Source organism: Alistipes sp. An54 (assembly GCF_002159375.1).
Lineage (GTDB): Bacteria > Bacteroidota > Bacteroidia > Bacteroidales > Rikenellaceae > Alistipes > Alistipes megaguti.
This window is the reverse complement of the sequence record NZ_NFIA01000003.1, coordinates 173014-230410: the sequence shown is the minus strand read 5'-3', so window position 1 is coordinate 230410 and position 57397 is coordinate 173014. Positions and strand designations below refer to the sequence as shown.

Below are 57397 nucleotides of genomic sequence, written 5' to 3'. Positions count from 1 at the left end.
CGACCTGATCGCCGGCAAGTACCTGCTGGTCCAGCGCGGCAAGAAGAACTACTACCTCGTCATCGCCGAATAGCATGGAATACCGCATCGTACTGCAACGCATGGAGTTCCGGGCCCTGCACGGGTGCTACGAACTCGAACGCAAGGTCGGCAACCGCTTTACGGTCGACGTGGAGATCACGACCGAACTGGGCGACGTAGCCGCGGAGGACAGCGTTGAAAAGGCCGTGAACTATCTGACGGTCTACGAGGTGATCCGCCGCCAGATGGCTGTCACACAACGCACCATCGAACGGGTCGCCATGAACATCATCGACGCCCTTCACGCCGAATTTCCGCAGATCCGGCACGTGAAATGCACCGTATCGAAACTGGCGCCCCCGCTGGGCGGCAAACTCGAACGGGTGAGCGTCATACTGGAGAAATAACCCGAGACGCCCTGCGGCGGGAGTGGGTGGACCTCCCACCGCAGGGCATTTTGCAAAAAAGTCCGCTTATGCAACATCATTCGCACAACCGCGCCACGCTGGGCGGGAAACTGAGCGCCGTTCTGGTAGCCGCGGGCAGCTCCGTGGGGCTGGGTAACATCTGGCGTTTTCCCTACGTTGCCGGAGACAACGGCGGCGGGGCCTTTCTGGTCATCTACATCCTCTGTGTCATTCTGATGGGGCTGCCGCTCATGATCGCGGAGTTCTCCGTGGGCCGCGCCTCGCACCTCAATGCCGTAGGAGCCTATCGCGCCCTCGACCGGCGGTGGAGTTTTCTGGGTTACAACGGCGTGCTGGCCGCCTTCCTCATCCTGGGCTTCTACTTCGTGGTCTCGGGCTGGACGGCCGAATACATGGTCCACTCCGTTACGGGCAGTCTGGCGCAATATACGACGGCAGCCGAATATGAATCGGTCTTCACAAACTTCATCAGCAATCCGTGGCGCCCGATCCTCTACACGGTGCTCTTTGCGCTGGCTACCCACTTCGTCATCGCACTGGGAGTTCAGAAGGGCATCGAACGCTCAGCCAAGGTGCTGATGCCGCTGCTCTTCGTGGTGCTGATCGCCCTGTCGATCCACTCGCTGCTGATGCCCGGAGGCGGCGAAGGGCTGCGCTTCTTCTTCCAGCCCGACTTCTCGAAGGTCACCCCTTCGACGGTACTTGTAGCCCTGGGGCAGGCCTTCTTCTCGCTCTCGATCGGCATCGGGACAATGGTAACCTACGCCTCCTACTTCAAGCCGGAGACCAACCTGCGCCACACGGCCCTGAACGTCACGATTCTCGACACGCTGGTGGCCGTATTGGCCGGCGTGGTGATCTTCCCGGCGGTCTTCAGTGTCGGCATCGAACCCTCGTCGGGCCCCTCGCTGGTCTTCATCACCCTGCCGAGCATCTTCAACGGCATGCCGCTGAGCATGGTTTGGTCGACGGTCTTCTTCCTGCTGCTCGTCGTAGCGGCCCTCACGTCGACCATCTCGCTGCATGAGGTGATCACAGCCTACCTCCACGAGGAGTGGCACATGAGCCGCCGTGCCGCCGCCTGGACCACCACGGCTGCCACCACCCTGCTGGGAGCCGTCGCCTCCCTGTCGGTCGGCGTCTGGAGCGGTTGGAAACCCTTCGGACTGACACTGTTCGACCTGCTGGACTACGTGACGGCCAACATTCTGCTGCCCGTAGGCGGCCTCTTCACCTGCATCTTCGTCGGATGGAAACTCGACCAACAGGTACTCAAGGATCAGATTACCAACAACGGGACGCTGAAGTTCCGCATCTACACGCTCTTCATCGTATTGTTGCGCTACTTCTGTCCGCTGGTCATGCTGATGCTCTTTCTGGACAATCTGGGGGTCTTCTGATCCCGCTGGTGTGTGTGGGGAGGGTAATCCGGATTCCGACGGATACGGAAGCAACGGCATGCCGCGGGCAGAGGCCTGACCCGGATGGCAAAAAAGGGACACTGCATAATGCAGTGTCCCTTTTTAATGATTTTCGGGAGAACTTCTCGCCGTTCGCAGTTTCATCTTCGCGGCCGTATATCTCAGAACCTTTCGGTTTTTATTCAGGCCTGTTCCTTCCGGCCCCTCGACGGTTTCCTGCTCCAAGACGCCTTCGCCTCGCTGCAGCCCCCCCCGACTGACTCTCCGGTCCTTTCTCGCTGCGGCTCCCCGGCCAAGACATTCTACAGTTCTTTGCCTCTCCGTGGTCCTTCGGCCCTCTGTAGTCTCTCGGCTCGCTGCGGCTTCCCCCCCCGAGACAGCCCCCGGGTCAGTTGATGTTGCGGCGATCGGGCTCCTTCTCGGGCGAAGCAGCCTCCATGTCGATCTGTAGCTTGACCATTTGAATGGCCGCCGCAGCCGCCTCATCCCCCTTGTTGCCGAGGCGCCCTCCGCAACGGTCCAAAGCCTGCTGCATGTCGTTGACGGTCAGCACTCCGAAGGAGATCGGCATATTCCACTGGATCTGCAGCTGCGTGATGCCCTGCGTGACCCCCTGGCAGATAAAGTCGAAGTGGCGCGTATCGCCCTGAATGACGCATCCGAGGGCAATCACCGCATCGACATCCGTATACTCGGCGAAAAACTGCGCCCCGAGCGAGAGTTCAAAGGTCCCGGGGACATATTTCACCTGAATGTTCATGTCCGGGCAGCCCGCAGCCCGCAGCGTGCGCACGGCTCCCTCCAGCAGCGCCTCGGTCACCTCACGGTTCCACTCGGCCACGACAATACCGAATCGCATGTCCGCAGCCGACGGCAGCGGAGCGTCGAATTTCGAAAGATTGTGATTCCGGGTTGCCATGTCGGTCGATTATTTCACGCTGCCCAGCAGTTTCTCGGCCTCACGGGCCTCCATCGAGGCGGGATACGAGGTCAGGATCTGCTCGTAGAAGGCGGCGGCCTTTTCGTTATTGCCCTGTGCCTGCTCGGCCAGACCGGCCTTGCGCAGATACATCGGTGCGGTCATGTTGTTGTCGGCAGCCTTCACGGCCTTCTCGTAGAACTTCACGGCCTGGGCGTAGTTCTGCTGCTCGACAGCCACGTCCCCCTGCAGACCGTAGTTCTGGGCGTTGATCAGCGCTCCGGGGATTCCCTTCACGGGCGAGAACTTGGCCAGATACCTGGCGGCATTCTCCAGATCACCCGTACGCAGGTAGCAGATGCCGGCGTAGTGCTTGGCCAGGTTGCCCGAGGGGGTCGAACCGTACTTGTCGATCACGTCGAGGAAGCCGGCGCCGTTGGCGTCACCGTGCAGGGCCAGTTCAAAATCGGGAGTCTCGGCATCGAAACGGTTCTGAGCCTCGGCGATCATCTCGGCAGCCTTCTCGGCCCGCGGCAGGACAATCAGCGAGCGATAACCGAAAATCAGGGCCGCGAGAATCAGCAGACCCAGGAAAATGTAGGACATCAAACGACCGTTCTCCTCGAAAAAGAGCTCCGTTTTGTTCATTGCCGTGCCGAGAGTTTCCGGTTCGGCGACGTTCTGTTTTGCCATAGTGCTATTGTTGTTTTTAGTTTATAATCCGTACGATAGTTTGCAAAGATACAAAACTATTCACAATGTGCAATGTCGTGTCCGGAAATTTTGTATTTTTGTCCTATGCATCTGAAGAAAATCGCGCTGCTGAATTTCAAAAACATCCGCCAGGAGGAGCTCCTGCTCTGCCCCGGAATCAATGCGCTGGTGGGCGACAACGGCGCCGGAAAGACCAATGTCATCGATGCGGTCTACTACCTGTCGATGTGCAAGTCGTCGCTGCCGATGACCGACGGCCAAAGCATCCGCCACGGCGCGGATTTCTTCCTCATCGAGGGGACCTACGCGACCGATGCGGGCAAACGCGAGGTGATCGTCTGCTCCTTCTCGCGCAAGGGCGGCAAGGTCCTCAAACGAAACGGAAAGGAGTATGACCGGCTGTCGGACCACGTGGGGCTGATTCCCGTGGTCATCGTCTCGCCGGCCGACAGTGCGCTGATCTCCGAAGCCGCAGACGAACGCCGCCGCTACCTCAACGCCTTCCTTTCACAGCTGGACCGCCCCTACCTGCAGGCCGTCATGCGTTACAACGCCGTCCTGGCCGAGCGCAACCGTCTGCTCAAGATGCAGCCCGACGAGACGATGCTCGAGATCTACGACCGCCAGCTCTGCGACCACGGCCGCGTGATCCATGCCCGCCGCCGGGAACTGATCGAGCGGCTGCAGCCCATCGTGGCCCGCTACTACCGGACACTCTCCGAGGACCGAGAGCAGGTCGAACTGCTCTACAAGTCGGAGTTGAACGAGCGGCCTTTCGAGGAGATCCTGCGGGCGGCCCGGCAGAAGGACCTGGTCAACGAATTCACGACGGCCGGCATTCACCGCGACGATCTGGTGCTGAAGATCAGCGGCTATCCGCTGCGCAAATACGGCTCGCAGGGGCAGCAGAAGTCCTTTCTCATCGCCCTGAAGCTGGCCCAGTATGCCATCGTGGCCGAAGAGAAGCACGAGCGCCCGATCCTGCTGCTGGACGACCTCTTCGACAAGCTCGATGCCGGGCGGGTCGAACAGCTGATCCGGCTGGTTTCGTCGGAGACCTTCGGGCAGATTCTCATTTCGGACTGCAACCCCACGCGGCTGAAGGCGATCCTCGACCGTTCGGGAGGCGATTACGCGCTCTTCTCGGTAGCCGACGGTGCCATCACACAGGAGCGGAAGACGGCCCGCCAACTCGAAGAGGAGGCCCAAACGGGAGAGGCCGGAATCGCAAACGAGAGCGGCAATCAGCCGGCACGGGAAGAGACCGCAGCCGGAATGCAGTCAACCGAAACAGACGAACCATGAGACGCACGAAAACCATGCTGATGGGCGAATTGCTGGACGAGTTCTTCAAGCGCCCGTACGTGGCCGCCAAGGTGGCCGAAGGGAAACTGCCCGATACGTGGCGGGAGATTGTCGGGGACCGTGTTGCCGACCAGACGACCGAGTTGCGTCTCGAAAAGCACATTCTCTACGCCCGAATCCGGTCGAGTGTCGTCCGTTCCGAACTCTTCTACCAGCGCGAGGCCCTCAAGGAGGAGATCAACCGTCGTTCGGGCGTGCGGCTGGTCAACGCCGTCATCATCCGCTAACGCCCCCGAACGTACCGGGCGGCACCCCGGACAGAGGCGGCAGACACTTCGCTCGAGGCGGCGGGCGCTTCTCCGGAAGAGATCGGTCCGGACATGCAGCAGCCCCATCCGAACCGCCGCTAAAAGGCTCGCAACAGAGCTCCCCCCCCCAACCGGTCTGCACCCGCCACAATCCCATCCAACGTGCAACAGAGAGGCCCCACACGACGGAACGGCATCTCCCGATTGGTCCACACCGGTTCCCCTGCAATCCAATCCCATACCCCGCGGACCGATCCCGGCCACTCCCGGACAGTTCCGGTCCTGTCGCACACAAGGCAAAAGAGCACCCGGGGGGGGGTCAAAAGAAAGAGTACCCCACCCAAAGGCGGGGTACTCTTTCTTTTTCTTTTGATGGATCGGACCAGCCGATCCGGCGTCGTTACTTGATGATCACCGAACGGTTGGCCTGCTGAACGTTCTTGTAGACGTCGGGTTCGTTGCCCAGCCCCTCGTAAGTCAGCTGCTTGGGGTTCACACCGCACTTGATCAGATAGTCGTAGACATTCTTGGCACGGTTTTCAGCCACCCGCTTGTTGCCGGCAGGCGTACCCGTCTGCTGGTCGGCGTGTCCCTGAATCGTATAGACACGATCCTTCGGACCGTTCTTGATCAGATCGGCCGTCAGTTCCAGACGCGTCTTGTCCTTGGCCGTGAGTTTCGACATGCTGTAGTCATAGAAGATGATCGAGGTCGGACTCGACGACGTATTCACCTTCCTGGCCTCGGCAGCAGCCTTGGCTTCAGCCTCGGCGGCAGCCGTCTCGGCCTCCTTCGCGGCGGCCTGTGCCGCGGCAAGCTCCTCGTTCAGACGGGCATTCTCGGCCTTCGAGGCCTCCAGCGCCGCATTGCCGGCCGCTACGGCATCCTGGAAGGCACGGATATCCTCGGCCGTATATCCCGGCACGCCACGCTGCCAGTTGCGCTGGTTGAAACGATAGGTGATACCGGCCGTGGCCGTGAAGCCAAACAGGTAAGCCCCGCTCACCGACGCCGGGCAAATCTCCGATTTGGCCATCAAACCCTTGAGCTCAATGTTGAAATCGAAAGCCTGCGAAAGACGGAACTTGTTGAGCAGACCGGCCGTGAAGGCAAACTCCTGATTGGTACCCGAAAGACTCGTCCGCTGGCTCTTGTCCGTGAAGTTCGAAGCCAGGTAACCGAAGCCGGCGAACGGCACGGCATACCATACACGATCCTCACGATAACCGCCGATCCAGTTCGAGGCGTTCACCATCACATCCGCATGCACGAAGAGGTAGGGCCACTTCAGCTTGCCCAGATCGGCATCGAAATTATTGAACCAGCCACCCTGCAACTGACCGCGCACGCCCACAACCGGGTGCAGCCACTTGGTCAGCGACAGATTGCCCTCGAATCCGAAACGATCGCCCCACGAACCGAGGTTGCCACTGTTCGAGAAAGCCGTACCGCCGCCCAGGCCGGCCGATATTTCCCAATTATCCCAAAATCCGTTGGAGACAAATCCCGCAAAACTCGGCTTCTTGGGCGTATCTTCAGCCTGGGCCGAAGCCGCGAATGCCGCAATCATGAATGTCAGGAAAATTTTTTTCATATCCATACAAATTTGATTTGCTATCTTCGGTGTAAAAGTACATATTTTTTCACAATTCGGATGATCTTCTCCGCAAAAAAAGTACAAAAACGGGCTGCTATCCACGCAAAAAGGTCCGAAGCTGCCGCTTCAGACCTTTTTTGCATCAAAAAGTGCCCTTTCAGGCGATCAACCGCACTTCGAATAGCCGCACGACATGCAGGTCAGACAGCCGTTCTGATAGGCCATGTTCTCCTGACCGCAGCTCGGGCATTTGCCCTTGGACTTCGTGCCGTCGACGATATACTGCTTCAGGGCGCGGCAGACACCCGTCTTCCACGTATTGATCGAGACGCTGTCCAGATGCAGCGATTCGATGAGCGAGACCGTCTTTTCGATCGGCATGCCGTGGCGCAGCACGCCCGAGATCAGCTTGGCGTAATTCCAGAACTCCTCGTTGAACAGACGCGAAATGCCGCCGATCGTGTTCGTATATCCGTAACGGTCCGTATACTGGAAGTCGTAGCGTTTCGTGCCGTCCTCCTCGCGCACCTTGATGATATAGCCCTTCTTGATCTTGGGCGGGATGTACATGGCGTCCTCCTCGATCTTACCGGTAAAGATCTCGTACGGACGGCCGTTCTGCAGTCCGACGAAGGCAATCCAGTCCTCCGTACCGTTCTTGAAACGGACGATGTCCGCGGGAATCGACTTCGGCCGCTTCGGAGCCACGCCCGGATGCTCCTCGCAGGTCTGCTTCTTATTCTTCGAGTTCTTGTCGAGCAGCACGCCCGAGCGGCAGCCATCGCGGTAGACCGTGACGCCCTTGCAGCCGCACTCCCAAGCCGTGCGGTAGACGTCGGCCACCAGTGCCTCCGAGACGTTGTTCGGGAGGTTGACCGTCACCGAGATCGAGTGGTCGACCCACTTCTGGATGGCCCCCTGCATCTTGACCTTGGCCACCCAGTCGATGTCGTTGGCCGTAGCGCCGTGATAGGGCGAAGCCTTCACCCACTCGTCAAGCTCCTCGTCGGAGATCGTGGCCAGTTTCTTCGTATCGTATCCGTTCGCCTCGAGCCACTTGACAAAGTTGTGGTGGTAGACGTTGTACTCCTGGAACTTTTCGCCCGTTTCGTCCTCGTAGTCGACGTGCGTGTCGTGGTCCGAGGGGTTGATCTTGCGGCGGCGCTTGTAGACCGTCCGGAAGACCGGCTCAATGCCCGACGTAGTCTGCGACATAAGCGACGTGGTGCCCGTCGGGGCGATGGTCAGCATGGCGATGTTGCGGCGGCCGTGCTTGATCATCTCCTCGTAGAGTTCGGGATCGGCCTCGCGGATGCGGGCGATCATCGGGTTGTTGACCTCCTTGGCGGCGTCGTAGATCGGGAACGGGCCGCGTTCGGCGGCCATCTGCACCGAGGCCCGATAAGCGGCCAGCGCCAGGGTCTTCTGCACCTCGACGGCAAAGTCGATCGCCTCCTGTGAACCGTAACGCAGCCCCAGGGCGGCCAGCATGTCGCCCTCGGCCGTGATGCCGAGGCCCGTGCGGCGGCCCTTCTGAGCCATCGTGCGGATCTTCTTCCAGAGCTCCAGCTCCACGCGGCGCACATCCATATCCTCGGGATCATGCTCGATCTTGTCGATGATCAGCTCGACCTTCTCCAGCTCCAGATCGATGATGTCGTCCATCATGTGCATGGCCTTGCCCACATGGTCGCGGAACTTCTCGAAATTGAACTTCGCATCGGGCTTGAACGGATTGTCCACGTAGCTGAAGAGATTCATCGCCAACAGACGGCACGAGTCGTAGGGGCAGAGCGGAATCTCGCCGCAGGGGTTGGTCGAGACCGTCACGAAGCCCTCGTCGGCATAGCAGTCCGGGATGCTTTCGCGCAGGACCGTATCCCAGAACAGCACGCCCGGTTCGGCCGACTTCCACGCATTGTGGATAATCTTGTCCCAGAGCTTCTTGGCGTCGATATCCTGCTCGTATTTCGGATGATCCGAGTCGATCGGGAACTGCTGGTGATACTTCTTGCCGGCCAGCGCCGCCCGCATGAACTCGTCGTCGATCTTGATCGAGACGTTGGCGCCCGTGACCTTGCCCGTATCGACCTTGGCGTCGATGAAGCGCTCGGCATCGGGGTGCTTGATCGAGAGGGTCAGCATCAGGGCGCCGCGACGGCCGTCCTGGGCCACCTCGCGCGTCGAGTTCGAGTAGCGCTCCATGAAGGGGACGATGCCCGTCGACGTCAGGGCCGAATTGAGCACCGGGCTGCCCGTCGGGCGGATGTGCGAGAGGTCATGCCCCACGCCGCCGCGGCGTTTCATCAGCTGCACCTGCTCCTCGTCCATGCGGAAGATGCCGCCGTAGGAGTCGGCCGGATGCTTGTGGCCGATGACGAAGCAGTTCGACAGCGAAGCGACCTGGAAATTGTTGCCGATGCCGGTCATCGGGCCGCCCTGCGGGATGACGTAGCGGAAGTGGTCGAGCAGCTCGAAGACCTCCTCCCGGGAGAGGGGATTCGGATATTTGCGCTCGATGCGCTCGATCTCGGCGGCGATGCGCTGGTGCATCTCCCGTGGCGAGCGCTCATAGATGTTTCCAAAGGAGTCCTTCAGGGCGTACTTGCTCACCCACACCGTGGCGGCAAGATCGTCCCCCTCGAAGTACTTCTTCGACTCGGCAACCGCATCGTTGTAATCGACCTTCTGCGGAGCTTCGGTATTGGTTGTTTTTGACATAATGGCTTGATTCTTATCTATATTTGTGTTTTTTTTGGATTCTTGTCTCTTCGGTCGGCGCCCTTCCGGGTCTCCTCGCTTCCGGGCGGTCGGCGCAAAGCCGCGGTTCTACAAATTTCAGACTTTTCCCCCTAAAAAGCCAAATTCGAGGACCAAACTTATCGACAATTTATCTACAATAGGCGAAAAGGCGCGCCCCAGACTCCCGGGGCGCGCATTCGTTCGGATTCGGGAGGATCACTTCACGGCCACGGCATCGATCTCGACCAGCGCGCCCATCGGAAGAGCGGCCACCTGGTAGCAGACCCGTGCCGGCATGTCACCCGTGAAGAACTCCGCATAGACGGCATTCATCGCCGCGAAGTCTCCCATCGACTGCAGCAGGACGGTCGTCTTCACCACATCACGGAAGTCATAACCGGCTTCGCGGAGGATATGGCCGATGTTGGTCAGCGACTGGCGCGTCTGCGCCTCGACACCCTCGGACATCTTGCCCGTGGCGCCGTCGATGGGCAGCTGACCCGAAACATAAAGCGTCCCACCCGTCTCAACGGCCTGGGAATAAGGCCCCACGGCTTTGGGGGCCTGCGGTGAAGCGATGATCTTTTTCATACGTATTGGATCGTTGGGACACCAAAGGTACGATTTATTTCCGATATTTGCAGGATATCGGGGCTGCTTCGGCAAAAAATTTCCCGAACGGCATCGGCTTCCGCTATCCTTGACTTCGTCTTGGACAGGAGGCGCCTCGGCACAGCCAAATCCCGAAAATTCCATTTTCGATTTGTCTCTGCCCCCGGCTTTCGCTATCTTTGCGGCAAAACTCAAATCGGAAAATGATGAAAAATCTGTTACGCATGACGGTAGCCGCCGCTCTGGTGCTTCTGATGGCCGGTTGCTGCCACTGCCGCTCCTATCAGCGGAAAACCCGCCGTCCGCTGGTCGGCACCGAATGGCAGCTGATCCAGCTCGGCGGCGAAACGATCCGCCCCATCGAGGGACGCTTCACCATCACCCTCACGGAGCAGGGCAAACTCTCGGGCGCCGGAGACTGCAACCGCATCTTCGGTCCCTACCAGAGTGACAAGGATCGTTCGCTGAAGATCGGGCCCCTGGCCTCGACCCGCATGGCATGCCCCGACATGAAACACGAGCGGGCCTTTATCGAAGCCCTCGAATCGGCCACCCACTACGACATGGACGGTCCGATGCTGCTGATCCTCTCGAACGGCGAACTGCGGGCCGTCTTCCAGGCCGTCCCGGCACCGACCGACCCGAAGGCCAAACCGGCCAACTAGGCAGCTTTCCACGACGCGAAACGGCGGGACCGATCCTCCTCGGTTCCGCCGTTTTCTTTTGCGGCCGCCATATCCGTCCGATCCGTGCGATGCCCCGCTCACAGGAACGGCCCGTTCGACAGTCACTCTTCCTGCAGCCCGGCCGAAGCAGCCGTGTCGGCCACGCAACCGGGATTGAACTGCTCACGCAGAAGCCGTTCGTTGAGTTCGCGCCGAAGCCTGCGCAGCTGCGAGAGTTCGTCCTGCAGGAGACCGATCTCCGGGCAACGCCCCTCCAGCTCCTTCCACGCCGACGTAAAACGGGACAACAGCGGATCAGTCGACAGAATCCACCCCTTCGTCCCGTAATAATCGACCATATAGCGCAGAATAGCCATGTTGCGCTGCCGCTCGGCCTCACGCTTGCGTTCCAGAGCCGGTTCATAGTCGGGATTCCCGGCCCGCAGACGCGCATACATCTGGTTATAGTGCATCTTGTTGGCCGACTCGCGCTCGGAATCCTTCACCCCGCGGAGCGCCACATACTCCTGATGGATGGTATCGTACTGCGGATCGGTGCGCAGAATGGCCGTGTAGGCCTCCGAGGCGGCGCGCAACCGCTCGCCAAGCTGATCAATGGCCGGCACCGTATCACGCAGCCGCGCATAGTTCAGCCCGGGCAGGGAGAAGACCTTGGGGGTGATCCGCGCCTGTTCGGCATAGTCGAGGTAGACCTTCCAGGTCAGTTGGTTGAGTTGCAGATCGAGGCGGCGGATCACCTCATCGAGTTTGACGATCCGGGACCTCAAGCCGTCCCCCGTCAGGTCCCCGGTTTTGGATCGGGATTCGGTTGGTTGTGCCGGTTGTGCCGGTTGAGCCGGTTGAGCCACGGCACCGGCGGCCGTCATCAGCAGCAGGGCCAACAGAACCTGCTTCGAAAAAAGAGTCATTGCTTTCATTTTCATCGTTCCAATTTATGCATTTTGTGCAACGGTTGCATCTATTGGATGCGGAAACCCTTAAAAATACATAAATCCGCACGAAAAAACAAGTAACTTTACCCGTCAGAACCCGCCAACCATGCAACTCCCCGAGAAAAATCCGCTCCGTCCGGACGATGACGAACTGCTGGCCCGCTACCGGGCCGACGGCCGCACGGAGCATCTGGCCCAACTCTACCTCCGCCATACGGAGCTGGTCTACGGCGTGGCACTGCACCTGCTGCGCAACCGGGCCGATGCCGAGGATGTGGTGATGCAGCTCTTCGAGGAGCTGATCGTCAAGGCCCGCCGCCACGAGATCCGCAACTTCCGCAGCTGGCTCCACACGGTCTGCCGCAACCTCTGCCTCATGCGGCTGCGCCGGGAGGGGCGGATGCCACCGGCCGAAATGCCGCGCGAACTGCCCGACGACGGCCAGCTGATCGACCTGCTGGCCGACGAGGAGCGCCGGCAGCAGCTCCGCACGGCACTCGAACGGTGTCTGGAACGGCTGCCCGAGCCCCAACGGCGCTCGATCCGTCTCTTTTTCTTCGACCGCTGCTCCTACGCCGACATCGCCGCCCTCACGTCGTGGCACCTGAAGAGCGTGCGAAGCTACATCCAGAACGGCAAACGCAATCTGAAAATCTGTCTCGGGAACAAACGGCCATGAAACTCATCGACTATCTGTCGGGCGACCGCCGAGGGGGCGAGGCCCGCGATCTGGAACTCGAAGCGCAGCGCGATCCACTGCTTGCCGAGGCGCTGCAGGGATTCGAAGAGAACCCCGGCGACCCTGCCGAAGCGCTCGCCGAGTTACGGCGACGTATCCTCGCACGGGCGGCACTCGAGACACGGCGTCGACACCGGCGTCTCATACGTCGCGTCGCGGCAGCGGCCGTTCTGCTGATTGCCGCGCTGACAACCGGGCTGATAGCCCTGCACCGGGCGGAGCGGTTCGAAGCCCCGACCCTTGCGGAACAGGCCCCACGGCCGGAAGCACCGAACGGAGCCCGGGAAACGGCCGGGCCTCAAACGGAGCGCAGCGCCACCCCCGGTGCGGAGCATCCCGACTCTCCGACGCCGGAGACGAGGACGGGAACCCCCGCCAGCCGTCCAGAGGCGCCACGCACCCCGGCAGATACCCTTCCGGCCCGCTCGTCGGACGGAAGAGCCGTCCCGACCATAGGCTCTGCCTTTGATACGGTCACCGTCGTGGCCTACGGGGTGGGGCACAAGCCGGAGAGGACCGGCAGCCCCGGCACGGGAACAGAGGTCCGTGACACCTTCTCCCGAAAGAGACCGACCCCGACAGAATCCCTCCGACGCGAAGCCGCCCCGGCCACCACACAACGACAGGTCCGCTACCTGGTCAACGGCGTCGAACGGGTCTCGCTGGCCGGACTGGACACTCGTCGGATCACCGATATCGCGATCCACGACGAGGCCGACGGCACAACGTGCATCGAGATCACCACGCCACAGCAACTCCCCGAAGCGGCGCTGGCCACAGCCGAACCCTCGCGGAGATCCCCCCTGCCGGACGGCAATCTGACGGAGTTCCGCGAAGATGTCGAGCCGCGGCTGACGGCCCCCGTACCGCCGGAAGAGAAGGTGGAGGATCTCCCGTTCGTCAGTGCAGAGACGCTGCCCCGCTTCCAGGGGCAAGACCTCAACGGCTTCCGGAAGTGGGTGCAGGAGCGGATTGCTCCGTCGAAGATCGTCCCGGGGAGCGGAATTCCGGGGCGCGTGGTTGCCTCGTTCGTGATCGACACGACCGGAAGGCTCACGCAGATCCGGATTCTTCAGAGCCCCGACCGCTCGCTCTCCGACGAGGTCGTCCGCGTGCTGAAGCAGTCGCCCCGCTGGGAGCCGGGACGACAGTTCGACCGGAAGGTGCCGGTCAAATTTTGCATTCCGGTCGATTTCCGCCAGCGGCAGCAACCGACAAAGCAAGACCGCAACCGGGACTGACAACAAACCGGCTGCGACCGGCCACCAATCGCCGGCCACGGCCGGCACCCGATCGCAGCCGGAACAGACAACCGACCGCCTGCTGCGAACAACGCCCGATCACAACGGGTCCGGACAGCCAACCGGCCAATGCGACCTTCGGAGCGATCAGTCCCCCGAAATCCCTTCTCCGCTCGAAGCTGTTCTTGTTTGAAGCGTCCCGGTTCGAGGCCGCCCCTGTTCCTTGCCGACCGTTCCTTGCCGACCGCTCACGAAAAAGCCCTCTTCCCGTGCACGGGAAGAGGGCTCGTTCGTTGTCGGACGCGCGTCCCGATTACTTGAGGTTCGGGTTCAGCTCGCCCCACTTGTCGATGGCGGGCAGCACACCCATCTCGATCACCTCGTCGCGCAGCTTGACAAGGTGCTCGTAGCTCTCGCGGAGCTTCTTGTGCTCCTCGGGCGTACCCTTCACATCCTTGTAGTGAACACCCTCCTTCGTGATCTCGGTCTCCATGGCCATCATGATGTGGTTGAACTCGCCGTTGTGCACGTAGGTTCCGGCCGGGTACTCGAAGGGTTTGCCACCCATGGCGGCGGCGATCATGCAGATCGAAACATAGGCCGGGCTCTGGAACGACGAACGTCCGCGCAGGTCGATGATGTGCTTTCCACCCTGGATCACACGCTGCTGCAGGGCCTCCCAGTCAGCCTCGGGCATCTCCTTGCCGATGAGTTCCGACAGGGGCTTGCCGGTCACCATCGTCGTCGAAGCGAAGACGGCCATCTGCTCGCCGTGACCACCGTACGTACGGCAGTTGCGCACTTCGTCGGGCGAAATCTTGAAGTACTTGGCCAGCTCCGAACGCAGACGCGTCGAATCCAGCGCTGCCAGCGTCGTCAGCTGCGAAGGCTTCAGACCGCTGTAGATCAGCGTGATCAGACCCGTAATGTCGGCCGGGTTGAAGATCACGACCACGTGCTTTACATCGGGGCAGTAGGCCTTGAGGTTCTTGCCGAAGTCCTCGGCGATCTGGGCGTTGCCCTTAAGCAGGTCCTCACGCGTCATGCCGGCCTTGCGGGCGGCACCTCCCGACGATACCACATAGGCGGCACCCGTCAGGGCCTCCTTCACGTCGGTCGTCCAGGTGATGTTCACCCCCTCGAAAGCGCAGTGATAAAGCTCCTCGGCAACACCCTCCAGCGCCGGGCCAAAAGGATCATAGAGGCAAATGTTCGGCGTAAGATGCATCATCAATGCCGTCTGCGCCATGTTCGAGCCGATCATGCCGGCTGCACCCACGATGGTGAGTTTCTCGTTTGTCAGAAATTCCATAATTCGTTTGTTTATAAACGTTTATTAGAAAAATAGTTCTTAATATCTCTTAACTTCAGTCTCCAGTCTCTTTCTTCCTTCTTTTATCTTCGCCCGGCTCTGCTCAGTCTCTCTCCCAGACTCACTCGGGCCTCTTCCAGACTCATTCGGCCCGCTCGGTTCCGCTTCCAGACTCACTCGGCCCTCTCCCGACTTCACTCAGTCCCTCTCCTGGCCCTTCGCTCGCCCCCAGTTAGACACCTCGCTCGCCCCCAGTTAGACATCTCGCTCGCCCCCCAGTTAGGCCCCTCGCTCGCCCGCTATTCGATTTCGCGGCGGTTGCGCAGAGCGTGGGTGATGGTCAGTTCGTCGACATACTCCAGTTCGTCGCCGAATCCAATTCCCCGCGCTATGGAGGTGATCTTCAGCCCCGCGAACTGCCGCAGGCGGTTCATCAGGTAGAAGAGCGTCGTTTCACCCTCGACCGAGGTCGAGATGGCCAGGATCACCTCCTTGACACCTCCCGCCGCAATCCGGTCGCAGAGCAGGTCGATCTTCAGGTCCGAAGGCGAAATGCCCTGCATCGGCGAGATCAGACCGCCCAGCACGTGGTAAAGCCCGCGGTACTGGCGCGTATTCTCGATCGAGAGGACATCGGCCACCTGTTCGACGACGCAGATCGTCGTATGGTCACGCTCGGCATCGGCACAGATCGGACAGATCTCCTCGTCCGAGAGGTTGTTGCACCGTGCGCAGTAGCGGATCTCGTTGCGGAAGCGGTCGATGCTCTCCGTCATCAGGGCCACCTCCTCGCGGTCCATCCGCAAGAGGTGGATCGCCAGCCGCAGGGCCGTCCGCCTACCCACGCCCGGGAGTTTCGACAACTCCCCGACCACATTCTGCAGGAGCTGCGACATCTAAATCGTTTCGATGTTTTTCGACTCGAGCCACCCCTTCTTGCCGTCGGCGATGGTGATCTCACACCACCCCTCGAGGCGGTTGGTGATCTCGACCCGCGTCCCTTCGTGCAGCACGAAGAGGTCCGTGGCCGACTTGTCGGGCGAACTCTTCACGGCCGTCGAAAGCGACATCACCACGGCCTGCGTATCGTCGAGCATCTCGCGACGCTCGCCCGCGGCACACCACATCGTCGCGATGCAGAGCAGCACGGCAATCATCGTTCCGTAGAACCCCGCCTTGCGCAGCGACAACCGGCGGGCCAGCAGATAGAGCAGGAAGAGTCCCAGCGCCGCAGCCAGAGCCACCAGCGAGAAGATGCTCCAGGCCGTACAACTCATCGCATGGCGCAGCGTGCGCAGCCATCCCGTGAGGAAGAACTCCGGAATCTCCTCAATGCTGTCCTTCGTCCGGGACTCGGCCACCCGCAGGTTATAGCGGATGTCGTCGTTGCCCGGCGCCAGGCGCAACGCCCGGTTGTAGTAGAGGATCGCCTCGCCCAGGCGTCCCTCCTTGAAGCAGGAGTTGCCCAGGTTGTAGTAGAGTTTCATCGAGCTCAGGCCGCGGGAGAGGATCTCTTCGTAAATCGACGTCGCGGCGTGGTAATCACCGTTGAGATAGGCCGTGTTGGCCCGATCCCACAACGCGTCGGGAGTCGCCTTGCCGACCGGCACCGGCGTTCCGTCCGTCGGATACGCCACGCTGTCCGCCTCCGCCGCCGTATCGGCCGTCATCTCCGGATCGGTCCCCTGAGCAAGCACCTCGCCGGCACCCCAGGCCAGAAGCAGTATCAAAAACAGTCGTTTCATCATTCGATCAACGTTTTATTACCGATTCGATCTGCGAAATCAGATTCACGCCCTCCGAATAGACGTCGCTCATGCGCGTCGACTCGACCGGCGAGTACTGCGCCTCGTCGCAGCGGGTGATGATATCCGTGAAGCGCTGCGAATCTTCGGCCGAAATGCCGCGCTTGTGCAACTCCTCGCGGACGTTCTCCTTCGTCAGGTTGGCCATCGGGATGTTGAACTTGTCGCTCATGTAGCCCCACAGCGCCCGCAGCATCTCCTCGTAGAAGGCATGGCGGTTCTGCTCCTCCATGTAGCGTTTGGCCGTCCGGAAGCGCTGCACGGCCACCTTGTTGGCCCGTTTGCCGCGGACCAGCGCCACGTTCTGCGATTCGCGGATCTGACGTCGCAGCGCCATGTAGACCAGTGCGAAGAGGATCAGAATGCCAACCAGCACGATCCAATAGGCCGCGCTGAAGAGGAACGGCACGGCAACCGTCCGCAACTGGGCCGCTCCCAGCTTGATGAAGCGGATATCCTCGCCCAGCAGCCGGACGTCCTCCTTCGACATGCCGCGCCCCTGCATCACCACGGCATCGCCGCCGCCCGAGGCATCGGGCGTTACCTCGAGATTCATCGCCTTCGAGCGGAGCGTCACGTACTCCATGCGCTGCGGATCGAAATAGGAGAACTCCAGCGGCTCAACCTCGTAGCTGCCCTCGGCCCGCGCAATGAAGGGGTATTCGAACTGACGGTACCCCGTAATGCCGGTCGTCGAGGCGTTGATCGACTCGGTGGTCTTCACGTTGTAGAGTTCGAACGAGGCCGGAAGCTGCAACTTCGGAGCCTGCACGAAGGTCAGGTTGCCGCGTCCCGAGATCTTGGCCGTCAGGCTGGCCCCGGAGTTGGCCGCAAAGCGTTCCGCAGGCAGATTGGTCTCCATCGTGAAGGAGCCCACGGCTCCGTTGAAACTGGCCGGCGCTCCGTCGGGCAGCGGTTTGACCGTCACCGTCACACGCTGGCTCTTCACCTTGCGCGGCACGTTGAGCACCTCGCGCCCCATGCCGAAGAAGGGATCGGCATTGCGGCTCTGGATCACCACCTGCGCCACGACGGTCATCTCCACGGGATCGATCGTCAGCTGTCCGACCTGCTGCGGATAGAGCAGGTAGTCGATCAGCACGCGCGTCTCGTAGACCTTGCCGTTGTAGGTTTCGCGCCCCACCTGTTCGGCATTCGGGTCGGTCAGATCCTGCGACCAGAAGCCGTTGAACGACGGCGCCGATTCGGGCACCACATTTACATACGGCACCCGCGTATAGAGTTTGAAGGCCACGTGCAGCGGCTCGTTCTTGAAGACCGACGTGCGCGACACGACGGCCCGCAGCAGGATGTCGTCCTTGCCGATCTGGCTCTGGGCATCCTGGCGATCCCCCGAACCGGAGCTTTGCGGTTGCTGCTGTTGCGAACGGCCGCCATCCCCCTCGTCCACCACCTCGATGGGCAGCTGACGCGTGCGATAGGTTCGGCCGTCGACCTTGACCTCCGCCGGACCGATCGTCACCGTACCCGCCGACTGCGGCAGCAGCACATACGTATAGGTATGGCTGACGCTCTTGGTCATCGAGCCGTTGATGATCTGGATCGAGGAGCCCGTGGACTCGGCCGGTCCCGCCAGCACGTCAAAACCCTCGAACGAAGGGGCCACGAACGACCCCTTGTCGGGTTTGGCGTTGAGCGAGAACTCCACACGGAACGCCCCGCCGACGGCAACCGTCAGCGGTGAGTTGGCCTCGAAAGTGACCTCCTCGTCGGCACGCGCCGGAAAGACCGCCAGCACGAGGAGCGCCACCAGAGACAATTTCGCAAAGAATGCTCTCATTACAGTTTACAAAGCGATAGATCGGTTAATCATGCACGCCGCAACCCCGCACGACGTTTGCCGCCTGACGGTGTTCCGGGGCCCGAGGAGGGTTCTCGTCCCCTCTGCCGAAATTACAACGCAACTTCCAGCCCTTTAGTATCTCCCGAGGGCGGATTTTCAGTGCTTGAATTCGGCGAAGAAGTCGTTGCCCTTGTCGTCGACGATGATGAAGGCCGGGAAGTTCTCGACATAGATCTTGCGCACGGCCTCCATGCCCAGTTCGGGGAAGTCGACCACCTCGACCGACTTGATCGAGTTCTTGGCCAGAATGGCGGCCGGACCGCCGATCGAACCGAGGTAGAATCCGCCGTTGGCCTTGCAGGCATCCGTGACGGCCTGCGAGCGGTTGCCCTTGGCCACCATCACCAGCGAACCGCCGTGTTTCTGAAACAGATCCACGTAGGGGTCCATACGTCCGGCCGTCGTCGGGCCGAACGATCCCGAAGCCATGCCCTGCGGCGTCTTGGCCGGACCGGCGTAGTAGACCGGGTGTTTCTTGAAGTATTCGGGCATCGGCTTGCCCTCGTCGAGCATCTGCTTGATGCGGGCGTGGGCGATGTCGCGGGCCACGATGAGCGTACCGCGCAGGTTCAGACGCGTCTTGATCGGGTATTTGGTCAGGATCTCGCGCACCTTGTCCATACCCTCGTCCAGGTCGATGTCCACCGCGGGCGACATGGCCGGAGCCTCGGCCGGCAGGAAGCGGGCCGGATTCTTCTCCAGCTCCTCGAGGAAGATACCCTCGGGCGTGATCCTGGCCTTGATGTTGCGGTCGGCCGAGCAGCTGACGCCGATGGCCACCGGACACGAGGCGGCGTGGCGCGGAGCGCGGATCACGCGTACGTCATGCACCAGGTACTTGCCGCCGAACTGGGCACCCACACCGCTCTCGCGGCAGATCTTCAGCACCTTCTCCTCCCACTCCAGATCGCGGAAGCAGCGGCCGCCCTCGTTGCCCGAGGTAGGCAGCTCGTCGAGATAGCCGGCCGAAGCCTTCTTCACGGTCGAGAGGCACATTTCGGCCGACGTGCCGCCGATGCAGATGGCCAGGTGGTAGGGCGGGCAGGCCGACGTGCCGAGGTCGAAGATATGCTGCTGGATGAACTTCGTCAGTGACTCCTCGTTGAGCAGCGCCTTGGTCTGCTGGTAGAGGAAGGTTTTGTTGGCCGAGCCGCCGCCCTTGGTGATGAAGAGGAATTCATACTCCATGCCGGGTTTGCCGCCGTAGATGTCGATCTGCGCCGGGAGGTTCGTGCCGGAGTTCTTCTCGTCGATCATCGAGAAGGGCACCACCTGCGAGTAGCGCAGGTTGCGGTCGCGGTAGGTCTCGTAGACGCCGCGGGCGATGCACTCGGCGTCGTCGGCTCCGGTCCACACGTCCTCACCCTTGTGGGCGATGCAGATGGCCGTACCCGTATCCTGGCAGGTCGGGAGTTCGCCCTCGGCCGCCACGCACTGGTTCAGCAGCATCGTATAGGCCACGAACTTGTCGTTGTCCGTCGCTTCGGGATCCTCGAGGATGTTGCGCAGCTTCTGCAGGTGCGCCGGACGCAGGTAGAACGAAACGTCGCTGTAGGCGGCCTTCGACAAGAGTTCCAGACCCTTCGGATCAACCTTCAGGATCTTGCGGCCGTCGCACTCCACGACCTTTACGTAATCCTTCGTCAAAAGACGATACTGAGTTTTGTCCGCCTCGATCGGGAACGGCTCCTGATAGATGAATTCTGCCATGATCGTATGTGTTTGTTGTTGTTTGCGCCGTGTATCGGTGTTTTCGTTACGGCAAAAGTACAAAAAACAATCCGGATTGTACAAACTATTTCCGACCCTCTGTTATTTTTTTCACAAAAAGAGATTATTATTTAGATTTTTTAGTAAATCTGTATAAGAAATATATATCATTGAAATCAAGTGAGTTAGAAGAATTACCTCGTTTTCGGGTAATGAGTAGGCAACCGTCCTGATTGCCGTGGTCTGCATCGCTTTGCTTGTTTTGGTAACTCTTACGGATGCAAAGGTATAAAAAATATTCAGTCTGGAAGAAGTATTCCAAATATTATTTCAGCCTGAATGGGCATCCACTCTCTTATGCCGTTTTTGGCTTGAGGCAATTTACGAGCAGGGAAGCCACTGTAAAGGCAACTCCTACCACTACCACACCTGTCCATCCATAATGTTGCCAAGACAGACCAGAAACGAATGTACCGGCAGAACCGCCCAAGAAATAAATGGTCATATAAACGGTATTGACACGATTGATGGCAGATGCATCGAGGGCAACCACGCTTGTCTGATTAGACAAATGAATGCATTGCATTCCCGCATCAATCAAAAGAATGGCGACTACCATCCACAAGTAGCTGTCATTCAAAGAAAATGCCAGCAGCCATGCAGCCAAGATAACGCATCCTCCGACAATAGAGAAGAACCTTGCACCGTACTTTTGGATATAACCGCTAATGAATACAACCGTAGATGCACCTGCCAATCCACACAAACCGAGTGCCCCGATAATATCGTCACTCGCAAAGAAAGGCTCTTGTTTCATCCGGAAAGCAAGGCAACTCCACAAAGCGAAGAACGAACCATAAGCCAATGCCGCCCTTAACGAAGCGATACGCAAATACGGGTATTTGTAGAACAGGCGCAACAGGGATCTCATCAGCTCCATATAATTTCCTTGTGAACGGGCAGACAGAACGGGAAGCATCTCGTAAATCATAAGAAAGCATCCGAGCATAAACACGCAAGCTACCAAATAGACGGAACGCCATCCCCATACATCAGCGAGAAAGCCACTGAACACCCGTGAGCCGAGAATGCCTATGAGCAAACAGGATTGTATAATGCCCACATTGCGCACCTTGTGTGCAGGTGCCGAATGGTAAGACACCAACGGGATGAAAAACTGCGGCATAACCGAAGATGCACCGGCAAGCAAGGATGCGCCCCACACCCAATAGATGTTCGGGGCAAGGGCGATGGCAAGCAATGCACACATGGAAACGAAATAATTGGTCAATATCAGCTTCTTCCGTGAAACCAAGTCGCCAAGCGGAATTACAAACACAAGTCCAGCCACATAGCCTATCTGGGTCAATGTCGCTACCATACTGGCAGAAAAGTCGTTTACTGCAAAGTCTTTTGCCATGCTGCCCAACAAAGGCTGGTTGTAGTAGCAGTTGGCAACGGAAAGTCCGGTAGCGGCTGCCATCAAAGCCAGCAGAGGTGCCGGAATGCCTTGGTTCTCCCTCAATTCATACTTCATCGGTCGCCTCCTTTCAGTATGAAACAACTTTCAATCCTATCAAAGACGCTATAAGCGTGAACAGAAAGAAAAGCCGGATGGGAGTGGCAGGCTCCTTGAAAACGAATATCCCTATCAAGACTGTACCTACTGCTCCGATGCCTGTCCAAATGGCGTATGCTGTCCCAAGTGGCAAAGTCTGTACCGCCTTGGCAAGCAAGGACATGCTCAGTACGGTGGAGACAAGGAAACCGCTCCCCCACAGATAAAACTCGACTCCTGACGCCGCTTTTGTCTTTCCCAAACAGAATGTAAGACTTATCTCAAACAATCCTGCCAATAATAAAATTATCCAATTCATATCTATGATTTATTAAAATTCGGGCGCAAAGGTAAACAAGTAATTCCTTATAACTTTTTGCATTTGGCAAAAACGTATTTTGCATTTGACAAAAAACAGCCGTTCATTCCCGTTTCTGTGTACTATTTCATAATTTTGCACACTGATAACAATAAATTATGGATATTGAGCAAATCATCAACCTGAGATATGCCATGCCGGACGCGTCTTTGGACAGGTTGCGGCAATGCCTGACGGAAGTTTCGTACCCCAAAGGATTCCGAGTGTTGGAAAGCGGAAAAGTGGAGAAAGACATTTTTTTTATCAAACAAGGCATTGTTCGCGCCTACACTTCGGTAGAGGGGAAAGAAATTACTTTTTGGGTCGGCAAAGAAGGGGCGACTCTCGTTTCCATGAAAGGCTATGTAAATGACGAGCCGGGATATGAAACGATGGAGCTGATGGAGGATTCAGTCCTGTATGTATTGGAAAGAAAAAAACTGAAAAAATTGTTTTCAGAAGACTTGCACATCGCCAATTGGGGGCGGCGTTATGCGGAGATGGAATTGCTTGCCACCGAGGAACGGCTGATTTCCATGTTGTCCGCCATCGCTTCGGAACGGTATAAGGAGTTGTTAGAGAAAGAACCTGACTTGTTGCAACGGTTACCATTGGGAAGTATCGCAACCTATTTAGGTGTCACACAAGCGAGCTTGAGCAGGATTAGAGCACAAATAAAGTGACGTTTCAACAAACTGGGGGACAGCAAACGGTTTTAGTCTGCCCAAAACACAAACTTGCTACCATTGAAAACAGAGTTCAGGCTTTGGAGTAACTCATCTGCCTTTGGGTTACCCAAAGGACAACTTGCTATCCTCCCGTTGGCATTGTTTATAATCCCATGCCTTTGCCTCTCCTAAGCGGCTCAACAGTTCTCCTGATGGACGAGAACAGCCTACCAAACTGCTCCTTGAACCATTCGCCAATCAGTTGCCCGTTAATGGCAAGTGCAAGTTTAGACCTGTCTTTTGGGTCTTTCACCACTTGGAAGCCAGCCCTTTTGGTCGTGAATTTTCGCTTATGCTCCTCCGAATAGAGTTCACCCTCGTAGAACAGCGGCTTGCCGCTGATGAGCGTGGCGGTCTGCCGCTCGTTGAAGCCGACTTTCAGGCAGAACTTCTCCATGTACACCAGTTCTTGGAACAGCGGAAACCACTTCTTGGCTTTCTGGATGATGGATTTCAGGAATGACACTTCCTTTTGGTGTTCCGCTTCCTTGTCAGACATCTCCCTGCAGTGCTTGGCTTGCAGTTCCATAAGCTGCCGTTGGTGCTCCTCCCGCTGCCTCTCCATCTGTCGCTGCAACAGTTCTATGCTCTCGTCACGGGCGGCAACCTCGCCTTGCAGGGTTCGGTTGTCAGCTTCAAGCCCTTTCAACTTGCCGCTGCCCAAAAGAGAACCTACCTTTGCCACGAGTGCCGCTTTCGCCTCGGTCTTGGCGGCTTCCAGCTTCTCCGACTTGATTTCTTTCCGCACTTCGTCAAGCTGTTGTACCGCCTGTTGTTGTTCGACTTGTAGCTGCTGCACGTTGGCTTCAAGCTCTCCCGTCTGCCGTTTCAGGTCACGGTAGTATTGGGCGGTGGTGGTGTGCCGTGCTTCCGAACCCCGTATGCCACGCTGCAAGCCGTACTTCGCCATTGCTGTGGCGTAGCTGTCGTGGTAGGCGACAAGCCTTTCACGGGTAAGCAAGTCATCGGCGCACAGGCGCACGGCATTGGCTTTCTTGCGGTAGGTGCGTCTGCCCTCCGTCTGCTTTTTCTTGGCTTTCCTGCGCTCGCCCGTCACTATCGGCACGACCGTGGCGTGGATGTGCGGCGTGTGTTCGTCCATGTGCAAAACAGCCGATACGGTGTTCTCCCTGCCGAATGTGCGGTACAGCCATTGCAGGTTGTCATCGCACCATTCGTCAAGCCTGCCTTCGTCCTGCACCCTTGTCATGTCCTCGTGCGTACCCGAAAGCACGATGCGGATTGCCCTCACTTGGTCGGGCGTTATCTTCCGCCTGATGCCAGCCGTGCGGATGCGGTGGCTTATCGCTTCGGTACGGTTTGTCACGCCATCGGAAAACTCCACCAGTTCTCGGTTGAGGTGGGTGCGTGTGGGGTCTGCGTTCCCCGGCATGGTCTTGCGTTCTATGTGGTCGGATGCGCCCGTGTCAGCCGACCCTTTCGCCTTGTTGATTTGAATGCTGATATATCCCATGTTCGTTTCTTGTTTTTAGGTTACACAAACTTTGTTTGTCGGTGTCCGCCTGCCTGCGGTCATAGTCACACGGGGCAAACGGGGGGGGGTCCAGAGGGGTGCAACCCCGCTGGCTCATTGGGGTGTTTTTAGCATTAGCGTCAGCGGTGCGTGAAGAAAACGCCCTAATGAGCTATGGCTTTTTGTTCCCCAAAAGCCTGCGGCGGTGTCGGCGGTTTTCGGATGCTGTTCTCTTTTCGCTTGTAACATCGGCTTTCCCCTGTCGGTCGGCAGGATGGAAGTCCGTCCGACCGACTTGCGGATGGCGGTGTTCACCTCTGTTGCTTTCCCGTTGGACTTGATGAGGGGTGAAAATCTGATGAAATGATGAATGGATAACATAACACACTGACCACCAGATGGATGTACTCTCAACATCTTTTCATCAAACCGCTCGCCAAAAGAAAAGTGATGAATGGTGTTGTGCTGCCTTTCTCTTTTCATCAGCCAAATCCGTTTGTTGAGCGTTTGATGAGGATGTAAACTGCTGTTATTCTTTATGTTTATGTACACTTTCATCATTTCATCAAAATATCAGAGTGTTTCCAACTGCGCCTTGCTTGCCGTGTAGTAGCGCCCAATCCGCTTGACGGATGAATATCCGCACTCACGGTTGTAGTCGCATTGGTAGGTGGTATAGGAAAGCGAGTTGGATGCAGGGGTGAGCTTCCAGCACTCCTGCACCACTTTCCGAACCTGCGACTTCTCCACCTTGACTTGCGAGCAGACGAGCAACGGGATGATGTCATTGAGGCAAAAAGAGACAGACTCCACATTCATGCTTGCCATGATGTCGAGCAGCAGTTCTGCCATTTCTATCTCCAGCCGGTTGCGGTTGCTTCGGATTATTTTCCGCAGGGCATCCGTCTCCAGCAGCTTCGGGTTGAACCACATGCGGCTTTCCTTCCCGGTGGACAGCTGCCTGTGTTGCAGGAAATGGAGAAAAGCGGGTATTTCCGTTTTCAGCTTTTGCAGGAAGTCGGTATCGTCACTCTTGAGCGGCACAATCTTCCGCACCCAATAGCGTGTCTCCCCTGCGTCTATGATGACGGGCAGGTGCTCGTTGTTGGAACAAAGCACGAACTTGGCGAAGAAGCCTATCTCGTCACGGTCTTTCCCTTTTGCCTCCACTTTGTAGGATAGCGTGGTGCTGAGGTTCTTCAGCCGCTCGCTGTCCTCACGGCGGTTGAGCAGCACCTCGTCCACCATGATGAGCAATTTGCCTGCCCAGTCGGAGTTGAACTGGCTGCGGAAGTCCTCGTTGGTGTTGAACGTCACGTTGTTCTGGAAGATGGCTTTCAGAAAGTTCAGGAACGTGCTTTTGCCCGTGTTCCTCTCTTCGGACACGAGCAGGAGAATGGGCAGTTTCTGAATGGGATAGAGGTAGAGCAGTTGCAGGTAGTCCATGCCCAACCCGTACTGTTCGCCGAAGATGTGTTCCACCAACGAGCGGATGCAGGGGAAATCCCCCTCCTGCGGTCGGTGGCTTATCGGCTCGTAGAGGTTGAGGAACTTGCCGACTACCGGTTTGTAGCCCACATGGTCGGGTACGGTGCAGAAGCCGTCATACTTGGGGACGCTTGCCATGTAGTCCTTGCCGTAGTCCTGCCGCAGGGTCTCGGAATTCCATGCGATGCGTTTCCTCACATAGCCGCCGTCAATTCGGGGCTGGTCCACAATCTTGTAGAGCGTAGTGCCTACTCTAATGAATTCTTCTTTTTTCTCCATGTTTTCAATAAGATTTTAGTGCCGCCAACATATTGTCGGCAAGCGGATTAAACATGGGTGCAAAGCTACGGCAGGACGGCTAAAACCTTGATATGTAAAACGATGCAGAACGGCGCAAAAGAACCCGACGGATGAGAAAATGCAGCGGAACTTATGTCATTTGCAACTTTTATCTCGTACAAAAGACTGTTAATGCTGCATAATAGCTACTTTTGCAAAATAACATCGATAAAAGAAAACAAATATGGACGGACATATTGCCATTAGAGAGTACCAACCCTCTGACAAAGAAGCCTTGTTAGAACTGATACGTTTGAATACGCCCAAGTATTTTGCAATAGAAGAGGAAGTTGGTTTCAGCGAGTATTTGGACAAGGAAGTTGAACTTTACTATATTCTGCTTGTTGATGGGAAAATCGCAGGTTGTGGTGGAATTAATTTCTCAGATGAAAAGACGACGGGAAAAATAAGCTGGGATATAATCCATCCTGACTATCAGGGAAAATCATTGGGAACAAGATTGCTCCGTTTTAGGATGGACAAACTCGCAGGCATCGGTGGCATAAAGAAAATAACGGTACGCACGTCACAGTTAGTCTATAAATTCTATGAAAAACAAGGCTTTGTCCTGATGGAAATACAAAAGGACTATTGGGCAAAAGGTTTGGATATGTATAGGATGGAATATAGAGCAAAATGATAAAATCAGCCCGAAGAAAACGGAAATGCCGCACTTCTTCGGGCTGCTGGATTGTGTGAATGCACGAACGTATTGACACGCAACCGCATTCGCTAACACTTACACGATTGCTTGCAGCCTAATGAGAACCAAAGCATTTGCCTTTCTTTTCGCAAGCACAACTTTTCCAACAGGGCATTACGCACCCATGCGGCATTGGGTGTGTCGATACGGAAAGCGAGTGCCACGACCATTGGCAAGGAATACGCTTCCGAATAATAGCCGTTGGGCAACTTGACGTGTCTTTCCACCTCACAAGGATTCAACACTCCGCTCTTGTACACGGCTCGGATGGCGGCACGGAGTGTCGGAGCGATAACATCGAAAAGCTCCACCAACTCCATTTCGCTCATCCATACATTGGCGGTATCGAGCGGTACGGCAACCCTGCCGTACCCATCCAGCGTTATGACTTCACGTTTCATACCCCTGCCACTTTAATGTCACCGAACGACTTGCTCAACTGGTTGCCGAATGCCGTCAGGTCGTTGTCCAGCTTTTGCGTGGTTATCTTCGCATAGATTTGGGTGGTCTTGATGTTGGTATGACCCAAAACACGGCTTACGCTCTCTATCGGCATACCCTTGCAGAGAGCCAGGGTTGCGAATCCATGTCTTGAGCAATGGAAGCTAATCGACTTATTTACACCACATTCCCGTATCATCTTCTTCAACGGCTTGCATATAGACCAATAGTTCAGATTTGGGAAAACGAGATTGTCCTCTTGGAACGGACGGTAACGCTCAATTATCTGCAAGGGGATGTCCAGCAGCTTTACTTGGAACGGTACGCCCGTCTTGTGCCGTTTGGAAACAATCCACTTCTCGCCGTTCACCTCCACAATGCGGTCGGTGGTCAGTTCCTTGATGTCCACGAAAGAGAGGGCGGTGAAGCTCGCAAACACGAACAGGTCACGGATGTATGCAAGCTTCGGGTCTGCGAACTCGTGCGTCATCACCGCTTTCAACTCGTCCTCCGTCAGAAACTCACGCTCCTTGACGTTAGGGCTGATGTGGAACTGCGCAAACGGGTTTCTCGGTATCAATCCGTTGAAGTGCGCACGCATCACCACGCCTTTCAGCCACATGCACTTCTCCCATATCGTGCCGTTGCGCAATCCCGCTTCCGTGGAGAGATAGACCGCAAACTCCTTGATGAAGTCGGGTGTAAGTTCCAGCATCGACATGTCGCTGCGCTTGTAGGACGATTTGATGAATGCCGCCACATAGTTCCTTGCCACTACCCTTGACTGATAAGTCGCCATTTTCCTGTCCTTGCCGACACGTTTCTTGAACACCTCGTTCTCACGGTCGAAGGCTTTGAGCAGCGTTTCATACTCGCCGCCGATGCCTTGATAGGCGTTACGCACCATTTCTGCCGTCACAAACGCCTCACGGTCGGATATGCGCTGGTAGTGCTTGATGATTTGCGCCTTGATGTTGTCGAGCGCAAGGTTCGTTTCCCTCGCCTCCACGCTCTTGCCTTTGGCACGGTTGCCCTTTGCGTCCCAAAGTTCTTTTGAGATACCCCGCTTGCAACTGAACTGCGCTACCGTTCCGTTGATTGTAACCCGTCCCATGATGGGGACAATTCCGTTCTTTTCCTTGCTGCCGTTCGCATAGAACAGCACGCGAAATGTGCTCCTTGTCATACTCGTTCTTTTTTGGTTGCAAAACTATAAATCAACGAGTTAAACCTTGACAAGCAAACCTACGCAGAGCGCAGCAAACGGAACGGTGACTGTTAAATCTGCACTTTCATCGGGTAACGAATAGGAAACCGTTCTTCTGCTTCAATCCGCTTAGAAACGGTTTTCAGCCCTCTTCCCAACTTCCGTGATTTTCTCCTAACTACTTAATTTACAGATTATATTGCGTTAATCTGCTGAATTTCGGCGGTTTTTCCACAGATTTTTTGTAAATTTGTGCGGTTTTTGATGAGACTCAAATTCTCTAACAACTAATATTATGGTATCGTACAAAGATCTGGGCCTCGTGAACACCCGTGAGATGTTTGCCAAGGCCATCAAGGGAGGTTATGCCGTTCCGGCATTCAACTTCAACAACATGGAGCAGCTCCAGGCCATTATCCAGGCCGCTGCCGAGACCAAGTCGCCGGTGATCCTGCAGGTATCGAAGGGCGCCCGCAACTACGCCAACCAGACCCTGCTGCGCTACATGGCCGAAGGCGCCGTGGAGTATGCCAAGGAGCTGGGCTGGGCTCATCCCCAGATCGTGCTGCACCTCGACCACGGAGATTCGTTCGAGCTCTGCAAGAGCTGCGTCGACATGGGCTTCTCGTCGGTGATGATCGACGGCTCGTCGCTGCCCTATGACGAGAACGTCGCCCTGACGAAGAAGGTCGTCGAATACGCTCACCAGTTCGACGTAACGGTCGAGGGCGAGCTGGGCGTGCTGGCCGGCGTCGAGGACGAGGTTTCCGCCGCCGAGAGCCACTACACCAAACCCGAGGAGGTTGTTGACTTCGTTACGAAGACCGGCGTAGACTCGCTGGCCATCTCGATCGGCACCTCGCACGGAGCCTACAAGTTCACCCCCGAGCAGTGCACCGTTGACCCGAAGACGGGCCGTCTGGTTCCGCCTCCCCTGGCATTCGACGTGCTGGAGGCCATCGAGAAGAAGCTCCCGGGCTTCCCCATCGTGCTCCACGGATCGTCGTCGGTTCCCCAGGAGGAGGTCGACACGATCAACAAGTACGGCGGTGCGCTGAAGGCTGCCGTAGGTATTCCCGAGGAGGAGCTGCGCAAGGCCGCCAAGAGCGCCGTCTGCAAGATCAACATCGACTCCGACTCGCGTCTGGCCATGACCGCCGCCATCCGCAAGGTCTTCGCCACGAATCCTGCCGAGTTCGACCCCCGCAAGTACCTGGGTCCGGCTCGCGACAACATGAAGAAGCTCTACATCCACAAGATCAAGGAGGTTCTGGGGTCGGACGGCAAGGCCGAATAATCGGAGCATTCCGAAAAGTAAAAACCGGGGGTTCGCAGGAACCTCCGGTTTTTTGTGGTGCAAAGCCGGGCAAGCAGAAGTCGGGAATTGGCAACCGGTTTATTTTACAGTCACCCGGAAACGACACTCCGAGCCACCGGCCAATACCGTTTCAAGCGTCTCCACCTCAACAACTCGCCCGGGCAATAATGTCTCCAACACATAGAGAATACTCTGACGCGAGCATTCACAATGGGTCGGAGCCGCCACAAATCCCGCCTCAACCTGCGGGCACAAACAACGCGGATACCCCATCTCATAAACCCGCCCCGGCTCAATGACATCCGCGAAGAAAAACGGGGTCCTCCCATATTTCGCATACTGCCGATCGAGGTCACAGCCACACTCTTCAAATTGCCGACGCAACTCGAGCAACACGCCGTCGCGGACACACGCCTCGGCACAAGGACGATAAAGCCGGGCCCTGACCTCGGCAGGTAGCCGACCGATCGACTCTTCAAGCATACGATAAAACGTTGCAGTCCTCGACATCTCCCCGTTCTTATCCATTGTCTTCTCTGTATTTCAATTCATGGGAATATACCTCCCGACAAACTCGCCCACGCGCCGCGTATACTCCTCGCGCTGATCGTGATACGACATGGCGTGCGTCGCCCCCGGCACGAGCCACAACTCCTTCTCGCCGGGTTTGGCCTCATACAGCGGATAGACCATCCATGTCGGCACATAGTCGTCCGCATCGCCGTGGATGAACAACATCGGAAGACCGCACCGGGCCACCTGCTTCAGCGCCGACGCCTCGCGGAACGTCCAGCCGAACTTCACGCCGCACAGCCCGCTGGCCACATCCAGCAGCGGAAAGGCCGGCAGGTGGAACTGCTCGCGAAGCTCCTTCGCAAACTCGTCCCAGACGCTCGTGTAGCCGCAATCCTCGACGAAACACCGCACGTAGGGCTGCTGCACCTCGCCCGAGACCATCATCGTCGTGGCGGCTCCCATCGAGATGCCGTGGACCACCATCCGTGTCGCCCCGCCGAAGAGCCCGTTGGCAATCTCCATCCAGCGCAGCACGTCGAGCCGGTCCTTCCACCCCATCTGGATGGCACGACCCGCACTCTCCCCGTGATAGTAGAGATCCGGCAGCAGGATGTTGAACCCCAGGTCGCAGTTGTAGAGGTAGCCGATCATCAGCATCCGCACGGCATTGTCCGTGTAGCCGTGAACGATGACCGCCGTGCGGTCCGTGGGCTGCGGGGCCCGCACGTAAAGGGCATGCAGCCGTTCACCCTCGCGCCCGAGGATCGACGTATCGCGCAGCGCCCCCACCCGGCGGAGGCTGTCGACCCACGGCCGCAGGAAGGGATACTCCTCATACATATATTTATAGGAGGAGGCATTCTTGGCCTCGATTGTCGCCTGCGGCTGCAACGAATAGCGCAACAGATAGAGACTTCCTCCCACAAGAAGTGCCGCCACAATCACCACAGCGATGACAACACCCCGAAAAATCCGTTTTTTCATGCTTGTCCGTACATTTGAATCTTACGAAAAAGCCGTCGGAGCAAATATCCTGCCCGACGGTCTTTCTATGGGTCATACGATCCGCATCCGGGCGCCAGCGCCACAATCGGCCGGACAAGCAAAGGTGTCCGGGTGCCGCATGGGCGGATGACGGGAGCGGAAAATGCCGATCAGTTCTTGCCCAGTTTGGTGCGGATATGGGAGAGCATGTCGTCGGTCATGCGCGAGAGGTCCCATTCGGGTTTCCAGCCCCACTCCTCGCGGGCGCAGGTGTCGTCCAGCGAATTGGGCCAGCTCTCGGCGATCTCCTTCTTCACGGGGTCGATGTCGTAGTTCATCGTGAAGTCGGGCAGCCGCTTCCGGATCTCGGCATAGATGATCTCCGGCGTGAAGCTCATCGATGCGAGGTTGAAGCTGTTGCGGTGGACGAGCTTCGAGGGGTCGGCCTCCATCAGCTCCACGCAAGCGCGCAGGGCATCGGGCATGTAGATCATGTCCATATAGACGTCGCCCGGAACGGGACAGGTGAAGTGCCCGCTGCGAATAGCCTCGTAGTAGATCTCCACGGCATAGTCGGTCGTACCGCCACCGGGCAGCGTGACGTTCGAGATGATGCCCGGGAAGCGCACCGAACGCGTATCAACGCCGTACTTGTGATGGTAATAGTTGCTCAGCAGTTCACCCGTAACCTTGCAGACGCCATAGATGGTCGTCGGCTGCATAATGGTGTCCTGCGGAGTCTTGTCCTTGGGCGACGTGGGACCGAAGGCTCCGATCGACGAGGGGGTGAAGAGGGAACAATGGTGCTGGCGGGCCACTTCAAGGGAGTTGTTCAGCGCGCCCATATTGACATTCCAGGCCATCTGGGGGTTGCGCTCGCCGACAGCCGAGAGCAGCGCCACGAGGTTGAAGATGGCATCAACGTGGTAACGGGCCACGACCGAGGCCATGGCCGTAGCATCGAGGGCATTCAACACCTCGAAGGGTCCATCCTCGCCCAGATTGCGGCATTCGCGCATATCGGTGGCCACGACATTCGAGCCGCCATAAATCCCGCGCAAAAAGACTGTCAGCTCGGAACCAATCTGGCCTCCGGCACCTACTATCAGAATACGTTTCATCGGGTTTAAGTTATAATTTGGTAGTAAAGATAGAAAATATTTGGGAAAAACGCATATTTTTTTGGTCAATTCATTTTTCTTATGTACTTTTGCACCACTCAACGAAGGAAACTGCTGTTGTAGCTCAGTGGTAGAGCACTTCCTTGGTAAGGAAGAGGTCACGAGTTCAAGCCTCGTCAACAGCTCTGGAAAAGGAAGAGATTTTTCTCTTCCTTTTTTGTTATACATACCCTTATAAACCAAACTATTACACATAAAATCAACAATATATCATCCATTAAACCCGGTACAATCAAGTAAAAAAAGATGGAGCTCTCAAAGATATTTTTTACCTTTAATGCGTAGAAAACCGAGCAAAAACCGAGTAAAATGGCAACCCTCAACTACCAACTAGACCGGGTAAAGAACAAAAATAGCAAGTACACAGTGCGCCTAATTGTCAGGAATGGCACAACTCAGTCATCATTGGCAACCCCTGTTGAGGTACTAAAATCTCAGTGGTTATCCAAACCACAAAGGGTAAAAGGAGGAGTTAGAGAAAACGACTTGCTTGATTCGCTTTTAGAAAAAGCCCAAGCAGCAGTTAAGGTTTTGCGCAATAGCAATCGCCTTCAAAATATGAAAGCATGTGCTATTATAGATTTTATTAAGAACTTTGACACAGACGTCGTCGGAAACAGCAATGGTGATTTTTTAGAATATTGGCAAAGTATTGCAACGTTGCATCCCAAAAGCGCAACTAAGTATCGATATGCGCTTAAGTCTTTGGTCGATTTCAATATTGCAACAAAAGGCAGTGACACTATTCTATTTAGGGATATAACCTCTGAATATATTCGGACTTTTCTCTTTTACTTGAAAGAAACTCCATATATTCCCCAACACTATCAACAAAAAAATATCATAAAATACAAACAGAGAAGCTCTGAAACAATAGCGACCTATGCAGCGACTCTGAAAGCGGTTTTAAACTGCGCCATTGACGACGATAAGTTATCTGCAAATGTAATGAAAGGATTCCGTAAGGTCTCTATTACGCGAAAATCCAATAATAAGAAAATATACACACTCAATCTAGATGAGTTGAGACGCATACTAAACTTCGATTTGAGCAGCTATCCTTTATCCATCCAGATGGCAAGAGACTTATTCATTTTGTCGTTTTGCTTCCAGGGCATGAATCTTAAAGATTTATATTATCTTAAAACTAAGAACTTTCACAGAGAAGATTTGAATTACATTCGCGAAAAAACGGGTAAAGAGATATGCTTAACTCTTTCAGAAATGGATTCAATAAGACGATTGGAAAAGCCCTATTCTTGCAAATCCAATGTATGGGGAGAAGATTGTGGCAATACCGATTTCCTATTCGCGTTTCAATATCATTATACCTCATACGATAGTTTCAAAGGTATGATATTAAAAGCTGTACGTAAGTTGCGCAAGATATTAAACTACCCCAACGATTTCAGTTATTATACAGCACGCGATTCTTGGGCAACGATTTGCTCAGTTGACTATAATTTAGGGCAGGAGCACATTGACGCAGGGCTTGGGCACAGCAGTAAAAGCCTTGCGGCAAATCACTATATAAGCATTAACCGAGATAAAATAGCCCAAACTCACGCAGACATTTTAAAACGGCTATTTCAGAAATGAGTGTAATAAGAAATCTTACAACACATAAGAGGAGAGGCTAGCCCCTCCCCTTCTTTTATATAAACTCTTTCTTTATACGCTGAACGGTCGAAACACCTACACCTGCAATCTTAGCAGTATTTCTGATACTTTCCCCCTTTTTGAGCAAGGATATAACTTGTTTGTATTGTGTTTTCTTTTGTTCAGCAGATTTTACACTTCCTAGCTTCCGCCCTAACTTACCCCCATTCTCAATATAGAGTTTTCGTCCTGAGTTAAGCCTAAACTTTATATTCTCGCGTTCCATCTCTGCACAGGTCCCCAGCACAGAGATAAAGATATTGAGAAATGGATTTTTTGTACCATCGGCTTGAAAAATGGATAGAGCCTCTTTTTGAAAGTATATGTTGAGGTGTTTATCCTTACATAATCTTACGTTGGCAAGAACCTCATCAACGTTGCGTCCCAAGCGAGATAGTTCGCTTATAAGAAGAGTGTCTATTTTGTTAGTAATGCAATAATCCAAGCACTCACACAGTACAGGTCTTTCTTCGTTCTTCTTGGCTCCACTAATGTTCTCTGTAAAAATCTTTTCTACCTGATACCCGTTTTTATCGGCATAGGCAGAGAGGTCTACTACTTGTCTATCTGTATTCTGCCTATCGGAGGTTGAAGATACTCGTGCGTAAATGACTGCTGTTTTCATATTCTGTTATTTAACTATTCAAAGATACAAACTTTATTTGCGTATTCAAAATAATCTTTGATAAAAATGAATATATTTTCTTCCTGAGAATGAATACAGTTTACGAATTATTTGAACACACTTTTATTCTGAATACATTTGACACCTATACTATGGGATATCCGTCATATAATTTATTCGTTCTTCATCATTATACCATAGCCAGCCTCAACTACTTAACCTACCTAAAGTCGTCAACAAATTACCTACAATCATAGGCATAGAACAGTTTGATAAATATATTTCTGTATATTTATGTACTTTTTCAATCTTTACTATATTTATTATAAGTAGTACTTCTACTGAATAATAAAATAATAATAATGATATGAAAAGACAATTCAGGAATGATATGAGCGACGAGCAAAAGCAGGCTATATCACAAGCCCTAAAGGGTCGCAGACACTCTGAGGAGCACAAGCGCAAGATTGCACAAAGCATGGAGAAATATTGGGCAGAGCTACCTGTAAAGCCTGATACAAATAATGATACAACGGAGCGGATATATGGGAAGGACAATTAAAGCAAGTGTAAATATAGACAAATTGAAAGTTTGTCTAATTCAGCCTGAAGGGTTGTTTGAAAGAATATACAAGCATGAACAAGACTATATCGTTTTCAATGGGTTCGCATTGAAACGCATTGAATGTAATACAGACACTATTGTATGCAATGTTTTGCTTGATGAAGTAGGGCAAACTGAACAAATCCTACTTGGCTCACTCGTTTTAAATAACACTCACAAATATTCAGGAAAAGCATTTTTTGAGTTTGAAAACTCCGCTCTATATACTGTTGAAGGAATAGATGCAAGCGGCAATAAATACAATAAGATTATGAATCTGTATTATGCTGCAGAGGTGCTTGGAATGGAACTCAACAATATAACTCAACTTGATCTTGCACTGGACAGTAATATTAATTTCATAAGGAAGATTATCAAAGCTGTCAAAAGTTATGACACGCTTGATATGTATTTGAACGGAAAGAAGATTTTAACGCCTGAAGAGAAACTCCCCGAATATGGAGTATTTCACGGTGCATCCAGAAAACGCATAGAATCCCTTCCGACTCTCTATCTATCACAAGCAAAAAAAGAAGTGGGACTATCCATGAAAGTATACGACAAGACTAAAGAACTTGCAGAGCAGAGTTTATATAAAAAAGAACGATTCTTCCATTGGCTGGGATGGACTGCGCCCAGAATATACAGAACAGAAATAACATTACACAATGTAAACGTGCGTGACTTCTGCACAATAGCTGGCAACCAAATTGAAGAGCAAGGAAACTTAAAAAATATCCTCAATCTACTAGGATTGAAAGATTGGAGAGCAAAATGCTTTATGGAAATGGCTGACAGGCTAATTTATTTCAGAGACCGAAAGAGCCGCAAGAAGCTGACTTTAATTGACCTTGCTGAATTATAGGCAGGTCTGGTATATAACCAATATACCTGATCCAGCACTAAGAAAAAGCATCAATCAACTAATTATCAAAGCTATAAATTAAAATACACGGTACATTTTTGAAATATCGCTTTTCTTAGTATTTTTGTATTTGAAAAAAACACATTTGCCTATGACATAAAACAATCTCAAAGACATATAATAAAAAAGCGTTAACTTTTATTCGGGCATCTGAAACTTCGACACTTTCACATTGTACCCAAGGAATGAAGTTTGACGCTCACGTGTGTTCACACGTGGGCTTCATTCTATATTGGGTACAAGGTAGTCGAAGACCTCAGATGCCAATAGAAGGATTTAGTCCACGTTTTTTTATTGTCTACCCCCCCCCTCCAATCTCATGGACTAAAATCATTAACCTAAAAAACTTATATCAATGAAAAAACTTTTATTCTCAATTACTACAATTCTTTGCACTCTTACTCTTGTCAACGCACAGGAATCCAGCAACCAGCCCAAGCATATTTTTGGAGTACGCGCCGGAATCAATTTTGCCAAATCTCCTCATAACGGATGGGTTAATACCGAAACTATCAATAAGGGAGGAACAGGTTTTCATGTTGGCGGTATTTACGAAATAGCTCTTTCCAAAAAGCGCAAATGGTATTTTCACACAGGTCTCAATCTGAAATACCTCACAGCCAAAGCGGAAACCTCCAACTCATATATGTATTCAGATTATGGGACTTACACATATTATAATGAAAAATACCGAGCCTTATATTTAGAGATTCCCTTAATGTTCACCCGGCAAATCCGATTTACAGACGATTGGGGACTTAGACCTGCTATCGGTTGTTCCTTGGGACAAGGATTGTCTGCAAAAAGCAACCGTGAAAAAACAAGATATGAGCGCAATGAACTCATTTATTCTGAAACCGGGGTAATAAATCTGTTCAAGGACGACTTCAGCAAGTGGGAAACCATCGTGGGTAAAGTGGAATTAGCACTCAATCTTACATACAAGAATTATTTATTAGGAGTTGAAGGTAGCCTTGGCGGAGACCTGTGGGATTTAGGTATCACATTCGGATATAACTTCTAAATGCCCTCCCATTATATCAACTCTAAAACACATTGTGAGTAGGAAATCAGAGTAATAAACAAAGTAATTATTATAATATAGTTACAGTAATATGCTATTAAACAAGATATTATCATATAATATAATAATTCTTTGGTAAGGAAGAGGTCACGAGTTCAAGCCTCGTCAACAGCTCTGGAAGGCGCCGCAAGAAGACGCCGAAACGAGCAAAAAGCCTTATGTATCCATGATATGTAAGGCTTTTTCGATTATTATCATGCAACGGCTTGTCAGTCAAAGAAAGCCGTTGCATGATAAAATCACTCTTCTCAAGCCTTTTAACACGCTTTTGCATGACCGGAATTGTGGGAGAAACACAATGTACCGCATAAATAATCATACATTGTGTTGGCGTTGGCTGGATTTTCGGGATTTATGGCTGTTATCATTTTTACCTTTGCAAAACAATCAGAATAGGATTGTTTTGATCCTATCGTCCCGAAATCGCAAAATTTTATGAGACAAATAGGATGATAAGCTTGATTACTCGATATACGGACTTACAACACATTGCGAGAGGTTAGTTTCCCGTATAGGTAGGCTGATAAGCAGGCACATCGTCCTTTGTAATCGTATATCCGTCGGGATCAGGAGTCCAGCTACGCGTATAATCAGTTCCATCATACGTTACCGTTCCACCAAAAGCACCTTCGGCGATTTTCTGGAATACCGGCAGCGGGCTGACATCACTGTAGCGACGCATGTTGAACATCATGATACCGCCGTAGTTGCCGTTGGCAGCCTGCGAGGAGCGACTCTTGATCTGATTAAGATAGATAGCGTTCAGCATCGAAAAAGAGACATCCGCCTCCTTAAGGAGGCGGATGTCATCGTTAAGTGCGGAACGAATCGGAACCCGTTAGGGCAACCGGATGATGAAGCAGCCCTTGTAGAGCACTTCCTCCTGGATTGTATAGAAGGTAATCCAAGCTAATTTGTCCTCGACTTTAATCACCTCGGCAGTAGTCGGAATCTTCTTGGAACCCTGGAAAATCCACTTTTTGCTTTCGCCGTCGTACGCCACGATGTAGCAGGTATCCATAATTTCACCGACCGTCGCCAAATCAGGATTTTCATTTTCTATCAAGAGGCCAAACCGGTCTTTCGCCGAATCTGTGGGCCTTGCATAGTATCCGAAGAACCAAGTCCCCTCGGGCTGGTTGGTAATTATCTCATCCTTCTTCGGAGTAGCCCAATACCGTCTGGTCGAGAGTGCTCCCCGCCTTGCGATATTGTAGTCGCCTCCCTGTAGCCAGAGATAACCTTCCTGGGGGATGCTCTTGTAGGTCTCGAGGTCGGAATCGGCGAACGGAGAGTCCGAATAGGTGTTGGTCACCGTGACGACGGACTCCAATCCGCGCGAGTCCGTGATGGTGATGGTCGTGCCGCCCTCCTGCAGCCCCGTGATGTCGAATCCCGAATCGCTCACCGTCGACGGAACCACGGTGGCGTACTGCGTGTCGGCAGAGACCGCACTATAGGGCGGATTTCCGGCGACGATGGTCACGGTGCCGACGCCCGGATTACCCATGTTGAGGGTCAGATCGAGCGTCGTCGTACTCAACTGGAGTTCATCCGAGAGATAGACGTTAACGGGGATGCTCTTGTAGGCGCCGCCCGCATCCGAGACGACCAAATCGGTCCGCCCGTATTTATGGCCAGTCACCGTAATCACGTCTCCGTCGAGCATAGCGGTAGCGATTGACGTGTCGAGCATGTCGATTCGATAATCTCCGGCTCCAGAGACGATTTGCTGCCGTACGCTGGCGTCCGGTTTGAGGTCAAAGAGTTCCGTGCCCACCTCCAGTTTGGGGCCCTCGGGAAGTTCCGAGTCGACGACCGGCGAAGGTTCCGGTTTCTGCGGCATCTCGTCTTCGTCGCACGATGTCGCCCCTGCTGCGAGCCCCGTCCAAAGCAGGGCGTAAATCAAATATTTGTGTTTCATGTTTTTGCTTGTTTGAGAATACTGCGGGCGAACCGGGCTTCCGTCCCACTCGCAGCCGGATTCTGTTACCAGTCTTTTCGATAGGTATCGCCTACTTCCAGCGACTCGCCGTAAAGTGTTTCGCAGACCCGATTCAGCGCCTGAACCTGCGTCAGCTTCTCCCGGTTGCCAATCGGAGTGGTATTGAACGAACCGTTGCTCCGGTAGGGATCGATGCTGAAGAGGAAGAGTGTCTTATAGATGTCGCGCGTCTGCTCGAGCCGCTCGACAAGCGGCCAGGAGGGCGAAGTGCTGCCAAAATTGGTGGACCATCGACCAACCCGGTTTTCGGGTACGCCCGGGAAATTGTCCAGATCGAAATCGTTACCGTCACTGTAGTCGACCATTATGTAGTCGATGTAATCACCCGGTCCCCAGACCTTGCCGGTCTCGTCCTCGAACTTGCAACCTTCGGTGGTGAACTGCCGGATCATTCCCAACTGGTATGCGATCACGTCGCGTTCGGGCATGATTCGCTTGGTTGCATAAAGCAGGTAGGCTGCTGCTTCCTTCGAATATGCGCCAAGGAAGCCCGTGGGCGGGGTATCTTCCAGCGAAGTGTACTCGTCGTCGAAGAAAACACCGTCGAGCGAATAGGTGTCACAAATGATTTTCAATTGTCGCGCGAAATAATCGGCCGTAGCGGGCAACATCGTGGAGAGACCTGCATGGGTATGATAGGGTGTCATGCCGAGATATACTTTCATGCCACGCTCCTGCAACGGTGCAAGATACTTCTCGCGATTGTTCAGCAGGTAACGCACGTTGTCATTGACCAACGCGTGCAACCCCGTATGGTCGAGGACGATATTGTCCGAGAAGAGCACAACGGCGTCGAACAGATACTTGCGTGAATCGGCCAACCGGAAACTGAGCATGTTGAGCGGATTCACGTCGTTGGTCTCCATGACGTAGAAAACCTTGGTCGCATCGGCTCCCTTGTTGCAATCGCCGGGATTCTCCACAACCTGCAGGAAAATCAGATAGCCCGCATCCTCGGCATTGAGTTCCAGCGGTCCCGACACGACTTCCGCACGCAGCGGAATCACATAGGTCTGGTCAGCGCTCTGCTCTGCCGTCAGCGTGTAGCTCACGGTCACGGGTTCGGAGCGCTGGCTCCCGGCCTCAAGCGAGAACGTCTGACCGGAGAGTTGCAACGCCTCCTGTGGCAACGCCTCATAGGCGTTGCCCGTCGTCTCGTTGTAGGCGTCGAGAAGATTCGTATCGTAGGTCAGCGATACCTCGCTGGCCGTCTCGGCCTGTTTCGTCGCATTCAGGTAGAGCGTGACGCTTCCACTGCTGCCCATGCCCTCGCGGACTTCAGTGGTGAGCTGCTTCCGGATGGCATTCCCGTCGGCAAGCCAGCCTTTCTGAATCACCGTGGAGATGATTCCGCTGTTGTCGGCCGGCAGCATGTCGATCTCCGTCTGGCTGCACGAACCGAACACTCCCGCCGTTGCCAACAGCAGCAACGGCATGATGTTCCGTTTAATGATTTCGTATGTCTTCATGTCTTTTGCTTTTCTTCGTTAAACGCCTATTTAGCCGGAAGTTCCACGGTATTCCAGGTCAGCACCCGCGTGGCCATGGCATCGTTGCCCGAAGTCGAATAGTCGGTGACCGAGGCTCCGTTGCCGTCGTTGAATTTCCAGTAGGCTACCAGATCGTTCTCCTCCTGGGGCGAGTAGAGTTTGTAGAAGTGATTCTGGGCTCCGATTTCCTCATCGGTGAGCACCCGATTCCAAACCCGCACCTCTGAGATGTCTCCGTCCAGATAGCGGTCCGGCTCATACGAGTAACCAATCCAGAAACTGCGGTTCGACTCCGTCTCCTCGGCATAGTAGCGGCCCCAATTCACCGCTTCGGTGAACTTCGAGAAACTCTGCGGCGTTTTCCGCTCACCGTTGATGTAGACGTTCACCTCATGCGTCACATTATTATAGGTCACGGCAATATGCGTCCATTCGCCCACTCGCACCGTCCAGTCCGAGGAGGTGAGTTTCTCGTCTTCCGTCGTACCCGAAGGGCGACCTACAATCTGCAGCTGGTTATTGGGAATCGCCGAGTCGCCGAAGCGAATCAGGAAGTGGCTCTCGACTCCCATCAGCGTGGAGATGTTTGAGCCGCGGCCTTCAGCGAAGGCATCCACCCGAACAAGCGCCTCGGCCGTAAGCTGGGAGAGATTGTTGAGCCGCGAGGAATTGTTCCATTGGGGAATGCATACCGAATTTTCACGCAGGTTGGCCACCACGTTGATCAGCGAGGCCTCCTTCACCACGAAATAGACCGTCCGCCGGCTGGCAAGCTGCCCGATATTCGCACCGCCGATCGACACCGGAAGTACATATACTTGAGTTTTATCCAATGTCAGCAGGTTGCGAAAGCGGACTTCCACTTCGCTGGATTCGACAACTCCGGCCGGAATCACAACTGTCGGATTCGGGATCTCGTAATAATCCGATGGTAACAACACGGCTGAATCGGAGTATGCCGTATTGTAGTAGTCGACCTGTGCGGCATCGACTTCGTAGGTAAACGAAATGTCCACCGTCGACGGCATCGCAAGCTGAGCCTGGAGCGTCCGCGTATCGCTGTCGGTCTCCTCCTCGACGAACAGAATACTCTGCTGTTGCGTCGTGTTGTAGAGCCGATTGTCGAAATGCTCCATGTCGTCCTGGCAAGCGGCGAGCGCCATGACCCCGCAGAACGATATAAACAGATAATTGATATGACGTTTCATGTTGTTCGCATTTTATTTGATCGAAGGATTCAGCGTCGTAATCATACTGCGCATGTTCCCGTAGGTATTGCTTGCGTTGAAGTAGTCACCGCCGAAGTCGTAAACACCCACGGCGCGGATACGGTTTCTTTGCTGGGACGTGTTCGCCCATGCGGCCACGGCGGCCGTCGCCGGGCTGCCGTTGGAGAAGGTTGCGTAGCGGTTCGTGCCGGAAAGCGGAGTACCCGCTACCACCATGCCGTAACGCGTGCCGTATTCAGCCACGTAACCCTCCGTCATCAGGGTCGTCAGCTCATTGGCCGCCGAGGCGGTCCGACCATCGAGCAGGATCGTCGGGCAATTGGCCAGGATGCTCTGATCGAGCAAGTTCTCCGGAGCGCCCAGAAACGTCAGTTCTACCCCCCCCCCTGTTGCGGTCGTACCAGTCAGTCAGAATACCGATGAAGCAATTTTCATCCTCCATGTACTCTTTCTTTTCGACGTCGTCCATCAGTACGGTCGACTCTCCTTGGTAGGCGATGCAAATACCGTCATAGGGGTATTTTTTCAGCAGAGAAAGTGCATAGCTCAACGTGTCGGCAAGAAACGAATGAAACGAACGTTCCGGTGTATTGGGCTTGATATTATTCGTATAGTCCGTTTTCATCCGATCGAAGTCGATCGTGTAGATCACCTTCATGCCCTTCTGCGTGCGGAGCTCGTCGATCTGGTCGAGCTCGCTCTGCGTAAGGAGGTCAGGATAAAGCAACCCAACGACATCGATACTGTCAGGAATTTCACGCAGGTAATGACCTTTCGATACGGGGAACTTGACACTGTTATCCCACCATGCGTAGACCTGCGTGTGGTCCGTATTGCGGTATTCGCGCAATGAGGCGAGATACCGGGCGTACAGTTCCGGGTTCTCTTCTTCGACATTGCCATATTTGATGTCCAGATTATCCACATCTGTCCACTCTTCACACGACGGAAGAGTCATCGTCGCCATCAGAAGTAATGCCGCCGCTATCTTGATTCCTTTTTTCATCGTCTTCATGTGATTTATTCGTTAATCAGGTCCGGATTGCAATCCCACCAGACGTGCGTAGAGAAACGATCTCCGCCATCGGGCAGATTTTGACTGATAGCTCGGTTCAGGTTGACGCCGTTGGTGCTGTATTCGTCCGAGGGGTAAGTCAAACGTCGGGCGAATTTGCCGTCAGCAACGTCCCCGCCGCTGAGGTTAACCGGCGACGCTGCCAGTTTCGGGTAGCCTGTACGCCTGAATTCAGCCCATGCTTCATGTCCCAACGGGAAAATGGCAATCCACTTTTGCGTGATGATCTGTTCAAGCTGCAATTCGGGGTCGTAACTATTCCATGCCGGTACACACTGGGTATCGGGACGGAACGAATAGGAGCCCTGCGGGTCGTTATAACTGCCCACTTGAGTATAACTCGACAAATAGGAGGCGGCATCACCCGCACCCCGTTCTTCGAACGACAACGTCACACCCCGGCGGTAATAGTTCTCAGCCGTATCCTGTGTATCCCAGCCACGCAACGCTGCTTCAGCACGCAGAAACATCACTTCCGCAACATTCATCCACAGAATCGGGTCGCTCTGCTTGACATTCAGATTCGAATAGGCTTGTCCCGTAGTGATGGGGTACTGATTGCCGATACGCAACCCCCAATAGTCGCTCGTATATCCCGAAAGTGTACATTTGTTTGCATAAATACCGATACGCGGATCGCTCCAGCTCTTCATGTAGTTGATCAGATCGGCCGAAACACGCGTCTCACCTCCGTTATATTGATAAGCCACGACATAGAACGGATTGATATTGATTCCCGACAAGTAGGCGTTGTCGTCGTTCGAGACCATCACGCCTAATTTGCCATCCGAAGTGTCAACAGCCTCCTTTGCGCGCGCCTCGGCCGTGGCGGGATCCACATAGGACAGCCGCATGGCCATACGCAGTTTGAGCGAATTGGCAAATTTGATCCATTTCTCGAGATCTCCGGCATAAACTTTATCGGCAGCCGCCGAGATCCGCGAAGCACGATGCTCCATTAGTGTTGCAACGGCCGCACTCAACTCCTCGAAGATCTTTTCATACACCTCCCGTTGGGAGTCCAGCGGAGCCGTCACTTTCCCATCGGCACCAATCTGATTATACGGAATGGGGCCATAGGCATCGGTCACACGCTGGAACGCCGCGGCCTTGACAATTTGTGCTACAGAGAGAATCGATTCATCCGTAGTGGCGGTTTGCAGGCCGAGCCAGTTTGAGTAGACATTGGGGATGATCTCCTGATACATCTTGTCCAGCCAGTCCTGCGACGGGTTGAAATAGGAGAACGAGTTGGCCCACACTTGCGAGTCGGCAAAATAACCGCCCCACACGCCGCCAAGCAGGCATTCGGTGAACTGGTTCAGGTGCTCCTCAACAGGAATTACATTGTTCATCATGCCGCCAAGCAACGAACTGACGAGATATTCGTCGCGTTGCATTTCACCCGCAGTGACCTCTGCCCAGTTCCGGTTGTAGTCCATGTAATCCCCGGTGCACGAGCTCGCCAGAATTCCGCCTGCCAGGCAAATTCCGAGACATATCTTGTTATATATCGTTTTCATGCTCCTTGTTAGAATTTAAGTCTGACATTGAAACCCAAGTTTCGCGTACCCGGCATCATAAAGTTATCAATGCCCTGGTAGTAGTTGCCCGTGGTAGCTACCGATTCGGGATCGAACGGTGCTTCGCAGTAGATCATCCAAAGATTGCGACCAACGAGCGAAACCGAGACCTCGGCGATATTCCAAAACTTCTCTTTCGGAATGGTGTACCCGATCGACACTTCCTGCAGGCGGAAATTCGTTGCCGAGTAGGTGTAGTATTGAGGCAGGCCGCCTTGTCCGGCCACTACCGAATACCAGTTTTCAGCATCGATCAGATCGCCGTTGACCAATACACCGCCAAAATCGCGAGCGGCGGCCGAGGCCTCCGATACGCCGTAGTAGTCCATGTAGGCCTGCGTGGCCGAGTAGACGATGCCGCCCAGTCGGGCCGAGAGCATGAAGCCGAAGTTCAGCTGGCCGTAGTGGAAGTCGTTGCGCCAGGCCAGGTTGGCCTTCGGGAAGACCGAGCCCAGTTTGATGTCGTTGACATCGGTCGTGTTGCTGACCACCTTGCCGTCGGCATCCACGTAGATATTGCCCCGGCTGTCGCGGCGCAGGTCGGCCGTCGAGTAGAGGTCGCCCAGCGATCCGCCCTTCTTGAGCAGGAAGCGGGCGTAGCCCAGACCGCCGATATCCAGACGGTCGAGCGTCATCGGCTCGTTGGTGATCGGGATCACATAATCCTCCATTAGCTTCAGGATCTCGTTGCGGTTGGCCGAGAAGGTGAAGTTCGACGACCATCCGAACTTGCCCCACTCGTTCGAATAGCCGGCCGACAGCTCGATACCCTTGTTGCGCACCGAACCCGTCTGGATGTACATCGTCGAGTAGCCCGACGAGGGCGAGATGCCCGGGTCGAAGGTCTGGTTGTAGGTCTTGGCCGTATAGAGGCTCAGGTCGACGTTGAAGTGCTTGAGCAGGCGCGCCGTCAGACCGACCTCCCACGAATCCGTACGTTCGGGCTTCAGGTCGCCCATCGGGTAGTGGGTCTTCGACGACCACTGCTGCGTGGAGTTGTCCCACTCGTAGGTCTGCTGGGCCAGGAAGCGCGGGATCGGAAGACCAACCGAGGCGAACGATCCGCGAACCTTCAGGTAACCGATCCACTTCGGCATCGGAAGGGCTTCGGAGAGGACCACCGAGGCGCCGACCGAGGGGTAGAAGAACGACTTCTTGACCGAATAGTTGCCGGCCAGCTGCGAGGGCCAGTCGTTACGTCCGGTGAGCGTCAGGAAGTAGGTGTTCTTGAAGCCGGCCTCGACCGAAGCGAAGACCGACTGCGTCTGGTCGTGGTAGCTCGACTGGATGCGCTTGGTCTTCGTGTTGTCGAGCTGCATGACGTTGAAGACGTTGGCGATGCCCGTCGAGAGGATCGGGCCTTCGTTGCTGAAGAGGCTCTGCTGCATGTCCGAGTACGAGGTACCGATGTTGGCCTGCAGCGACCAGTTCTCGCCGAAGGTCTTGTTGATGTTCACCAGCAGGTCGGCATAGGTCTGCTTGTCGAGCGTGCGCTCCAGCATGAACGAACCCTTCGACAGGGCGTCCGAGCTTTCGTTGGTCAGCGTCGGGTTCGACGTGGCATAGAGCTTCTTGGTGTATTCGTTGTTCGAGTTGTCGACCCGCACACGGCCCGATACCGACAGCCAGTCGAGAATCTGATAATTCAGATTCGCATTCAACATATAACGGTCCTTGTTGTTCTCCCGTAAATTGCGATAAGCAATCCAATAGGGGTTCTGTCCGGTCAAGGCCGAAAACATCTGATCAGGCCAGTATTGCGTAGCAAGCTTGCGGTCGGAATCCCAGCGCTCAAACATCTGGATGTCCTTCCAGTCATTTCCACGGGGGAAAAGGTAGGCGGTCACGAGGGGATTCGAGTAGGTTCCTTGATTCACCATGTTCATGTCGTTCTGCTTGATGTAGCTGGCACCGACATCGAGCGTCATGCGATCTTTCAGGAACGACGTTGTATTGCGGAACGTAAAGTTGTAGCGATCGTAATCGTTATTGGGCACCATACCCTTCGAATTGACTGCCGAGGCAGAGATGTAGGTCTGATTCCGGTCCGTACCCGTGGAGAGTGCAACCGTCTCGGTTGTCACAACCCCCGTCTGCAAGAAATCGTCGGCAGGGTTGTATCCCTGCATTGTAACCGGATTCAGATGGTTTCCCCAGCTCTTGTCCACCGACGAGGCGGAAGATGCAAGGCTGCCTGTGCCGTATCGGTTCTGGAACTCGGGCATGCGGAACGGACGCAGAAATTCCGTATTCTGCGATACGGTGACACTCAACGCTCCGGCTTTACCCTTCTTTGTGGTAATGACGATAGCTCCGTTGGCTGCATTGTTTCCGTAGAGCGCAGCTGCGGCTGCACCCGTCAGCACCGAAATCGACTCGATGTCTTCGGGGTTGATGTCGGCGATGGCCTCCGTCGTACCTCGCGAGTCGAACTCGGTGCCGCCTTCGCTACCAAGATTGAACATCGGAATACCGTCGATGACATAAAGGGCATTCGAGGATTGACTGATGGCCTTGCTGCCTCGCATTACCACTTTTGACGCACCGCCGACGCCGGACGACGAGGCGTTAATGTTCACACCGGCCACCTTGCCGTTGAGCGAATTAATGAAGTTGGCATCCTTATTGCCGATAATATCCTCGGAGTTCACCTGCTGCACGTTATACGACAGAGCCTTCTCCGACCGCTTGATTCCCAGAGCCGTCACGACAACCGATTCGATCTCCGATGCAGCTTCGCGCAGGACAATATCGAACGTAGTCCTGCTTCCGACAGCGAGCGACTGTGATTCATATCCCAAATAACTGATGTCGAGCGAGGCGGTTGATGGAGTGTCCACCGTGAGCGTGAAGCGGCCTTCGGCATCGGTCGTGACTCCGGTGGAGGTTCCATGGATGAGTACTGTGGCTCCGATAATCGGCAATCCGCCGACATCGCAGATCTGTCCCGAGACGATTACGGATTGTTCAGCTTTTTTTACGGAAAGAATGATGCTCAACGACCGAATATCATACGTCAAGTTTGTTCCTGCAATCATCTGCTTAAGGGCGTCCGTCAGCGGAACCGCAGAGACATCGAGACTCACAATGCGGTTGGTTTCGACGTCTGAACTCGAGATAAAGAGGTATTTGGTCTGCCGTTCGATTTCGGACATGATTTCGGACATGGGGACCTGATTCATCCGAATTGTAACTTCGGGCAGATTCCGGTTTTGAGCCTCAGCCCGCAGTGACCAGAAAGCAAAGAGGCCAAGTACTGTCAAGAAAGTGAATGACCTCAGAGCTTGCCTGATAAATATTTTATTCATAAATTTGTACATTAGGTTTAAGTAGGGAGATTTGCTTAAGCCTCGGCCTGCAAGATGTACCAGCATCCTTGCGGGCTTTTTTTGAGACGTCTACAAGTTTTTTTTGATTTTCAATACTCTTCGCAATGCATCATAGGCCGGTCGTTTTTTGGTTCATAATTGATTGTATTATCGGATTGTGATTGTGTTGTTCTGATCATCCTTCTCGTATTCAAAATCGGCAAACTGCTGCAGGATTTGCAGGGCATTGTCGATTCCTACCGACTGTCTGATATTTCCTTGTCCAATCCGGATTGAGGGTTCGCGTTCGATTCGGATAGTCACCCCGAAAACTTTTTCGAAACGGTGCATCAATTCGGAAAATGTTTGGTCAGTCAGGCTGATGATACCATTCATCCACTGATAATCGGCTTCATCCCGAATCTGTCCAACTTGCAGGTGGTTGTTTACCAGCGCTACCATGTCGTTGGGTTTCAACACCATTCGTTCGTTGGGATCGAGTCTGCTGGATACAACAACAGATCCTTCGAACAACGCCGTCGTGAACGTCCCGTCCGCTTCGTCGGCCGAGACGTTGAATTTCGTTCCCAATACTTCGACATCGCAGGCATAGGTTTCGACAACAAACGGACATTCGGCATTGTGTGCCACTTCGAACATGGCTTCGCCCTCAACTACAACACGGCGTTTTTCTCCGGTAAAAAGTGCGGGATAGCGAAGTGTGCTTCCGGCATTGAGCCACACCGAAGTCCCGTCCTGCAGGATCAAATTGACCCGTTGCCCGTAAGGAACAGTTACTGTCTGCAACTGTTCGCTTTCCCACAAAATCCGCTGCGCGACCCGGAAATAGTGGATTCCAAAGACAAAAAGAGCTACTACTGCCGCTATTGAACTCCAGCGACGTACTGTCGAACCAAAATGACGGGTATGGTCTTTAGTATATATTTCATTGATGACCGGGGCGCTCAAGGCCACCAGATCATGTTGCCGCTGAACCTCCGCCAACTCGAATTCATGGGCCGGATCAGCGCTCAACCACTCCAGAACAGATTCTTCCTCTTCGGGAGACAACTGACACGACACGTAACGATATAATGTTTCCTTTTCCATTTTTTCTTTTTACAATTTAATAGATGCGTGAAGAGCCGATTTCTGCGAAAAAAATTGCAAAAATCGGCAAATAAATATTTTTAATAATTCAAAATGCGGAATTTCCCTCCTCACTGAGGCTCAGCAGCAGGATGCCAATGAACGGCAAATAATCCTTGAGGGCGACACGAAGGGATTCCTTCGCTGCGCGGAGCTCATAGGTCACCTGACCCTCCGAAAGTTTATAGATAGCAGCGATTTCACGGTAGGACATCTCTTCATAGCGATGCGCTATGAAGATTTTACGCCGCCGTTCAGGCATCCGTCGCAATTCCTGCTCAATGATGGCAAGAGCTTCAGCCATCATCAGATTCTGCGGATCATTGGCCTCGAGCCGGGAGATACGCTCGTTGACAACACGTTGCTCGATCGAATGCTGATTCTGAAGAATCTTGAGACGGGCATTTCTGTCTCGGAGCCAAGCCAAGCATTTGTGTTTGACAACCGTCAGCAAGTAGGCAGCCAAATTGCGGGGCACAAAATCCTCCTCTCTTTGATTCTCCATGACCTTTAAAAACGAATCAGTCACCAGATCCTCGGCAGTCATCCGGTCGCGAACATACGACATCGCAATCCGGATGAAATAGGTCCGGTACTTGGCGTACACCTCCACAAATCCGGGTGGTACAGACGTTTCGGGCATTAGGTTCATGGTCGGTTCTTGCTTGATCAAGCGCAAAGATACCATTTTCCACCAATAATGTGGCTGAAAAATATATTTTTTCGCAATGTCACAACGACCGGCAATACTTATCAAGGAAAGAAGTCTTGATCCGGAATGAAAATAAAATATTCCGGGATATTATCGCCCAAAGCCCAACGGATTTCAAATGCTGTAAGCGTTGTTGCCAATATTGCCAAACACCCAATAGATTTCAGCATTGAAGATTTGAAAGAACCGGACAGTACGGAGTTCAACTCTCAAGAGGAAATTCAATACCTTCTGCATGAAATAAAGTCCGAAAAAACCGCATTTTCAGGATGTGATCGACTCTCGTATAATCCGGCCGTCAGGGGCGTTTTGTCTTTATGGCACCGATGGTAATAAAAGCATGCCGGCCTCACTCGACTTCGGCTATAAAATGAACATCATCAATAAAGTTCAGAAACAGACGGCTGTCGAAGATCTGATTCATGATTGTTTTGTAATATTTTGGGAAAATCGGGAGTTTCTTGCCGAGGATACTGTCTGCGAAGCCTGTTTCTACACTATTGTCAAAAATAAATGCCTTGATTATTTACGAGACAAACAAACTCATATAAACATACAGAATCAAATTCACGCTACGTCGACCCGATTACTGCAATATGACTTGGCCTCATTGGAAAGTTATGATCCCAACTTGTTTTCCAATGAAATTCGCACCATCCTTAAAATCAATATAGATTAAAATTTACGTTTACTTCTTTTATTGCATTGTTGAATCCGTTTTTGCTGTTCTTCATAAGCTTGGTATCTGCCAAATCCAATACCACATCTACGATCCTCGAAACGGGATTTGTCGAATGGCTTTGCTGGCGCTCGTGCAACAGTTCTCGGTCCCGGTGCGGTTGCCGCTTCTCTTTCGGAGCCGGATACAATTCGTTGAAGACATTGGCCGAAAACTCCTTACCCGGCAGCGCCCCGTTGGCAACGATGCCGTAGTTATGGTCAATGAAAGTCACACCATAGATTCTGCCGACCGGGTTGATGCGGAAAATCGCGTCGATATTATCCGCCTTGAGCAGTCGCCGGAACTCGTCCCGTGTATTGTGCGGGTTCATGGCGTCTTTGACTGTTTGCCGTAACCGGTCGAGCGAGCCTTTCTCTTTTAGTCTGTCTTTTGATGCTGCATAGTATTTCTGAAGGGCTTTATAACCTACGTCTTCCCCTATTTTACTCGACTTGATGGGAGTGCCGATGCCATAGCCGTCGTCGGTCATGGCGCCGTAAATAATACCCGCATAATTTCTGCCGTCGATAGTTCCCGTACGTTCTTCGACCGAAACGTTAAACCGCTCCAGCAGTGTGCGCAACTCACTGTAGGAGGAACATTTGTAATTTCGCAGGCACGCCCGCACGACAGACGACACCTGCCGCTTGACATTTCCATCGGGACAATTCACCTTCCGCAGGCCCTCCCTGTCCGTCTGTTCCTGTCCCTTGATGCTCGGGTGTAGCCCGTATTTTTGCTCAAGGTCCCGCGTAATCTCTACGAAACGTCGGGCCTCGAAATCATGCGGGAGTTTGCAGCCCTGCTCATCGACCCGTAATGAGACAATGTGCAGATGTTCGCGGGCAATATCCCGATGTTTGAAGACGATATAGGGCTGGTCGCCATATCCCATCTTCTGCATGTATTCTTGCGCAATTTCACGGAGCTGTTCATCGGTCAGCCTGTCCTCCGGTGAAGGATTCAGCGAAGCATGGAAAACCGTGTTGGTCGTTCGCCGGTTGGCCTGCAGGAAGGGTTCGAAGCTGGCCATGCACCGTTCGTGACTCATGCGGCCTGCGCTATCGAACGGATCAAGCATCCGATTCCAGAAGAGCACCTCGGCCTGCCCGCGGTTAACCTTCTCCTCATTGTAGCGAATGGCTCCGCCGACGGTTGCTCCCGTCCTTATATTCGCAACCATCCTTCGGCCTGTTTGGTAAGATTCAGAATCTCTATACTCAACGCTTTCAGTTCGCGGGTATGCTGTTCCAACGCGGCGATCTGGCGCGGAATCGAGACGTTGGAGAAGTGGCTGTTGATGGCCCGGACCACCTGATTATAGTTATTCCCGACGCGCTGGAACTGGAAGTAAAAGTCGTTGAGACGTATCAAAAATTCCACCTTCGAAGGGTCACGGCGGATAACTTCGAAACGCTCGGCAAAGAGTCGTTTAACAATAAACCGACTGTAGTTGTGTCCAATCCGGAGGCTGCAAGCATCTGCCGGAAGCGGATCTCCTGCTCCTCGTTGAGCCGGAACGAGTATTTGTAACTCGGAGTTGGGGATTGTGTGTTGCATTTTCGCTGACGGGTCATTCGATGGAAGATTTGGGGGAACAGTTTCCGCCATCTGTTCCTTCACGATGAGATGCTTCCCTTTGTTCGTGCCGGACCCTATTCCTGAATTCACGAACTCGGGAGTTCGTGCGTGAACGCACTCTTGAACAAACCTGTTAAATCGCGCCTTCCTGAAGAAATAAATTATGGAAAACACACCTGTAAGCATTGCCGTATGCAATCAAAAAGGCGGCGTCGGAAAATCAACCTTCACCGTTCTGCTTGCCAGTCATCTCCACTATACCTTGCAGCGGGGCGTGCTGGTGGTCGACTGCGATTATCCCCTAATCGTACCCAAGAATCGGATATCAAATTTATTGGATCTTATTTTGAGATGAGAAACATATAACGTATCTTTACTTTGTAGCAAGGGAAAGTATTGGTGTGCAGAATCGGCCCGACAAACTAATGACCCATTCATTGCGAAGAGACTACAACAAATTGATACATAAGAGATGAACGAAGCAGGTTCAAGCCTCGTCAACAGCTCACGGAGGCGTCGCGAAAAGATGCCGAAACAAGCAAAAAGCCTTATATATCCATGATATGTAAGGCTTTTTCGTTTTTGTACGTTCCGATGGCGGCGATCATGCATCGAGGCCCGCGACTTTCGCCCCGCGCGCAGACACCCAATCGAATTATTGCGTACCTTTGTTACGACCGCTTTCAAGTCCGATACGCGCATGAATCTTCCGCTCTACGAATACTGCTTTGCATCGCCCTGCCGCTGATGATCTTCTTCGGGGTCTACTTCCTGCTGGCTCCGACCCCCGACAAGACCATCTTCGCAAACTACCTCCGCTCGCGGCGCATCATGGGCTGTGCCCTGCTGCTCCTGGCGGCAAATTACGCCGTACACTTCTTCTTCGAAATAAGGCTCCGCGACGTTCATGCCGCCATCCTGATGAACCTCTCGACCTGCTTCCTCTGCTACTGGCTCTTCAGTTCGGCGCTCACCACGCTGCCCGAGGAGGAGATCCCCGCGGACCATGCATCCGCCTGCCGCAAAAAAATGGAGAGGATTACCGTCACGGCTCCTCTCCCAAAAAACGCTCTGTTTTACAAACTGTTACACAGTTGTATCAAGTAATTGTTCCGATTCGTTCATCAGCGGGTAAACGAAGTGATGAGTGGATAGCGGGCATACGATCCGGCCGCGGTCGAACTCGACGTCGTCATCGACTTGAAAGCATAGATCATGAACGAATTGACCGCATGATCACCCCAGGCGCCGTTGTCCTGGAAGAGCAACTGCTGATCCGACTCTTTCATGTTGTAGATCAGATCCGCGCCGTAGCCTTCGCCCCAGGTATAATACCCGCTCATGGCATCCCACGGACACAGATAGACGTAATAGGTGCCATTGTAGGTGATATACTGCCGGAGCATCGTCAGCTTGGGCGTGCTTCCCGAATCATCGTATCCCAGGACGATGTCGTAATAGAGTCCGGAGGCCGTATAGCCCGTCCGATCTTCGTTGGCCGCAAGGGTCACCTTCAGCGTGGTCGCTTTGCCGGAGTCCGAATCGGAGTAGTGCATCGTCCACTCGCCAAGGAAGAATTCGTAGCTGTAGATCTTCTGGCTGACCGTCACCGTGCACAGCACGTCACCGTTGCTCGACTTCACGTCGATGGTGCCCGTACGCTGCGCACCCGAAGTATTCTCCTCGACCTTAACGGTAAACGAATCGGACTGGCCCTTAGTCAGGGTGAGCCACGTCGCGTCCGTGCTGACGCTCCAGTCCGCACCCACATACTCCATGTATTCGGTAGCCGTAACGGTTACGGTCGCCGCCTCGCGGTCGAGCACGACGGAGGACTTGTCCACCAGGCTGACCATATCCTGGGAAACCTGAATCTCAACCGGTTTCCAACCCTCCGTGACGGTAATGGTCGTGGAGCGTTTGCCCGTATAGTTCAGCGTGGCGGTCAGGCTGATGGTTCCGTCTGCGGCACTGGCCGAGAGCCACGTTGCGGCATCTTCCGGAATCGAGATCTGCGGCGGCGTGTCCAGCGAGGTGTCGTAGGCGACGGTCGAGGCCGTCCGTCCCGTGGGATCCAGCTCGATGGGATCCGCCGAGATGTCAAACCGCGTGCCGTTCTGCAGGATCGTCACCTGCCGGCTCTGATCCATGGCCGTAATGGTGATCTTGGCCGAACGCTGCAGCGCGTTATCGTGCTCGCCGACCGTATAGGTCACCCCCGAGGGCGTGGCGCTGTCGATCGTCAGCCACGCCTTGTCGCTGACGGCCTCGACGGCCGTCGCCGTGGTGTTCAGCGATATGGTGCCCGTACCGCCCGGGGCCTCGAAACCGATGTCGGACGATACGATTTCCAGCGAAACCGTGGTGGTCGGTTCGTCTTCGTCGTTGCACCCGGCGAAGGCCAGGGCGCAAACGGCGGTGAACAGAAGAAGAGTTATCTTTTTCATCGCAAGGTCGTTTTTTACTGTTTGGTCATGGTTTCGATGTAGGCAAACCGATCGAGCGCGCCGAGGGAAGACCCTCCCGACGGAGCGTCGAACAGATAGTAGATCAGGCTGTTGGTAACATACGAGCCCCAGTTGCCGTTATCGGCAAAGGTCAGAACGAGATTGTCCGGATCTCCGTTGTGCGTGATCTTGAAGCCATAGGAGGTCGTCCAGGACAGGTAACCCGACGAGGCATCCCACACGCAGCACCACACGTAATTGGAGCCGTAGGTACCAATGTACTGGGACTGCAGCGAAAGCGAGGCATCGGCCTTGGAGTAGCCCACCGTCAGGTCGTAGTCACCCAGCCCGGAGAGCGTGTAGCTGCTGTAGCGCTCCTTCTGCTTCAGCTCGACGGGGAGCGTTCCGCCGTTGTACGACAGCGAATAGTTGCCGATAAAGGCATCGTAGTGCAGGAAGTTCTCGCTGTGATAGCCGGCCAGACTCACCTCCGCGGGGGTTCCCGCATCGTCGACGGCATCCATCGCCACGAAGGTGTTGTCCTTCCACTGGAAGTTCCGCACCGTGATGCCGTCGATGGTCTTCGCCTCGTAGAAGCTGATGCCATCCATGGTGAAGGAGTAGGGAATCGTCTCGTAGGTGCCCTCCTCCGTCCCGTTGGGATAGTAGGTCAGCAGGTTGTAGTTGTCGTCGTCGTAGAGGTCGATGTCGGAGGAACTCCCGTCGCTCCACTTGTATCCGAGATAGAGGTTGTCGACTACCTCGTTCTGGATGGCCACGATCTGCTGCATGCAGCTGACAATGTCGGTATCCAGCGCCGTGAAGACGATCCGGTTGCCGGTCTTGATGCCGCGGAAGACCATCTGCTCGGGCGTGCCGCTGACATAGGCGAATTCGAAATCGCCGTCATAGACGTTGCTCGAATAGGGATCGGGATCGGACCAGTAGTGGATGTAGTCGTTGTAGGTATCGAAGGTCAGGACGACGCTCGACGACGCATTGATCGAATAGTGGCTGGTGATCGTCTTGGAGACGTCGCCCGAGACCTCCTGCGCCACCTGGCCGGTGACCGTCACGTCGCCGTTCGGATCGAACTTCGCGGCGTAGGTGCTGCCGCCGTAGCTTTGGTTGGCATCGGGGTAATATTCGATCATCCATCCGTATTGGGGCGAGGTGAGCAGCGACTGGCACTCGAGCATCCTCTGCTCCAGACGCTCGGATGCCGGGGTGTCGAACACCTCTTCGACCTCATTGACGCATGCGGCCGACAAAAGACCGCACAGGGCCAGGGTTGTGGAAAATATCTTGACTTTCATAACTATTCGGCGTTAAAGTTTGACCAATCCAGGAGATCTATTTCTTCGTAGCGGCGGGCCAGCACCTCACGGAGCTCATCCATGTCGATGCCCCAGTTGTCCGCCATGTAGGACTTCACGATGGCCAGTTTGCGTGCGATCTTGTCGGCTCCGGACGTTCCGGCCTGATTGAGTTTGGCCTGCCACTCCTGCTCGGACCAGGTCAGATAGTAGGCGAACACCTCCACGAAGTCCTCACCCGAGGCGCTCGACGCATAGTTGCTCACGAAACCCAGCACGGCGGCCTCCCGATCGCTCAGCGTGTTCCACTGGGCCACGTAGTCGTTCTGCGAGATGGTGTTGAAGTCCGTCGAGAACTCGATCTTCTGGTTCAGGATATGGGCGAACTCGTGGTGGATCGTGTGCAGGTAATAGTAGTTGATCTTGTCCACGTCGGTGATCGTCACCGTATAGCCTTCGGAATCGTCCGTTCCGTTCACGTAGTTGATCCGGAGGTAGTCTTCGAGCCAGTTGCCCACGTAGAGCGTGATCTTCTGTCCGCCCTCGGCCGTACCGAGCTGCAGGGTGTGGTTGCTGTTGTAGGCACCGCTGCCGATGATCTGCATGATGCGAGGCGAATTCTCCCGCATGAAGTGGATGTCGGTGACCTCGGTGTAGGGGTCGATCCACAGGAAGCGGATCATCTTGGCGAGGATACGGCTGTAGATCTCCTTGGCCGGAACCAGATCGTAGGTCATGTCCGACTCGATATCCTCGTAGCGATACAGGAAGTTGATGTTGTACGGCGCCCGGTAGTTATCCTCGAGCCAGGTGTCGAATTCGGTCTCGACGTTGACCGAACTGGTGATGACGCTCGTCGGATTCAACGACTCCTCGCTGCAGGAGGTCGCTGCGCACATACCGAACGCCAGAGCTGCACTGTACAGGACTATTTTTTTCATGTTGTGAATGCTTTTTTGACGGTTGGACGTTCGTTTAACGCGGATTGGGCTCCATGCCGGCGGCCGTCACCGATTTGGGCAGCTGAATGGCCAGCCGCTTGTCGTAGGGTTCGATCTCGATGTTGGAGGCACCGTCCACCGCGTGCGTATAGGCAATGCCGTAACGTTTGAGATCCTCCAGACGGGTTCCATCCAAAATCGTGGCGATGCGCCGTGCGTGCAGACAGGCGTGAACCAGATTGGTCTGCATGCCCGCAGCCAGCGTGAAACGCGGGGCAAGCGGCTTCTTGAT

General features: G+C 54.4%; 52 protein-coding genes, 1 tRNA gene and 4 pseudogenes (2 of these 57 running past the window's edge). 19 read left to right on the top strand and 38 right to left on the bottom strand.

Annotated features, from left to right (window positions below; translation table 11 throughout):
- The 3 genes from tyrS to B5G09_RS04640 all read left to right on the top strand — a co-directional run.
- A protein-coding gene (gene tyrS, locus B5G09_RS04650; protein WP_087404232.1) for a tyrosine--tRNA ligase crosses the window boundary here: on the top strand, positions 1–73 show its end. It extends 1232 nt beyond the left edge of the window; 73 of the gene's 1305 nt are visible here — the last part of the coding sequence; its start codon lies off the left edge, out of view; the stop codon is at positions 71–73.
- Between the two features lies 1 nt (position 74).
- Positions 75–428, top strand: coding sequence for a dihydroneopterin aldolase (gene folB, locus B5G09_RS04645; protein WP_087404231.1), 354 nt, complete (start codon positions 75–77; stop codon positions 426–428).
- A gap of 68 nt (positions 429–496) precedes the next feature.
- On the top strand, positions 497–1849 hold the full coding sequence (locus B5G09_RS04640) for a sodium-dependent transporter (RefSeq protein ID WP_087404230.1): 1353 nt from the start codon (positions 497–499) through the stop codon (positions 1847–1849).
- A gap of 409 nt (positions 1850–2258) precedes the next feature.
- Here B5G09_RS04640 and ribH read toward each other — a convergent pair whose 3' ends face one another.
- Together ribH and B5G09_RS04630 are read right to left on the bottom strand one after the other, a co-directional pair.
- On the bottom strand, positions 2259–2789 hold the full coding sequence (ribH, locus tag B5G09_RS04635) for a 6,7-dimethyl-8-ribityllumazine synthase (protein WP_087311402.1): 531 nt from the start codon (positions 2787–2789) through the stop codon (positions 2259–2261).
- A 9-nt stretch (positions 2790–2798) separates the two neighbouring features.
- Positions 2799–3482, bottom strand: coding sequence for a tetratricopeptide repeat protein (locus tag B5G09_RS04630; RefSeq protein ID WP_087311403.1), 684 nt, complete (start codon positions 3480–3482; stop codon positions 2799–2801).
- A gap of 105 nt (positions 3483–3587) precedes the next feature.
- On the opposite strand from B5G09_RS04630, the gene recF reads away from it, so the two are divergent.
- Together recF and B5G09_RS04620 are read left to right on the top strand one after the other, a co-directional pair.
- The gene (gene recF, locus B5G09_RS04625; protein ID WP_087404229.1) at positions 3588–4808 is read left to right on the top strand and encodes a DNA replication and repair protein RecF; all 1221 of its coding nucleotides are present in this window, start codon (positions 3588–3590) and stop codon (positions 4806–4808) included.
- A 14-nt stretch (positions 4809–4822) separates the two neighbouring features.
- Positions 4823–5095 carry a DUF721 domain-containing protein gene (locus B5G09_RS04620; protein WP_087311423.1) on the top strand — a complete coding sequence of 91 codons (273 nt, stop codon included), beginning with the start codon at positions 4823–4825 and terminating at the stop codon, positions 5093–5095.
- A 421-nt stretch (positions 5096–5516) separates the two neighbouring features.
- Here the strand turns inward: B5G09_RS04620 and B5G09_RS04615 are convergent, their stop codons facing one another.
- The 3 genes from B5G09_RS04615 to B5G09_RS04605 all read right to left on the bottom strand — a co-directional run bounded on the left by B5G09_RS04615 (position 5517) and on the right by B5G09_RS04605 (position 10046).
- The gene (locus B5G09_RS04615) at positions 5517–6710 is read right to left on the bottom strand and encodes an OmpA family protein (RefSeq protein ID WP_087404286.1); all 1194 of its coding nucleotides are present in this window, start codon (positions 6708–6710) and stop codon (positions 5517–5519) included.
- A 168-nt stretch (positions 6711–6878) separates the two neighbouring features.
- Complete coding sequence (locus B5G09_RS04610) at positions 6879–9434, bottom strand: adenosylcobalamin-dependent ribonucleoside-diphosphate reductase (RefSeq protein ID WP_087404228.1); 2556 nt, start codon at positions 9432–9434, stop codon at positions 6879–6881.
- Between the two features lie 237 nt (positions 9435–9671).
- Positions 9672–10046: a RidA family protein gene (locus B5G09_RS04605; RefSeq protein WP_087404227.1), complete on the bottom strand. Its 375-nt coding sequence runs from the start codon at positions 10044–10046 to the stop codon at positions 9672–9674.
- 227 nt (positions 10047–10273) lie between these two features.
- Between B5G09_RS04605 and B5G09_RS04600 the strand changes: the two genes are divergently transcribed.
- Entirely contained in the window at positions 10274–10732 is a 459-nt protein-coding gene (locus B5G09_RS04600) for an META domain-containing protein (protein ID WP_087404285.1), read from the top strand.
- A gap of 122 nt (positions 10733–10854) precedes the next feature.
- On the opposite strand, the gene B5G09_RS04595 is transcribed toward B5G09_RS04600, so the two are convergent.
- Positions 10855–11676, bottom strand: a complete 822-nt coding sequence (locus B5G09_RS04595) for a DUF5039 domain-containing protein (RefSeq protein WP_087404226.1) — start codon at positions 11674–11676, stop codon at positions 10855–10857.
- 115 nt (positions 11677–11791) lie between these two features.
- Here B5G09_RS04595 and B5G09_RS04590 point away from each other — a divergent pair, with 115 nt between their 5' ends.
- Complete coding sequence (locus tag B5G09_RS04590) at positions 11792–12364, top strand: sigma-70 family RNA polymerase sigma factor (RefSeq protein WP_087404225.1); 573 nt, start codon at positions 11792–11794, stop codon at positions 12362–12364.
- Positions 12361–13665 (top strand): energy transducer TonB, encoded by a 1305-nt coding sequence (locus B5G09_RS04585; protein WP_087404224.1) that lies wholly within the window; start codon positions 12361–12363, stop codon positions 13663–13665. Before B5G09_RS04590 ends, B5G09_RS04585 begins: the two co-directional genes overlap by 4 nt.
- A gap of 313 nt (positions 13666–13978) precedes the next feature.
- On the opposite strand, the gene B5G09_RS04580 is transcribed toward B5G09_RS04585, so the two are convergent.
- The 7 genes from B5G09_RS04580 to B5G09_RS04550 all read right to left on the bottom strand — a co-directional run bounded on the left by B5G09_RS04580 (position 13979) and on the right by B5G09_RS04550 (position 22233).
- Positions 13979–14977, bottom strand: coding sequence for a malate dehydrogenase (locus tag B5G09_RS04580; RefSeq protein WP_087404223.1), 999 nt, complete (start codon positions 14975–14977; stop codon positions 13979–13981).
- 299 nt (positions 14978–15276) lie between these two features.
- Positions 15277–15873, bottom strand: coding sequence for a recombination mediator RecR (recR, locus tag B5G09_RS04575; RefSeq protein WP_087404222.1), 597 nt, complete (start codon positions 15871–15873; stop codon positions 15277–15279).
- Positions 15874–16722, bottom strand: a complete 849-nt coding sequence (locus B5G09_RS04570; protein ID WP_087404284.1) for a tetratricopeptide repeat protein — start codon at positions 16720–16722, stop codon at positions 15874–15876.
- 7 nt (positions 16723–16729) lie between these two features.
- Entirely contained in the window at positions 16730–18583 is a 1854-nt protein-coding gene (locus B5G09_RS04565; RefSeq protein WP_087404221.1) for a BatD family protein, read from the bottom strand.
- Between the two features lie 159 nt (positions 18584–18742).
- Positions 18743–20356: a fumarate hydratase gene (locus tag B5G09_RS04560; RefSeq protein WP_087404220.1), complete on the bottom strand. Its 1614-nt coding sequence runs from the start codon at positions 20354–20356 to the stop codon at positions 18743–18745.
- A 355-nt stretch (positions 20357–20711) separates the two neighbouring features.
- Positions 20712–21893 (bottom strand): MFS transporter, encoded by a 1182-nt coding sequence (locus tag B5G09_RS04555; RefSeq protein WP_087404219.1) that lies wholly within the window; start codon positions 21891–21893, stop codon positions 20712–20714.
- A 13-nt stretch (positions 21894–21906) separates the two neighbouring features.
- Positions 21907–22233, bottom strand: coding sequence for a multidrug efflux SMR transporter (locus B5G09_RS04550; RefSeq protein WP_087311245.1), 327 nt, complete (start codon positions 22231–22233; stop codon positions 21907–21909).
- Positions 22234–22391: 158 nt separating this feature from the next.
- On the opposite strand from B5G09_RS04550, the gene B5G09_RS04545 reads away from it, so the two are divergent.
- The gene (locus tag B5G09_RS04545; RefSeq protein WP_087311244.1) at positions 22392–22955 is read left to right on the top strand and encodes a Crp/Fnr family transcriptional regulator; all 564 of its coding nucleotides are present in this window, start codon (positions 22392–22394) and stop codon (positions 22953–22955) included.
- A 148-nt stretch (positions 22956–23103) separates the two neighbouring features.
- On the opposite strand, the gene mobV is transcribed toward B5G09_RS04545, so the two are convergent.
- The 3 genes from mobV to B5G09_RS04530 all read right to left on the bottom strand — a co-directional run bounded on the left by mobV (position 23104) and on the right by B5G09_RS04530 (position 26241).
- Positions 23104–24474 (bottom strand): MobV family relaxase, encoded by a 1371-nt coding sequence (mobV, locus tag B5G09_RS04540; RefSeq protein ID WP_087404218.1) that lies wholly within the window; start codon positions 24472–24474, stop codon positions 23104–23106.
- A 114-nt stretch (positions 24475–24588) separates the two neighbouring features.
- Positions 24589–25032, bottom strand: a complete 444-nt coding sequence (locus tag B5G09_RS04535) for a hypothetical protein (protein WP_241147568.1) — start codon at positions 25030–25032, stop codon at positions 24589–24591.
- 15 nt (positions 25033–25047) lie between these two features.
- Positions 25048–26241 (bottom strand): primase-helicase family protein, encoded by a 1194-nt coding sequence (locus tag B5G09_RS04530; RefSeq protein WP_087404216.1) that lies wholly within the window; start codon positions 26239–26241, stop codon positions 25048–25050.
- A gap of 244 nt (positions 26242–26485) precedes the next feature.
- Here B5G09_RS04530 and B5G09_RS04525 point away from each other — a divergent pair, with 244 nt between their 5' ends.
- Positions 26486–26941, top strand: a complete 456-nt coding sequence (locus B5G09_RS04525; protein ID WP_087309773.1) for a GNAT family N-acetyltransferase — start codon at positions 26486–26488, stop codon at positions 26939–26941.
- Positions 26942–27033: 92 nt separating this feature from the next.
- Here the strand turns inward: B5G09_RS04525 and B5G09_RS04520 are convergent, their stop codons facing one another.
- Positions 27034–27405 carry a hypothetical protein gene (locus B5G09_RS04520; RefSeq protein WP_087404215.1) on the bottom strand — a complete coding sequence of 124 codons (372 nt, stop codon included), beginning with the start codon at positions 27403–27405 and terminating at the stop codon, positions 27034–27036.
- A complete protein-coding gene (locus B5G09_RS04515) occupies positions 27402–28631 on the bottom strand; it encodes a site-specific integrase (RefSeq protein WP_087404214.1) in 1230 nt (409 codons plus the stop codon). Before B5G09_RS04515 ends, B5G09_RS04520 begins: the two co-directional genes overlap by 4 nt.
- 316 nt (positions 28632–28947) lie before the next feature.
- On the opposite strand from B5G09_RS04515, the gene B5G09_RS04510 reads away from it, so the two are divergent.
- Complete coding sequence (locus tag B5G09_RS04510) at positions 28948–29949, top strand: class II fructose-bisphosphate aldolase (RefSeq protein WP_087404213.1); 1002 nt, start codon at positions 28948–28950, stop codon at positions 29947–29949.
- 99 nt (positions 29950–30048) lie between these two features.
- On the opposite strand, the gene B5G09_RS04505 is transcribed toward B5G09_RS04510, so the two are convergent.
- From B5G09_RS04505 to B5G09_RS04495, 3 genes are all read right to left on the bottom strand, one after another.
- Positions 30049–30498 (bottom strand): hypothetical protein, encoded by a 450-nt coding sequence (locus tag B5G09_RS04505; protein WP_087404212.1) that lies wholly within the window; start codon positions 30496–30498, stop codon positions 30049–30051.
- 15 nt (positions 30499–30513) lie between these two features.
- The gene (locus B5G09_RS04500; RefSeq protein ID WP_087404211.1) at positions 30514–31470 is read right to left on the bottom strand and encodes an alpha/beta hydrolase; all 957 of its coding nucleotides are present in this window, start codon (positions 31468–31470) and stop codon (positions 30514–30516) included.
- A 170-nt stretch (positions 31471–31640) separates the two neighbouring features.
- The gene (locus B5G09_RS04495) at positions 31641–32591 is read right to left on the bottom strand and encodes an NAD-dependent epimerase/dehydratase family protein (RefSeq protein WP_087404210.1); all 951 of its coding nucleotides are present in this window, start codon (positions 32589–32591) and stop codon (positions 31641–31643) included.
- Positions 32592–32704: 113 nt separating this feature from the next.
- On the opposite strand from B5G09_RS04495, the gene B5G09_RS04490 reads away from it, so the two are divergent.
- Both B5G09_RS04490 and B5G09_RS04485 read left to right on the top strand, forming a co-directional pair.
- Positions 32705–32776: transfer RNA gene (locus B5G09_RS04490), tRNA-Thr, on the top strand.
- 184 nt (positions 32777–32960) lie between these two features.
- On the top strand, positions 32961–34250 hold the full coding sequence (locus B5G09_RS04485) for a phage integrase SAM-like domain-containing protein (RefSeq protein ID WP_087404209.1): 1290 nt from the start codon (positions 32961–32963) through the stop codon (positions 34248–34250).
- Positions 34251–34305: 55 nt separating this feature from the next.
- On the opposite strand, the gene B5G09_RS04480 is transcribed toward B5G09_RS04485, so the two are convergent.
- Positions 34306–34935: a recombinase family protein gene (locus B5G09_RS04480; RefSeq protein WP_087404208.1), complete on the bottom strand. Its 630-nt coding sequence runs from the start codon at positions 34933–34935 to the stop codon at positions 34306–34308.
- A gap of 367 nt (positions 34936–35302) precedes the next feature.
- Here B5G09_RS04480 and B5G09_RS04475 point away from each other — a divergent pair, with 367 nt between their 5' ends.
- From B5G09_RS04475 to B5G09_RS04465, 3 genes are all read left to right on the top strand, one after another.
- Positions 35303–35497: an NUMOD3 domain-containing DNA-binding protein gene (locus tag B5G09_RS04475; RefSeq protein WP_087404207.1), complete on the top strand. Its 195-nt coding sequence runs from the start codon at positions 35303–35305 to the stop codon at positions 35495–35497.
- Positions 35481–36404, top strand: coding sequence for a hypothetical protein (locus B5G09_RS04470; RefSeq protein WP_143256475.1), 924 nt, complete (start codon positions 35481–35483; stop codon positions 36402–36404). The genes B5G09_RS04475 and B5G09_RS04470 overlap by 17 nt, the downstream gene beginning before the upstream one ends.
- Before the next feature lie 415 nt (positions 36405–36819).
- Positions 36820–37488 (top strand): outer membrane beta-barrel protein, encoded by a 669-nt coding sequence (locus B5G09_RS04465; RefSeq protein ID WP_087404205.1) that lies wholly within the window; start codon positions 36820–36822, stop codon positions 37486–37488.
- A gap of 559 nt (positions 37489–38047) precedes the next feature.
- Here B5G09_RS04465 and B5G09_RS04455 read toward each other — a convergent pair.
- The 10 genes from B5G09_RS04455 to B5G09_RS04410 form a co-directional block, all read right to left on the bottom strand.
- On the bottom strand, positions 38048–38317 hold the full coding sequence (locus tag B5G09_RS04455; RefSeq protein ID WP_087404203.1) for a hypothetical protein: 270 nt from the start codon (positions 38315–38317) through the stop codon (positions 38048–38050).
- Between the two features lie 69 nt (positions 38318–38386).
- On the bottom strand, positions 38387–39472 hold the full coding sequence (locus B5G09_RS04450) for a hypothetical protein (RefSeq protein ID WP_087404202.1): 1086 nt from the start codon (positions 39470–39472) through the stop codon (positions 38387–38389).
- 65 nt (positions 39473–39537) lie between these two features.
- The gene (locus B5G09_RS04445) at positions 39538–41022 is read right to left on the bottom strand and encodes a DUF1735 domain-containing protein (RefSeq protein WP_087404201.1); all 1485 of its coding nucleotides are present in this window, start codon (positions 41020–41022) and stop codon (positions 39538–39540) included.
- A gap of 26 nt (positions 41023–41048) precedes the next feature.
- Positions 41049–42251, bottom strand: a complete 1203-nt coding sequence (locus B5G09_RS04440) for a DUF1735 and LamG domain-containing protein (protein WP_087404200.1) — start codon at positions 42249–42251, stop codon at positions 41049–41051.
- A gap of 12 nt (positions 42252–42263) precedes the next feature.
- On the bottom strand, positions 42264–42617 hold the full coding sequence (locus tag B5G09_RS04435) for a hypothetical protein (RefSeq protein ID WP_162608237.1): 354 nt from the start codon (positions 42615–42617) through the stop codon (positions 42264–42266).
- On the bottom strand, positions 42544–43287 hold the full coding sequence (locus B5G09_RS04430; protein ID WP_087404198.1) for a glycoside hydrolase family 18: 744 nt from the start codon (positions 43285–43287) through the stop codon (positions 42544–42546). The genes B5G09_RS04435 and B5G09_RS04430 overlap by 74 nt, the downstream gene beginning before the upstream one ends.
- Before the next feature lie 5 nt (positions 43288–43292).
- Positions 43293–44870 carry a SusD/RagB family nutrient-binding outer membrane lipoprotein gene (locus B5G09_RS04425; RefSeq protein WP_087404197.1) on the bottom strand — a complete coding sequence of 526 codons (1578 nt, stop codon included), beginning with the start codon at positions 44868–44870 and terminating at the stop codon, positions 43293–43295.
- 8 nt (positions 44871–44878) lie between these two features.
- The gene (locus tag B5G09_RS04420) at positions 44879–48238 is read right to left on the bottom strand and encodes a SusC/RagA family TonB-linked outer membrane protein (RefSeq protein WP_087404283.1); all 3360 of its coding nucleotides are present in this window, start codon (positions 48236–48238) and stop codon (positions 44879–44881) included.
- 168 nt (positions 48239–48406) lie between these two features.
- Positions 48407–49348, bottom strand: coding sequence for a FecR family protein (locus B5G09_RS04415; protein WP_087311226.1), 942 nt, complete (start codon positions 49346–49348; stop codon positions 48407–48409).
- Positions 49349–49436: 88 nt separating this feature from the next.
- Complete coding sequence (locus tag B5G09_RS04410) at positions 49437–50060, bottom strand: sigma-70 family RNA polymerase sigma factor (protein ID WP_241147567.1); 624 nt, start codon at positions 50058–50060, stop codon at positions 49437–49439.
- 77 nt (positions 50061–50137) lie between these two features.
- Between B5G09_RS04410 and B5G09_RS14300 the strand changes: the two are divergent.
- Positions 50138–50499, top strand: a pseudogene (locus B5G09_RS14300) (FRG domain-containing protein); the annotation flags it as partial.
- Positions 50500–50764: 265 nt separating this feature from the next.
- On the opposite strand, the gene mobB reads toward B5G09_RS14300, so the two are convergent.
- Together mobB and B5G09_RS04395 are read right to left on the bottom strand one after the other, a co-directional pair.
- Positions 50765–52003, bottom strand: coding sequence for a conjugal transfer protein MobB (gene mobB, locus B5G09_RS04400; protein WP_241147566.1), 1239 nt, complete (start codon positions 52001–52003; stop codon positions 50765–50767).
- Positions 51988–52397, bottom strand: a pseudogene (locus B5G09_RS04395) (mobilization protein). The gene mobB and the pseudogene B5G09_RS04395 overlap by 16 nt, the downstream one beginning before the upstream one ends.
- Before the next feature lie 167 nt (positions 52398–52564).
- Between B5G09_RS04395 and B5G09_RS04390 the strand changes: the two are divergent.
- A pseudogene (locus B5G09_RS04390) lies at positions 52565–52702 on the top strand (ParA family protein); the annotation flags it as partial.
- Positions 52703–53148: 446 nt separating this feature from the next.
- Positions 53149–53382 (top strand): annotated as a pseudogene (locus tag B5G09_RS04385) (AraC family transcriptional regulator); the annotation flags it as partial.
- 143 nt (positions 53383–53525) lie between these two features.
- Here the strand turns inward: B5G09_RS04385 and B5G09_RS04380 are convergent.
- The 4 genes in view from B5G09_RS04380 to B5G09_RS04365 are tightly spaced (at most 34 nt apart) and all read right to left on the bottom strand, a layout consistent with a single transcriptional unit that may run on beyond the window.
- Positions 53526–54848: a BACON domain-containing carbohydrate-binding protein gene (locus tag B5G09_RS04380; RefSeq protein WP_087404196.1), complete on the bottom strand. Its 1323-nt coding sequence runs from the start codon at positions 54846–54848 to the stop codon at positions 53526–53528.
- A gap of 14 nt (positions 54849–54862) precedes the next feature.
- Positions 54863–56164 (bottom strand): DUF4302 domain-containing protein, encoded by a 1302-nt coding sequence (locus B5G09_RS04375; protein WP_087404195.1) that lies wholly within the window; start codon positions 56162–56164, stop codon positions 54863–54865.
- Between the two features lie 2 nt (positions 56165–56166).
- A complete protein-coding gene (locus tag B5G09_RS04370) occupies positions 56167–57105 on the bottom strand; it encodes a putative zinc-binding metallopeptidase (protein WP_087404194.1) in 939 nt (312 codons plus the stop codon).
- A 34-nt stretch (positions 57106–57139) separates the two neighbouring features.
- A protein-coding gene (locus B5G09_RS04365) for a RagB/SusD family nutrient uptake outer membrane protein (RefSeq protein ID WP_087404193.1) crosses the window boundary here: on the bottom strand, positions 57140–57397 show its end. It continues 1245 nt past the right edge of the window; only the last 258 of its 1503 coding nucleotides appear in the window; the start codon falls outside the window, past its right edge; its stop codon occupies positions 57140–57142.

Excerpts from the sequence above, each read along its gene's own strand:
- folB (WP_087404231.1), top strand. The coding sequence starts at position 75 with ATGGAATACCGCATCGTACTGCAACGCATGGAGTTCCGGGCCCTGCAC.
- B5G09_RS04640 (WP_087404230.1), top strand. The coding sequence starts at position 497 with ATGCAACATCATTCGCACAACCGCGCCACGCTGGGCGGGAAACTGAGC.
- ribH (WP_087311402.1), bottom strand. The coding sequence starts at position 2,789 with ATGGCAACCCGGAATCACAATCTTTCGAAATTCGACGCTCCGCTGCCG.
- B5G09_RS04630 (WP_087311403.1), bottom strand. The coding sequence starts at position 3,482 with ATGGCAAAACAGAACGTCGCCGAACCGGAAACTCTCGGCACGGCAATG.
- recF (WP_087404229.1), top strand. The coding sequence starts at position 3,588 with ATGCATCTGAAGAAAATCGCGCTGCTGAATTTCAAAAACATCCGCCAG.
- B5G09_RS04620 (WP_087311423.1), top strand. The coding sequence starts at position 4,823 with ATGCTGATGGGCGAATTGCTGGACGAGTTCTTCAAGCGCCCGTACGTG.
- B5G09_RS04615 (WP_087404286.1), bottom strand. The coding sequence starts at position 6,710 with ATGAAAAAAATTTTCCTGACATTCATGATTGCGGCATTCGCGGCTTCG.
- B5G09_RS04610 (WP_087404228.1), bottom strand. The coding sequence starts at position 9,434 with ATGTCAAAAACAACCAATACCGAAGCTCCGCAGAAGGTCGATTACAAC.
- B5G09_RS04605 (WP_087404227.1), bottom strand. The coding sequence starts at position 10,046 with ATGAAAAAGATCATCGCTTCACCGCAGGCCCCCAAAGCCGTGGGGCCT.
- B5G09_RS04600 (WP_087404285.1), top strand. The coding sequence starts at position 10,274 with ATGAAAAATCTGTTACGCATGACGGTAGCCGCCGCTCTGGTGCTTCTG.
- B5G09_RS04595 (WP_087404226.1), bottom strand. The coding sequence starts at position 11,676 with ATGAAAATGAAAGCAATGACTCTTTTTTCGAAGCAGGTTCTGTTGGCC.
- B5G09_RS04590 (WP_087404225.1), top strand. The coding sequence starts at position 11,792 with ATGCAACTCCCCGAGAAAAATCCGCTCCGTCCGGACGATGACGAACTG.
- B5G09_RS04585 (WP_087404224.1), top strand. The coding sequence starts at position 12,361 with ATGAAACTCATCGACTATCTGTCGGGCGACCGCCGAGGGGGCGAGGCC.
- B5G09_RS04580 (WP_087404223.1), bottom strand. The coding sequence starts at position 14,977 with ATGGAATTTCTGACAAACGAGAAACTCACCATCGTGGGTGCAGCCGGC.
- recR (WP_087404222.1), bottom strand. The coding sequence starts at position 15,873 with ATGTCGCAGCTCCTGCAGAATGTGGTCGGGGAGTTGTCGAAACTCCCG.
- B5G09_RS04570 (WP_087404284.1), bottom strand. The coding sequence starts at position 16,722 with ATGAAACGACTGTTTTTGATACTGCTTCTGGCCTGGGGTGCCGGCGAG.
- B5G09_RS04565 (WP_087404221.1), bottom strand. The coding sequence starts at position 18,583 with ATGAGAGCATTCTTTGCGAAATTGTCTCTGGTGGCGCTCCTCGTGCTG.
- B5G09_RS04560 (WP_087404220.1), bottom strand. The coding sequence starts at position 20,356 with ATGGCAGAATTCATCTATCAGGAGCCGTTCCCGATCGAGGCGGACAAA.
- B5G09_RS04555 (WP_087404219.1), bottom strand. The coding sequence starts at position 21,893 with ATGAAGTATGAATTGAGGGAGAACCAAGGCATTCCGGCACCTCTGCTG.
- B5G09_RS04550 (WP_087311245.1), bottom strand. The coding sequence starts at position 22,233 with ATGAATTGGATAATTTTATTATTGGCAGGATTGTTTGAGATAAGTCTT.
- B5G09_RS04545 (WP_087311244.1), top strand. The coding sequence starts at position 22,392 with ATGGATATTGAGCAAATCATCAACCTGAGATATGCCATGCCGGACGCG.
- mobV (WP_087404218.1), bottom strand. The coding sequence starts at position 24,474 with ATGGGATATATCAGCATTCAAATCAACAAGGCGAAAGGGTCGGCTGAC.
- B5G09_RS04535 (WP_241147568.1), bottom strand. The coding sequence starts at position 25,032 with ATGAAAGTGTACATAAACATAAAGAATAACAGCAGTTTACATCCTCAT.
- B5G09_RS04530 (WP_087404216.1), bottom strand. The coding sequence starts at position 26,241 with ATGGAGAAAAAAGAAGAATTCATTAGAGTAGGCACTACGCTCTACAAG.
- B5G09_RS04525 (WP_087309773.1), top strand. The coding sequence starts at position 26,486 with ATGGACGGACATATTGCCATTAGAGAGTACCAACCCTCTGACAAAGAA.
- B5G09_RS04520 (WP_087404215.1), bottom strand. The coding sequence starts at position 27,405 with ATGAAACGTGAAGTCATAACGCTGGATGGGTACGGCAGGGTTGCCGTA.
- B5G09_RS04515 (WP_087404214.1), bottom strand. The coding sequence starts at position 28,631 with ATGACAAGGAGCACATTTCGCGTGCTGTTCTATGCGAACGGCAGCAAG.
- B5G09_RS04510 (WP_087404213.1), top strand. The coding sequence starts at position 28,948 with ATGGTATCGTACAAAGATCTGGGCCTCGTGAACACCCGTGAGATGTTT.
- B5G09_RS04505 (WP_087404212.1), bottom strand. The coding sequence starts at position 30,498 with ATGGATAAGAACGGGGAGATGTCGAGGACTGCAACGTTTTATCGTATG.
- B5G09_RS04500 (WP_087404211.1), bottom strand. The coding sequence starts at position 31,470 with ATGAAAAAACGGATTTTTCGGGGTGTTGTCATCGCTGTGGTGATTGTG.
- B5G09_RS04495 (WP_087404210.1), bottom strand. The coding sequence starts at position 32,591 with ATGAAACGTATTCTGATAGTAGGTGCCGGAGGCCAGATTGGTTCCGAG.
- B5G09_RS04485 (WP_087404209.1), top strand. The coding sequence starts at position 32,961 with ATGGCAACCCTCAACTACCAACTAGACCGGGTAAAGAACAAAAATAGC.
- B5G09_RS04480 (WP_087404208.1), bottom strand. The coding sequence starts at position 34,935 with ATGAAAACAGCAGTCATTTACGCACGAGTATCTTCAACCTCCGATAGG.
- B5G09_RS04475 (WP_087404207.1), top strand. The coding sequence starts at position 35,303 with ATGAAAAGACAATTCAGGAATGATATGAGCGACGAGCAAAAGCAGGCT.
- B5G09_RS04470 (WP_143256475.1), top strand. The coding sequence starts at position 35,481 with ATGGGAAGGACAATTAAAGCAAGTGTAAATATAGACAAATTGAAAGTT.
- B5G09_RS04465 (WP_087404205.1), top strand. The coding sequence starts at position 36,820 with ATGAAAAAACTTTTATTCTCAATTACTACAATTCTTTGCACTCTTACT.
- B5G09_RS04455 (WP_087404203.1), bottom strand. The coding sequence starts at position 38,317 with ATGCTGAACGCTATCTATCTTAATCAGATCAAGAGTCGCTCCTCGCAG.
- B5G09_RS04450 (WP_087404202.1), bottom strand. The coding sequence starts at position 39,472 with ATGAAACACAAATATTTGATTTACGCCCTGCTTTGGACGGGGCTCGCA.
- B5G09_RS04445 (WP_087404201.1), bottom strand. The coding sequence starts at position 41,022 with ATGAAGACATACGAAATCATTAAACGGAACATCATGCCGTTGCTGCTG.
- B5G09_RS04440 (WP_087404200.1), bottom strand. The coding sequence starts at position 42,251 with ATGAAACGTCATATCAATTATCTGTTTATATCGTTCTGCGGGGTCATG.
- B5G09_RS04430 (WP_087404198.1), bottom strand. The coding sequence starts at position 43,287 with ATGAAGACGATGAAAAAAGGAATCAAGATAGCGGCGGCATTACTTCTG.
- B5G09_RS04425 (WP_087404197.1), bottom strand. The coding sequence starts at position 44,870 with ATGAAAACGATATATAACAAGATATGTCTCGGAATTTGCCTGGCAGGC.
- B5G09_RS04420 (WP_087404283.1), bottom strand. The coding sequence starts at position 48,238 with ATGAATAAAATATTTATCAGGCAAGCTCTGAGGTCATTCACTTTCTTG.
- B5G09_RS04415 (WP_087311226.1), bottom strand. The coding sequence starts at position 49,348 with ATGGAAAAGGAAACATTATATCGTTACGTGTCGTGTCAGTTGTCTCCC.
- mobB (WP_241147566.1), bottom strand. The coding sequence starts at position 52,003 with ATGGTTGCGAATATAAGGACGGGAGCAACCGTCGGCGGAGCCATTCGC.
- B5G09_RS04380 (WP_087404196.1), bottom strand. The coding sequence starts at position 54,848 with ATGAAAAAGATAACTCTTCTTCTGTTCACCGCCGTTTGCGCCCTGGCC.
- B5G09_RS04375 (WP_087404195.1), bottom strand. The coding sequence starts at position 56,164 with ATGAAAGTCAAGATATTTTCCACAACCCTGGCCCTGTGCGGTCTTTTG.
- B5G09_RS04370 (WP_087404194.1), bottom strand. The coding sequence starts at position 57,105 with ATGAAAAAAATAGTCCTGTACAGTGCAGCTCTGGCGTTCGGTATGTGC.